Origin of the sequence: Geodermatophilus obscurus (assembly GCF_900143215.1) — a bacterium.
GTDB lineage: Bacteria > Actinomycetota > Actinomycetes > Mycobacteriales > Geodermatophilaceae > Geodermatophilus > Geodermatophilus obscurus_A.
Map to the genome: position 1 here is coordinate 1 of NZ_FRDM01000004.1, position 56908 is coordinate 56908.

At 74.1% G+C, this 56908-nt stretch carries 57 protein-coding genes (1 of these 57 cut by a window edge); 23 read left to right on the forward strand and 34 right to left on the reverse strand.

Translation table 11 applies throughout. The features are described from left to right. Positions 1–683 precede the first annotated feature (683 nt). The 5 genes from BUB17_RS05380 to BUB17_RS05400 all read right to left on the reverse strand — a co-directional run bounded on the left by BUB17_RS05380 (position 684) and on the right by BUB17_RS05400 (position 5143). Complete coding sequence (locus BUB17_RS05380) at positions 684–3140, reverse strand: patatin-like phospholipase family protein (protein ID WP_072914656.1); 2457 nt, start codon at positions 3138–3140, stop codon at positions 684–686. 11 nt (positions 3141–3151) lie between these two features. Continuing rightward, the gene (locus BUB17_RS05385; RefSeq protein ID WP_072914659.1) at positions 3152–3412 is read right to left on the reverse strand and encodes a hypothetical protein; all 261 of its coding nucleotides are present in this window, start codon (positions 3410–3412) and stop codon (positions 3152–3154) included. 617 nt (positions 3413–4029) lie between these two features. Next, entirely contained in the window at positions 4030–4497 is a 468-nt protein-coding gene (locus tag BUB17_RS05390; RefSeq protein WP_072914662.1) for a hypothetical protein, read from the reverse strand. Beyond that, the gene (locus BUB17_RS05395) at positions 4494–4898 is read right to left on the reverse strand and encodes a TadE/TadG family type IV pilus assembly protein (RefSeq protein ID WP_072914664.1); all 405 of its coding nucleotides are present in this window, start codon (positions 4896–4898) and stop codon (positions 4494–4496) included. The genes BUB17_RS05390 and BUB17_RS05395 overlap by 4 nt, the downstream gene beginning before the upstream one ends. 38 nt (positions 4899–4936) lie before the next feature. Continuing rightward, positions 4937–5143, reverse strand: coding sequence for a hypothetical protein (locus tag BUB17_RS05400; RefSeq protein WP_072914667.1), 207 nt, complete (start codon positions 5141–5143; stop codon positions 4937–4939). A 145-nt stretch (positions 5144–5288) separates the two neighbouring features. Between BUB17_RS05400 and BUB17_RS05405 the strand changes: the two genes are divergently transcribed. The 12 genes from BUB17_RS05405 to BUB17_RS05455 all read left to right on the forward strand — a co-directional run bounded on the left by BUB17_RS05405 (position 5289) and on the right by BUB17_RS05455 (position 17436). Then, positions 5289–6767, forward strand: a complete 1479-nt coding sequence (locus BUB17_RS05405) for a recombinase family protein (protein ID WP_072914670.1) — start codon at positions 5289–5291, stop codon at positions 6765–6767. Between the two features lie 53 nt (positions 6768–6820). Continuing rightward, the gene (locus BUB17_RS26660; protein ID WP_175561290.1) at positions 6821–6970 is read left to right on the forward strand and encodes a hypothetical protein; all 150 of its coding nucleotides are present in this window, start codon (positions 6821–6823) and stop codon (positions 6968–6970) included. Positions 6971–8773: 1803 nt separating this feature from the next. Then, positions 8774–10687 (forward strand): hypothetical protein, encoded by a 1914-nt coding sequence (locus tag BUB17_RS05415; RefSeq protein ID WP_072914675.1) that lies wholly within the window; start codon positions 8774–8776, stop codon positions 10685–10687. 283 nt (positions 10688–10970) lie between these two features. After that, positions 10971–11408, forward strand: a complete 438-nt coding sequence (locus BUB17_RS05420) for a hypothetical protein (RefSeq protein WP_072914678.1) — start codon at positions 10971–10973, stop codon at positions 11406–11408. Further along, positions 11405–11563: a hypothetical protein gene (locus tag BUB17_RS26665; protein ID WP_175561291.1), complete on the forward strand. Its 159-nt coding sequence runs from the start codon at positions 11405–11407 to the stop codon at positions 11561–11563. The genes BUB17_RS05420 and BUB17_RS26665 overlap by 4 nt, the downstream gene beginning before the upstream one ends. A 98-nt stretch (positions 11564–11661) precedes the next feature. Beyond that, the gene (locus tag BUB17_RS05425; RefSeq protein WP_141242913.1) at positions 11662–12051 is read left to right on the forward strand and encodes a hypothetical protein; all 390 of its coding nucleotides are present in this window, start codon (positions 11662–11664) and stop codon (positions 12049–12051) included. 269 nt (positions 12052–12320) lie between these two features. Next, the gene (locus BUB17_RS05430; RefSeq protein WP_072914684.1) at positions 12321–13325 is read left to right on the forward strand and encodes a hypothetical protein; all 1005 of its coding nucleotides are present in this window, start codon (positions 12321–12323) and stop codon (positions 13323–13325) included. A gap of 1109 nt (positions 13326–14434) precedes the next feature. Further along, the gene (locus BUB17_RS05435; RefSeq protein ID WP_072914686.1) at positions 14435–14860 is read left to right on the forward strand and encodes a hypothetical protein; all 426 of its coding nucleotides are present in this window, start codon (positions 14435–14437) and stop codon (positions 14858–14860) included. After that, positions 14857–15198 carry a hypothetical protein gene (locus tag BUB17_RS05440; RefSeq protein ID WP_072914689.1) on the forward strand — a complete coding sequence of 114 codons (342 nt, stop codon included), beginning with the start codon at positions 14857–14859 and terminating at the stop codon, positions 15196–15198. Before BUB17_RS05435 ends, BUB17_RS05440 begins: the two co-directional genes overlap by 4 nt. Next, complete coding sequence (locus BUB17_RS05445) at positions 15195–15491, forward strand: hypothetical protein (protein ID WP_072914692.1); 297 nt, start codon at positions 15195–15197, stop codon at positions 15489–15491. The genes BUB17_RS05440 and BUB17_RS05445 overlap by 4 nt, the downstream gene beginning before the upstream one ends. A 69-nt stretch (positions 15492–15560) precedes the next feature. Continuing rightward, positions 15561–15860, forward strand: coding sequence for a hypothetical protein (locus BUB17_RS05450; RefSeq protein WP_072914695.1), 300 nt, complete (start codon positions 15561–15563; stop codon positions 15858–15860). A gap of 553 nt (positions 15861–16413) precedes the next feature. Next, a complete protein-coding gene (locus tag BUB17_RS05455; RefSeq protein ID WP_072914698.1) occupies positions 16414–17436 on the forward strand; it encodes a hypothetical protein in 1023 nt (340 codons plus the stop codon). 496 nt (positions 17437–17932) lie between these two features. Here BUB17_RS05455 and BUB17_RS05465 read toward each other — a convergent pair whose 3' ends face one another. The 8 genes from BUB17_RS05465 to BUB17_RS05500 form a co-directional block, all read right to left on the reverse strand. Then, positions 17933–19036, reverse strand: coding sequence for a hypothetical protein (locus BUB17_RS05465; RefSeq protein WP_072914704.1), 1104 nt, complete (start codon positions 19034–19036; stop codon positions 17933–17935). Between the two features lie 2 nt (positions 19037–19038). Continuing rightward, positions 19039–19959, reverse strand: a complete 921-nt coding sequence (locus tag BUB17_RS05470; protein ID WP_083606052.1) for a DNA-methyltransferase — start codon at positions 19957–19959, stop codon at positions 19039–19041. A 93-nt stretch (positions 19960–20052) separates the two neighbouring features. Next, on the reverse strand, positions 20053–20370 hold the full coding sequence (locus BUB17_RS05475; RefSeq protein ID WP_141242914.1) for a hypothetical protein: 318 nt from the start codon (positions 20368–20370) through the stop codon (positions 20053–20055). Beyond that, positions 20342–21322 (reverse strand): type II secretion system F family protein, encoded by a 981-nt coding sequence (locus BUB17_RS05480; protein WP_244276954.1) that lies wholly within the window; start codon positions 21320–21322, stop codon positions 20342–20344. Before BUB17_RS05480 ends, BUB17_RS05475 begins: the two co-directional genes overlap by 29 nt. After that, positions 21319–22176, reverse strand: a complete 858-nt coding sequence (locus BUB17_RS05485; RefSeq protein ID WP_072914708.1) for a type II secretion system F family protein — start codon at positions 22174–22176, stop codon at positions 21319–21321. Before BUB17_RS05485 ends, BUB17_RS05480 begins: the two co-directional genes overlap by 4 nt. A 73-nt stretch (positions 22177–22249) precedes the next feature. Continuing rightward, complete coding sequence (locus BUB17_RS05490) at positions 22250–23497, reverse strand: TadA family conjugal transfer-associated ATPase (protein WP_072914711.1); 1248 nt, start codon at positions 23495–23497, stop codon at positions 22250–22252. A gap of 229 nt (positions 23498–23726) precedes the next feature. After that, positions 23727–24317, reverse strand: a complete 591-nt coding sequence (locus tag BUB17_RS05495) for an RNA polymerase sigma factor (protein WP_072914714.1) — start codon at positions 24315–24317, stop codon at positions 23727–23729. A gap of 125 nt (positions 24318–24442) precedes the next feature. Then, positions 24443–27499 (reverse strand): AfsR/SARP family transcriptional regulator, encoded by a 3057-nt coding sequence (locus BUB17_RS05500; protein ID WP_072914716.1) that lies wholly within the window; start codon positions 27497–27499, stop codon positions 24443–24445. Positions 27500–27695: 196 nt separating this feature from the next. Between BUB17_RS05500 and BUB17_RS05505 the strand changes: the two genes are divergently transcribed. Then, entirely contained in the window at positions 27696–27998 is a 303-nt protein-coding gene (locus tag BUB17_RS05505) for a hypothetical protein (RefSeq protein ID WP_072914719.1), read from the forward strand. Positions 27999–28067: 69 nt separating this feature from the next. On the opposite strand, the gene BUB17_RS05510 is transcribed toward BUB17_RS05505, so the two are convergent. The 7 genes from BUB17_RS05510 to BUB17_RS05540 form a co-directional block, all read right to left on the reverse strand. Further along, complete coding sequence (locus tag BUB17_RS05510; RefSeq protein ID WP_072914721.1) at positions 28068–29162, reverse strand: catalase family protein; 1095 nt, start codon at positions 29160–29162, stop codon at positions 28068–28070. Beyond that, positions 29159–30790 carry a peroxidase family protein gene (locus tag BUB17_RS05515; protein ID WP_072914725.1) on the reverse strand — a complete coding sequence of 544 codons (1632 nt, stop codon included), beginning with the start codon at positions 30788–30790 and terminating at the stop codon, positions 29159–29161. Before BUB17_RS05515 ends, BUB17_RS05510 begins: the two co-directional genes overlap by 4 nt. Positions 30791–31684: 894 nt before the next feature. Beyond that, the gene (locus tag BUB17_RS05520) at positions 31685–32188 is read right to left on the reverse strand and encodes an OsmC family protein (RefSeq protein WP_072914727.1); all 504 of its coding nucleotides are present in this window, start codon (positions 32186–32188) and stop codon (positions 31685–31687) included. A 125-nt stretch (positions 32189–32313) separates the two neighbouring features. Beyond that, entirely contained in the window at positions 32314–33810 is a 1497-nt protein-coding gene (locus tag BUB17_RS05525; protein ID WP_072914730.1) for an esterase, read from the reverse strand. 115 nt (positions 33811–33925) lie between these two features. Further along, positions 33926–35476 (reverse strand): acetolactate synthase large subunit, encoded by a 1551-nt coding sequence (locus tag BUB17_RS05530; protein ID WP_072914732.1) that lies wholly within the window; start codon positions 35474–35476, stop codon positions 33926–33928. Continuing rightward, a complete protein-coding gene (locus tag BUB17_RS05535; RefSeq protein WP_072914736.1) occupies positions 35473–35793 on the reverse strand; it encodes an EthD family reductase in 321 nt (106 codons plus the stop codon). The genes BUB17_RS05530 and BUB17_RS05535 overlap by 4 nt, the downstream gene beginning before the upstream one ends. A gap of 94 nt (positions 35794–35887) precedes the next feature. Next, on the reverse strand, positions 35888–36826 hold the full coding sequence (locus tag BUB17_RS05540; protein WP_072914739.1) for an NADP-dependent oxidoreductase: 939 nt from the start codon (positions 36824–36826) through the stop codon (positions 35888–35890). A 133-nt stretch (positions 36827–36959) separates the two neighbouring features. On the opposite strand from BUB17_RS05540, the gene BUB17_RS05545 reads away from it, so the two are divergent. Continuing rightward, positions 36960–37661, forward strand: coding sequence for a DUF4230 domain-containing protein (locus tag BUB17_RS05545; protein WP_072914741.1), 702 nt, complete (start codon positions 36960–36962; stop codon positions 37659–37661). Between the two features lie 152 nt (positions 37662–37813). Here the strand turns inward: BUB17_RS05545 and BUB17_RS05550 are convergent, their stop codons facing one another. Continuing rightward, positions 37814–39013: an acyl-CoA dehydrogenase family protein gene (locus BUB17_RS05550; protein WP_072914743.1), complete on the reverse strand. Its 1200-nt coding sequence runs from the start codon at positions 39011–39013 to the stop codon at positions 37814–37816. A 147-nt stretch (positions 39014–39160) separates the two neighbouring features. On the opposite strand from BUB17_RS05550, the gene BUB17_RS05555 reads away from it, so the two are divergent. Continuing rightward, the gene (locus tag BUB17_RS05555) at positions 39161–39688 is read left to right on the forward strand and encodes a DUF4190 domain-containing protein (RefSeq protein WP_072914745.1); all 528 of its coding nucleotides are present in this window, start codon (positions 39161–39163) and stop codon (positions 39686–39688) included. A gap of 64 nt (positions 39689–39752) precedes the next feature. Here BUB17_RS05555 and BUB17_RS05560 read toward each other — a convergent pair whose 3' ends face one another. From BUB17_RS05560 to BUB17_RS05570, 3 genes are all read right to left on the reverse strand, one after another. Beyond that, complete coding sequence (locus tag BUB17_RS05560; protein WP_072914747.1) at positions 39753–40706, reverse strand: HpcH/HpaI aldolase/citrate lyase family protein; 954 nt, start codon at positions 40704–40706, stop codon at positions 39753–39755. Between the two features lie 61 nt (positions 40707–40767). Further along, positions 40768–41628, reverse strand: coding sequence for a DMT family transporter (locus BUB17_RS05565; protein WP_072914748.1), 861 nt, complete (start codon positions 41626–41628; stop codon positions 40768–40770). A gap of 119 nt (positions 41629–41747) precedes the next feature. Next, complete coding sequence (locus tag BUB17_RS05570; RefSeq protein ID WP_083606058.1) at positions 41748–42617, reverse strand: PhzF family phenazine biosynthesis protein; 870 nt, start codon at positions 42615–42617, stop codon at positions 41748–41750. Positions 42618–42641: 24 nt separating this feature from the next. On the opposite strand from BUB17_RS05570, the gene BUB17_RS28160 reads away from it, so the two are divergent. Both BUB17_RS28160 and BUB17_RS05580 read left to right on the forward strand, forming a co-directional pair. Continuing rightward, a complete protein-coding gene (locus BUB17_RS28160) occupies positions 42642–43880 on the forward strand; it encodes a magnesium transporter MgtE N-terminal domain-containing protein (RefSeq protein ID WP_072914752.1) in 1239 nt (412 codons plus the stop codon). Next, on the forward strand, positions 43873–44403 hold the full coding sequence (locus BUB17_RS05580; RefSeq protein WP_072914754.1) for a DUF1003 domain-containing protein: 531 nt from the start codon (positions 43873–43875) through the stop codon (positions 44401–44403). The genes BUB17_RS28160 and BUB17_RS05580 overlap by 8 nt, the downstream gene beginning before the upstream one ends. Before the next feature lie 72 nt (positions 44404–44475). Here the strand turns inward: BUB17_RS05580 and BUB17_RS05585 are convergent, their stop codons facing one another. Then, positions 44476–44946 carry a DUF4188 domain-containing protein gene (locus BUB17_RS05585; protein WP_072914758.1) on the reverse strand — a complete coding sequence of 157 codons (471 nt, stop codon included), beginning with the start codon at positions 44944–44946 and terminating at the stop codon, positions 44476–44478. Positions 44947–45018: 72 nt separating this feature from the next. Between BUB17_RS05585 and BUB17_RS05590 the strand changes: the two genes are divergently transcribed. Then, positions 45019–45633, forward strand: coding sequence for a MerR family transcriptional regulator (locus BUB17_RS05590; protein WP_072914761.1), 615 nt, complete (start codon positions 45019–45021; stop codon positions 45631–45633). A 4-nt stretch (positions 45634–45637) separates the two neighbouring features. Here BUB17_RS05590 and BUB17_RS05595 read toward each other — a convergent pair whose 3' ends face one another. Next, entirely contained in the window at positions 45638–46240 is a 603-nt protein-coding gene (locus tag BUB17_RS05595) for a hypothetical protein (RefSeq protein ID WP_141242915.1), read from the reverse strand. A gap of 220 nt (positions 46241–46460) precedes the next feature. Here BUB17_RS05595 and BUB17_RS05600 point away from each other — a divergent pair, with 220 nt between their 5' ends. Beyond that, positions 46461–46949 carry a methylated-DNA--[protein]-cysteine S-methyltransferase gene (locus tag BUB17_RS05600; protein WP_072915292.1) on the forward strand — a complete coding sequence of 163 codons (489 nt, stop codon included), beginning with the start codon at positions 46461–46463 and terminating at the stop codon, positions 46947–46949. Between the two features lie 277 nt (positions 46950–47226). On the opposite strand, the gene BUB17_RS05605 is transcribed toward BUB17_RS05600, so the two are convergent. Both BUB17_RS05605 and BUB17_RS05610 read right to left on the reverse strand, forming a co-directional pair. Continuing rightward, on the reverse strand, positions 47227–47544 hold the full coding sequence (locus tag BUB17_RS05605) for an AzlD domain-containing protein (RefSeq protein ID WP_072914766.1): 318 nt from the start codon (positions 47542–47544) through the stop codon (positions 47227–47229). After that, complete coding sequence (locus tag BUB17_RS05610; protein ID WP_072914769.1) at positions 47541–48233, reverse strand: AzlC family ABC transporter permease; 693 nt, start codon at positions 48231–48233, stop codon at positions 47541–47543. Before BUB17_RS05610 ends, BUB17_RS05605 begins: the two co-directional genes overlap by 4 nt. Positions 48234–48554: 321 nt before the next feature. On the opposite strand from BUB17_RS05610, the gene BUB17_RS05615 reads away from it, so the two are divergent. Then, positions 48555–49706 (forward strand): Mrp/NBP35 family ATP-binding protein, encoded by a 1152-nt coding sequence (locus BUB17_RS05615; RefSeq protein WP_083606060.1) that lies wholly within the window; start codon positions 48555–48557, stop codon positions 49704–49706. Between the two features lie 156 nt (positions 49707–49862). Here the strand turns inward: BUB17_RS05615 and BUB17_RS05620 are convergent, their stop codons facing one another. The 4 genes from BUB17_RS05620 to sigE form a co-directional block, all read right to left on the reverse strand. Then, positions 49863–50225, reverse strand: a complete 363-nt coding sequence (locus BUB17_RS05620) for a twin-arginine translocase TatA/TatE family subunit (protein WP_072914775.1) — start codon at positions 50223–50225, stop codon at positions 49863–49865. Between the two features lie 100 nt (positions 50226–50325). Further along, the gene (locus BUB17_RS28165) at positions 50326–51903 is read right to left on the reverse strand and encodes a S1C family serine protease (protein WP_072914779.1); all 1578 of its coding nucleotides are present in this window, start codon (positions 51901–51903) and stop codon (positions 50326–50328) included. A 32-nt stretch (positions 51904–51935) separates the two neighbouring features. Then, positions 51936–52517: an anti-sigma factor family protein gene (locus BUB17_RS28170; RefSeq protein WP_072914781.1), complete on the reverse strand. Its 582-nt coding sequence runs from the start codon at positions 52515–52517 to the stop codon at positions 51936–51938. Continuing rightward, positions 52514–53104 carry an RNA polymerase sigma factor SigE gene (gene sigE / locus BUB17_RS05635; protein ID WP_072914784.1) on the reverse strand — a complete coding sequence of 197 codons (591 nt, stop codon included), beginning with the start codon at positions 53102–53104 and terminating at the stop codon, positions 52514–52516. Before sigE ends, BUB17_RS28170 begins: the two co-directional genes overlap by 4 nt. 271 nt (positions 53105–53375) lie before the next feature. Here sigE and BUB17_RS05640 point away from each other — a divergent pair, with 271 nt between their 5' ends. Next, the gene (locus BUB17_RS05640; protein WP_072914787.1) at positions 53376–54026 is read left to right on the forward strand and encodes an O-methyltransferase; all 651 of its coding nucleotides are present in this window, start codon (positions 53376–53378) and stop codon (positions 54024–54026) included. A 112-nt stretch (positions 54027–54138) separates the two neighbouring features. On the opposite strand, the gene BUB17_RS05645 is transcribed toward BUB17_RS05640, so the two are convergent. Continuing rightward, positions 54139–54627 (reverse strand): 2'-5' RNA ligase family protein, encoded by a 489-nt coding sequence (locus BUB17_RS05645; RefSeq protein ID WP_072914790.1) that lies wholly within the window; start codon positions 54625–54627, stop codon positions 54139–54141. Positions 54628–54713: 86 nt separating this feature from the next. Then, entirely contained in the window at positions 54714–55934 is a 1221-nt protein-coding gene (glgC, locus tag BUB17_RS05650) for a glucose-1-phosphate adenylyltransferase (RefSeq protein WP_072914793.1), read from the reverse strand. A 110-nt stretch (positions 55935–56044) separates the two neighbouring features. Here glgC and BUB17_RS28175 point away from each other — a divergent pair, with 110 nt between their 5' ends. Together BUB17_RS28175 and BUB17_RS05655 are read left to right on the forward strand one after the other, a co-directional pair. Then, on the forward strand, positions 56045–56491 hold the full coding sequence (locus tag BUB17_RS28175; RefSeq protein ID WP_280173851.1) for a glycosyltransferase: 447 nt from the start codon (positions 56045–56047) through the stop codon (positions 56489–56491). Next, positions 56443–56908 carry the 5' portion of a glycosyltransferase gene (locus tag BUB17_RS05655; protein WP_280173854.1) on the forward strand. It continues 176 nt past the right edge of the window, so 466 of the gene's 642 nt are visible here — the first part of the coding sequence; its start codon is at positions 56443–56445; its stop codon lies beyond the right edge, outside the window. Before BUB17_RS28175 ends, BUB17_RS05655 begins: the two co-directional genes overlap by 49 nt.

Sequence of the window (56908 nt, forward strand, 5' to 3'; positions counted from 1 at the left end):
CCGCGTAGACGGCCCGTCCCTGAGATGCGCCACCGGAGCGAAGCCCCTCCGACCCGACCTGATCCTCCCCGCGAGGAGGCGATAGAGAGATGAGCCCGGCTCCCCAGCCGCCCGGCCGGTCACCGCCGGACCGAGTCACGCCGTAGTTCGTTCCTCCTTCCCGCGGCCGGTCATCCTGCCGCCGAGCCCTTGCACGTCCAGGTCGTTCGTCCTCGCCGCTGCGCGGCTGCGGGCGCTCCACCTGGACCTGCAGCGGGATCGACGGCCCAAGGCCAACTACGCGGGAATCCAGCACCACCGCTCTAGACAGCGGCCCCCGTCTTCATAGAGAGCGGCCCACTGAGGGACAGGCGCCCAGTTCGCTCGACGAGTTCCTGCAGTGACCCTGCACCAACGACGGGTGTTCGCACCGACGACCGACCCCGGCCGGTGGACCGGCGAACGTCCTGCTCGCGTCCTGCTCGGTCACGATGCAACCCCGCGATGTCGCCGATCCGGACCTCGGTCGTCGTAGCCGCTCGACCCCAGGAGCATCGGTCGCCTCCGCGGCGGCCGCCTCCGGTGGCCGGATCGCCTCGTCGCCGACCCGCCGCACCAGCGCTGCCACCGTCTCGTCGATCGCTGCCATGGTCCGGGGGGCCGCTCCGCCTCCTGTGTCCTGGGCACCGTCCCACCTCTCCCGGTCAGGTCCCGGCGGGCGGCTGACCCGACTCCGCCCGGTCGCCGGCGGAGGCGCGGCCGAGGCCCTCGAGTTCCCTCACCACGCGCCTGCGGACCCCCCAACGGACGATCGGGGCCCACAGCGGCGGCAGCCGCCGCTCCGGCCTCCGCGCCACCAGCGAGTTGAGCAGCCGGCCGCGCTGGTCGAGCGCGAACCTGTGCGGCAGGGCCCGCGTGGCGGCATCGGCGACCGAGCGGAGCAGCTGACGCCCGGCCTCGGTGCGGTAGAGCCCGCCGACGAGGTCCCCGCTCCTGACCTCGCAGAGCTCCTGCCGCCGTCCCGCCCACGCGGCGGGGGTCTGCTCCAGCTCCTCCTCCACGGTGCGGGTCTGGACGTCGGTGAGCCAACCGGTCAGCCACGCGGGCGTCCCGCCGTCCTCGGGCCGCAGCGCACGCGCGAGGTGCACCTGCGCGTCCAGCCGGCCGGCGGTCCAGTCCCACGCGCGCCACGCGGCCAGGCCGAACGCCGCGAAGTGCATGACCCGGGTGCCGTACAGCTTGGAGTCCCCGAACCCGCGGGCCCGTTGCACGGCGTCCGCATCGGCGTCCACGAACGGGCTGTCGACGTCCGGCCCCAGGCGGAGCAGCCGGAACGGAGCGGTCCGCCGGAACGGCCCATAGGCGGTGAAGGCCTGGGAGGCCACCTCCACCGCCAGCGCCGCACGGACCACCGCGGCCGGGTCCAGGTCGCCACCCAGCGCGGTGGCGTACCCCCGGGCGGCCTGCTGCACGCAGTGCGCCAGCGCGGCCGGGACCCGCAGCGCGTCGATGTGCCCCCGCGCCCACTCGGCGCACTCGACGTCCCCGGGTGGGGCGTCCGCTGCGTGCTCGGCCAGCCGGGCCGAGACCGCGTCCCGCACCGCTTCGACCCGGGTCAGCGCGGTGGTCACCCGGGGGATCGCGCCGGCGTCCACCTCCTCGTCCTCGGCGACGCGGTCACGGAGGTCTCCGGCCAGCAGCCGGCACACCCGTTCGGCGGTGCCCAGGCCCCAGGCCCAGCCGCCCGGGCCGGTGTCCAGCCCCGTTCCGGGAGGCGGCACCCAGGGCAGGTCCTGGTCGAGCAGTTGTTCGAGGTCGACGCGGGACGCCGGCGCGAGCACCACCCCGCGGCCCTCGTTGGCCGCGGCCAGGATGGCGCGCACGTCGAACAGGCCCCCGACCGCCCGCGCCCGCCGGTACTGGTCGACCAAGCCCTCCGCCACCCCGTTGCGGCCGGCCAGCTCGGCGCGCAGCAGCGCCTCGGGACCGGCCTGGCGCCCGTCGGCGCGCGCCAGCAGGTCGACCGTGTACTCCATGTCCGCGCGGACGTCGCCCTCCCGCGGGAAGCCCACCGCCGCGCCGAGGATGGCTTTCCAGTCGGGATACCGGGCGTCGTCGCCGTCCCCCTGCTCGGGCCGGCGCGGAGCTGCTCGGTCCAGGCCGGTCGAGGCCTGCCCGCGGGAGGGCACCACGTAGACCAGCAGCCGCCGCACCGGACCGGTCGCCGGCCGGCGGCCGACAGCGTCGAGCACCGGCTGGAAGGGCGCGTTGTCCAGGACGCCGCCGTCCACCAGCCAACGGTCGCCCTCCGACTCGACGGCCGCGGCCGGCAGCACCCGGCGCTCGGCGAGCTCCGGTCCCTCGCGCACCGGGGTGAAGGCCAGCGGGAAGGACGCCGACGCGCGGGCGGCGGTGACCAGCGCCGTCTCGGCGCGGTCGCCGGCGAACTCGTCGACCGTGGCCGGGGGCCACCAGGACTCGTCGGCCTCCGCCTCGCGGGGCTCATAGCCGACGCCGTCGGCCTCGCTGCGACGGAAGCGGTAGAGCCGCCGGTGGTCGGCCACGTCGAAGGCCTGGCCGAAGGAGTCGACGTGCGGCCGGTTGGCGGGTCCGAGCGCGGTGGCGGTGACGAAGAGCGTCACCGGGCTCCCGCGGTCTCCGTTCCCGCCCGTACCCCTGACCTCGTCGCGGACCGCATCCTGGAAGTACTCGCCGTCCAGGAAGCTCGGCAGCAGCTGCCCTCCGGGCCTGCGCAGCAGGTGCCCCTCCTGCAGCCGGGCGCGCTCGTCCCACACCCGGCGCAGGCGCGGGCCGGGGCCGCCGCCGGGCGGGTCCAGCGGCACGCCGCGGGCCACCGCCGTGGCCAGCAGGGTGCCGTTGAGCCCGCCGGCGCTGGTACCCGCGATGACGTCGACGACGACCTCCCCGACGTCCGCTCTCCGGCAGTAGTCGACCCAGGCGTCGAACCCCGCCCGGTCGTGGTCCGCCACGCCGCCGACGTCCGCCTCCGACGCGCCGGCGGCCACCCGCGAGGCCCGGCGCAGCAGGTCGATCTCGTGTGTGACGCCCCCCATCCAGACGGCCAGGCTGACCCCGCCGTTGAGGACCAGGGCCAGGCGGACCTCCCGCTTGGAGCGGCCCGGGGTGCGCGCCTCGGACACGGTGGCCCCCCTCAGCCGCGCAGCGTCCGGGCGGCGACCGGGTCGCCGGCCGCAGAGCCCTGGACCCGCACGACCCAGGCGCGGGGGACGCCGGGGACGGTGATCGTCCGGTGCCCGTCGGTGGCCTCGGCGCCGGCCCGCGGCAGGTCGTCGACGTGGACGTCGAACCGGTCGATGGCGACCACCTGCTCTGCGAGCAGTGAGTCGCCGGAGGTCAGCTCGTCGAGCGGCCGGCGGGGTGCGAGGACGGCGGGCGGTGGGGTCCCTGTCATGGGCGAGGTCTAACGCCTGCGCGTCACCGCTCCGTCACGCCTGCTGCGACGCGGGGCCGGAGCCGACCGCCGCGGGCCGGGCACGCGCGGCGGGCCGGCCGTGAGGGAGCGAGCTGTCACCTCCGTCTACGCGCGCCAGCGACCGTGGTGCATCGCGGCCGGGCACCCAGGTTCGGGAGCAGGGGCCGCCCGACCACCCAGACGGAGGTTCTCGAGCCGACAGACCCCGTCGTCGACCGACCTGGGTCACGCCTCTGGGGCACGTGCCGATGACAGGCCCGACCGATCGATCTCTCGACCCACCGGGCCGAGGCAAGCACGGGTGCAGCCGGACCGGCCCGGGATCGGTGAACGGGGCAGCCCGCGCGCCGGAGGAGGGCACGCTCGACCGGGTGCTGGGGTCGGCGGCGTCCCGCTCGTCCACCCGATCGGCGGCGTCCGCCCTCGGCCGCGAGCTCACGCGCGGTCTGTTCGGTACGCGTCGGCGCCGCCGGTAGGTCGACGACCCGGGCACCGCAGGCCTGCATCCCCCCGGTCAGACATCTGCGGGCGCTTCCCGTGGACCGCCGGTGTCGTCGTGCCGGCAGTGTACGAGGAGCGCCGGGTCAAGCAGTCGGTCAGGCGTCGACGTAGCGGTCGCGCTCGACGAGGAACTGGCCGATCGCGGTGTTGGCGTCGACGAACTCCGGCAACAGCGGGATCCGCACCGTCACGGTCACGCAGACGGAGAACTCCTCCCCGCGGGTCAGCGTCGGTGCGTACCCGCCCGCGGCGTCGCAACCGGCACCGGCGGGCGCGTAGGCGACGCGGACGTCGGTGGCATCGACCGACTGGTCCTGCACCGCCAACCGGGCCGCGGCCTCCGCGCGAGCCGTGCCGGTGACCGGGTCCGGAGCGGTGCCCATCGCCCGCCCCGCCTCGCGCGCCGCCGCCGTCGAGGCGAACACCCCGCGCTGCACCGCCGAGAACCCGGCCACGATGTAGACCAGCGGCACGAAGACGACGATCGCGATGAACGTGAACTCCACCAGCGCCGAGCCGCGCTCCCCGCGGACCATCCCCAGCCGCGACCGCAGCCAGCTCACGCGGCCTCCTCCACCGCCCGGCCGGTGACCTCGACCGGCAGCAGCGAGCCCAGCCCGGCCAGCAGCGTCGGCACCGCGCCCGAGCAGCGGACGACCACCAGCGTCAGCCCACTGGGGTCGGTCTCCAGAGCCGAGCTGCACACCAGCCCGTCGGCGGTCTGCTGCGAGGTCGCCCGCGCCACGACGGCGACCGTGCGATCGGCGCCGGCCGACGACGGCACGTCGGCGTTGGCCGCGTACCGGGCACCCTCCTGCGCGCTCGCCGTCACCACGTTGCGCACGTGCACGTAGACCGCGACCTGCAGCACCGCCAGCAACAGCACCACGACGAGCACCGACACGAAGACGAACTCGACCACCGCCGCACCCCGCTCGCCGTCAAGGGCCCCTCTGCCGCCCACCGCTCGCACGCTCGCGGCGGGACCCTGCAGAGGGGCCATCAGCCACCGGCCGTGACGGAGGCCAGCGCGTTGGTGACCGCGGCGACGATCGCCTCGCGGAACGGGACGAGGATGGCCAGCACCAGCGCCGCCGTCATCACCGTGATCATGACCCAGCCGGGCACGTCGCCCCGCTCGGGATCGTCCCCCCGCAGGCGGTCGGCCAGTGCGGCCAGTGCCGCGAGGACCCCCGTGAACGTCGGCATGCTGTGTCCTTCCTGTCGTGTCCGCGGGCTCATCGCGCCAGCGAGACGATGCTGATCAAGCCGGGGTAGAGCGCGAAGAGGACGGTCACCGGGAGCACCAGGAAGACGACCGGGACCATGGTTGTCAGGCGCTAACCTTCCTGCCATGCCCGCTCTCCGAGCCGCGATCTACGGCCGCCAGTCACTCGACCGCACCGGTGAAGGCGCCGCCGTGGACCGCCAGATTGAGGACTGCCGACGGCTCATCGACCAGCGCGGCTGGACTCTGGTCAGGGAGCCGCTGACCGACAACGACGTCAGCGCATCGTCCGGCAAGCGGCGGCCTGGCTTTGAGGAGCTGCTCACGATGGTTGATGCCGGGCGCATCGACGTCATCGTGGTCTGGGCCGTTGACCGCCTCGTCCGCCGGGTCATCGACCTGGAAGACGTCATCATCCGGTGTGAGCGCACCGGCGTACGAATCGCCACCGTCCAGGGCGACCTGGACCTCATGACGCCGCAGGGCCAGCTCAACGCCCGGATCATGGCGAGCACCGCCCGCTTTGAGGTCCAGCAGAAGGCCGCCCGGCAGAAGCGGGCCAACGAGCAACGGGCCGCCAACGGTCACATGGGCTGGACCCGGCGGCCGTTCGGCTACGACCGGGACGAGGCGGGCCGCATCGTCGTCATGGAGGACGAGGCCAAGGGCCTCCGCGAGGCCGCCGAGATGGTGCTCAACGGCTCCACGTTGGCCGCAGCCGTTCGGATGCTGGATGAGCGGGGCCTCCTCACCACCGGCCGCCGGGTTTTGCGCAGCCCCACGGGTGAGCCGCTCCGGGACGCCGACGGCGCCACCCAGCACGGCCCCTTCCTCCCGTGGAACGTCACGAGCCTTCGCCGTGCCCTCCTGTCCCCTCGCTACAGCGGACGGGTGACCTACAACGGCGCCGACGTCGCCGAAGGCTCTTGGCCGGTGCTCCTGGACGCCGAGACCCAGACCCGCCTGGCGGAGGTGCTCCGGGACGTCGGCCGCCGGGTCCAGCAGGGCACCGAGGCCAAGTACCTGCTCTCCGGCGTGGCCCGGTGCGGCAACGAGACATGCCAGAAGGCGGAGGCGAACGGTGAGCCGCCCCGGCTCCTCTTCTCCTCGCCCATGGGCGCCAAGGGGAAGAGGTGGATCGTCTACAAGTGCAGGGCCTGCTACCTCGCCCGGCGGGCCGACCTCGTGGACGCCGTCGTGGAGGCCGTACTTCTGGCCCGCCTCTCCCAGCCCGACGCCGCCTCAGTCCTGGCCCCGAGCGCCGACCTGGACGGGCTCCGTGCCAAGGTCGTGGAGCTGCGCGGTCGGCGAGACGACCTGGCCGCCCTCTTGGCCGAGGGCGTCCTCTCGGCCGCCGCCGTCGGGGAGCAGGCCAAGAAGCTCACGGCCCGCATCAACGACCTGGAGGACAGGATCTCGGACGCGCTCGGTGACTCGCCTGCCGTCGCGCTGGTCAACTCCGAGGACGTAGAGACGGCGTGGGACGACCTGGACGTCCGATCCCGCAAGGCGGCCGTGGACGCCCTCATGACCGTGACGGTCCTCCCGGCCGGAAAGGGGCGACGCTTCACGCCCGAGCAGGTGCGGATCGACTGGCGCCAGTGAGGAGGCCGCGCGTGGCCTGAGCAACGGGGAGGCCCCTCGCAGACCTCCCGGCCATGCCTGCCCCCTCCAGCCTCAACTCCGCCGACCTCGCCGACTACGTCACCCGTGTCCTCCGGAACGCTCCTCCTCTCACCGCCGCCCAGCAGGACCGCTTGGCCGTGATCTTCCGCCCGACGCCGCGCGCCTCCAGCCGCGCCGCATGACCCGGACGCCGCCCCAGGCCCCGCTCTCCGCCGGAGGGCGGGGCCTTCGTCATTCCTGGGGTGAGCACGGGGACCAGGAGGCCCCAGGGCGGCCCGGCCGTGCCGGAGGTCCCCCGCCCTCTCCCGAAGGCTCCTGGTCGCCATGGAGGGCCAGGGCCTCGCCCCACCCGGACCGGCATCGCCCGACGCCGCCCACCGGCTCCAGCCCGGCCACGACGACGGCCGCCAGCACGGCGACCAGGAGCCAGCTTGGCGGCCGAGCCGTTGTCCTGGTCGCCGTCGCCGCCGGTGACCTCCCGGCCGAGGTGCTCCCCCGTCGGCCGGTGGACGGCGTGGCCCTCCGATCCCCGGCGGACCCGTCACAGGACGACCAGGAGGCCCCGGCGGCCCTTCCCGGCACCTGGGCACTCCGACCCCCGGCCTCCTCCGGCGCGTCATGGGCGCCCTGAGCGGCTCGGCCGCCCGACTCCGGCCTCCTCTCTGTGAGGCTCGTCACTTCACTACCGCAGGCGCGGACGGAGGCCGGCTGCCAGCTCCGCATCTGCGGGACCTGGTGAGCGTGTGATCCGTGAGAACGCAGACGTAGTCACCAGGAGAGGGGAGGACCCTCCTCCGGCCGGTCGCCTGCATAGCCCCGCTGCGATGGGCGTCGGAGTAGCGGCCGAGGACGGCCCCCTCCCCTCTCCCATTCTCCGAGCACATTCTCCCCTTATCTCCTCCGGCTCGGAGTGAGTAAAAAGTATGCCTCTCGCAGACGTACACACCAACGGGAGAAGAGACCGGCCTCCGGCCGAGGTGCTCACTTTCTCGTCTACTGACTTTCTCTCAGGATCGTTACCGATCCGAGACCCTCAGAGTGAGCAAAAAGGCACCCCCTCGCAGACGTAGCAGTCATCGGGAGAGAACGGCCGCCGCCGCTGCGGACACAAATAGCTCTCCTGACTTTCACTAACTGGAGAGGAGGCGACGGACGATGTCCGACGTCCGCATCCGGGTCTGCTCGGTTTGTGGGGAGAACTTCGAGGCTCCCCGGACCATTGGCAGGCCGCCGGAGAAGTGCGGCCCCGCTTGCCGCCAGGAGGCCGCCCGGCGCCACCAGCGCGCTTACCGGCTCCGCCACCAGCTCGGCGCCCACGGCACCACCGCCGCCGCCTAGAGCACCCCGCAAGCCCCGACCCTGACGACGTGGGTGGTCTCCCGGCGTCTCAGGGTCGGTCCTACCGGACCGGAGTGGGTTCTCCGGTCCTCCTGGTCCAGCTCCTCGGCCTGGTCGCCGACTTGGCCTCGGCGCCGCCGAGGAGCTGGACCTCCCCTAGACCTCCGGGTGGCGTAGAAGGCGCCCGGTAGGACTTCGGCCGCCCTCTTCTCCCTCGGGGTCGGTGGCCGGAGTGAGCGTGTGGATGGATGGGTCCTGGGAAAGGCGGCCACCGTCGGAAGCGAGTAGACGCGCTCCGACGGTGGTCGCCGGGGACCGTCCTCCTGTACCGAGTTTCTCTCGCTTGGGCGTGAAGTCCCCGGCCGTTTACACGGCGCCGGAGCGGACTCCGCTTTCTCACCAGCTCCGGGCCTTGGCCGGTCCGGGGTCGTCCCTTGGTCGGGACGGTGGTGGCGCTCCCTTGGCGGGGCGTGACGCAAGGCCCCGGCGTGGAACCCGGCGGCCGTCACGCCTCGCTGAGGTGGAGCCCTCCGCCACCGCCGACCCGGACGACCAAGCGGCCTCCGCCGCCACGGCCTCCCCTCCGGCGGGCCTTCCAACCCCGCCAGCTCCACCCACCACCGCCGCCCACCTCTGACAGGACGACCATGCCCGACCCCTCGCCAGACCTCATCTCCCTCGGAGACTTCGCAGACACCTACTTCCCCAGTGGGAAGACCCGCACCGTGGACGGCTACGCCGTCACCTGCCCGGCCTGCCGGACCGAGTCCTCTCTCCAGCTCCGGGACCTCTTCGGCCGCCTGGCCGTCGCCTGCCTCACCGTGGATTGCCCCGGCAACTTCGCCGAGGCCCTCGGGATGCCGGAGGCTCGCTGGACGACCCTCCTGGACACCGTCCGCACCGACACCGCCGACGCCGCCGCCACTCCCTCCAAGGGCAAGGGCTCCAAGGGCGGAGACGGAGAGGGCCGCCTCACGGCGGACGACGTCGTGACCTTCATTGAGGCGAACTACCGCCTCGGCCGGTCCACCGACGGCCTCCTCTTTGCCGTCCCCACCTACGCCGGGTCCAACCGCATCGCCCGCGAGGTCCGCTCCATCCGTTCCGACGTCCTCCGCCGCTTCCGCGAGGACCGGAGGGCACGGACCGGGAAGGGAGTGGTGATCGGCTCCGAAATTATGACGGCCGCCCTCGGCCTCGTGGCCGCCCTCGCCGAGGACGCCCAGGAGCACCCCGAGCCCGTCGCCCTCCGAGCTGCTCAGGTCGGGGACGACCGCATCGTCCTGGACCTCGGGGACACCACCGGCCGAGTCGTGGACGTGACCCCCACCGGGTGGACCGTCGTGGACCCCTCCGAGTCGGTGCCCCTCTTCCGGCGCTCGGCCGCCGTCCAGCCCCTCCCCGAGCCGGTCCGGGGAGGCTCCCTGGACACCCTCCGGGACCTCCTCGGCCTGGACGCCGAGGACCGGCGCTGGCTCCTCATCCGGGGATGGCTGGTCGGCTCCCTCTTCGCCGAGGTGCCCCGGCCGATTCTCTGGGCCACCGGCTCTCAGGGCTCCGGCAAGTCCGTACGGACCCGGATGGTCCTCTCCGTCATTGAGCCCACGGACTCGCTGGGCAAGGAGCCGGGCCGCAACGAACGGGACGACTCCACGGCCGCCCGAGGCCGCTTCCTGGTGAGCTACGACAACATCACCAACGTGAGCCAGGCCACCTCGGACTGGCTCTGCCGCCTCGTCACCGGCGTCACCGACGACCGACGAGCCCTCTACACGGACGAGGATCTCCGGCCGGTGTCCTACCGCCGGTCCGGGGTTGCTACCTCCATCACCCTGCCGCCGGGCCTCGGCTCGGATGCCCTGGAGCGCATCGCCCTCGTCCCCCTGGACCGGGTCCCCGACTCCGAGCGCCGTGGAGAGGCTGGGCTCTGGTCGGCCTACCGGGCCGCCCACCCCGAGATCCTCGGGGCCGTCCTGGACGACGTGGTCCGGGTCCTCCGCCACCTGGAGGACGTCAAGCGGGAAGCCCACCCCCGTCCTCGGATGGCCGACTATGCCGACGTCCTCCGGGCGCTGGACCGGGGCCTCGGCCTGGACGAGGACGCCGGACACCTCGCCGCCTACGTCGGCGCCGTGGACGAGTCCCTCGCGGATCGGGCGCTGGACGATCCCTTCACCGCCGCCGTCCTGGCCCTCGTGGACCAGCGCCGGGGCCACTGGAGGGGACGGCCGGACGCCTTGCTCCCTCTCCTGTCCACCGCCGAGGGGACGCCCTTCGACCTCCCCAAGTGGTGGCCGAACACCCCGAGGGCTCTGGGCATCCAGCTCCGCCGGGCCGAGGAGGCCCTCCGTCACGCCGGAGTGGCCGTCTCCTACGGCAAGTCCAACGGTGCCCGGTGGATCGACCTCCGGGCCACCGCCGCCCGAAACCCCACCGGGTCCGAGGAGGCAGGGTCGGTGCCCTGGCTCACCGACCCTGCCGCAGGGTCGGTAACGACCCTCTCCGACCCTCTCGCAGGGTCGGTGCCGACCCTCACCGACCCTGCTCCTGCCCCGGAATGACGCGGCAGAGGGTCGTCAGGGTCGGACAGGGTCGGTCACCCGGGAGACCAACGTCCCTCCTCCACTTGGCTCCGATGAGAAGTGAGGGAGAGGGGCGGCCAGACGCCCCGCCCTCTGTCCACCCGGACGACCGACCCTGACGACCCTCACCGACCCTGGCCGCCCTCTGGACGGCCGCCAGCACCACCCCAGCGGCCCCCGTCGGACACCGACGACGGGGGCCGCACCCACGCCCGGCCTCGACCACCGGCCGGGACCACCGCCACAACAGGGAGACCACCCCATGAGCACCACCCACGACCCCGACCACCGGACCGCCCACGTCATCGGCCTGGAGCGTGACGAGGAGGACGGCACCCTCCTCCTCCGAGCCCGCTGCTCCGAGTGTCGGAAGACCGTCCTCCACGGCGCCGGTACCGACCTCGACGCCGTCCAGCTCGGCTGGAGGGTCGGGCATTGCGGCTGCGGGGACTACGAACTCACCGACCCTCACCGGGTCGTCCCCCAGCGGCTCCGGGTCCTCCGCCGCGAGGACGCCTCCTTCCGCGAGCACCTCCAGGTGGCCGCCCACCGCCGCCGGGTGGAGGACGCCGAGGAGGCCCACCGCCGGGCGCTGGCCGAGGCCCGCACACTCCCGCCCAGGGAGGCCCGTCGCCTCCGCCGCGAGGCCGCCGAGGTCCTGGACGCCGTCCGGGCCGCCCTCCCCGAGGCCGCCGAGTGACTCGCCCCGGCGGCTACCCCTCCGCCTGCATCCACCAGGACGCCCGGCTCTCCTGGGCCATCGCCGAGAACCTCCGCCTCCGGGCTCTGGCCGAGGCCGCCGGTCTCGACCCCGACGACGTCCCCGACGACGACGACCAGGAGCGCCCGGCATGACCCGGCTCCGCCTCCTGGCCCCGCTTGCCTGCCTGCTCCTCCTCCGTCCCACCCCGGCCGCCACGGCCACCCACCACCACCAGGGAGACCACCCCGCCATGACCCTCATCTCTCGCCCGATGCTGGCCCCCGTCATCTCCGGCACCTCCACGACCCCCGACCACGGCGTCCGCCGCCCGGAGGGCATCGTCCGGGTCCGCCGGACCGCCCAGGCCGTCCAGGAGGCCCCCGAGGCCGCCGACCCCACCGAGGACACCCCGGACGCCGCCGAGGCCGCCCAGGACGCCACGGACACCGCTCCGGCCACCCGAGCCGACGTCGCCCGCCTGGAGGGCCTGGTCCTCCAGCTTCTCGCCCGAGACGAGGAGCGGGCCGCCACCATCGCCCGCCTGGAGGACGTGGCCCTCTCGGTCCTCCTGGACCTGGACACCCTCCGCCAGCGCGTGGAGTCCTGGCGGGCCGAGGACGCCGAGCGCGCCGACTACTGAGCCCCCGATCTCCCTCCCGGCCTGGAGGTCTGCCCAGGCCCGGAGGTGATGCTCCCTCCGGGGCCGCCTCGTGGTGGCTCTCCCCGAGACGGCCCCGGACGGTTGAGCGACCCCCAGACCCCGACGCCGGAGAGCCCCGGCGCCGTGGAGCACCACCCGAGCACCACCCCGGCCGAGGAGAGAGCCCCTCGGCCACCCCCGGCGCCCTGGAGAGCCACCAGGACGCCGACCACCCCAACCCCACCGACTCCGACAGGAGATCCCCCGCCATGCCCACGAAGACCGCCCCCTCCGCCCTGACCCTGCCCCAGGGCCTCCGCTTCTCCAGCCGTGACGCCCACCAGCGCACGGCCGCCGCCGTCGTCAACTCGCCCCGCCTCCTGGCCGCCCTCCCGGCCGCCGAGCTGGCTCCCCTCTTCACCGCCTACGAGGGCGCCACGAAGGCGCGAGCCGCCGCCCAGGCCCTCCGGGTGGAGTCCACGGACGTCCTGGCCGAGGTGGACGCCCAGCTCCGCCAGGGCGCCGAGATCGACCCGGCCGCCCTGGTCGCCCGCCTCGGCGAGGCCCAGGCCGCCGCCGCCCGGCGTGACCAGACCGTCGCCCTCCTGGAGTCCCTCCCGAGGCGCTACACGGACGAGATCGCCGGAGTGATCGCCGACCACGTCCCCGCCCTCTACGACGCCCTGAGCGCCGACCTCGCCGAGCTGCTGGACGAGGCGGAGGCCGTGGTCTCCGAGCTGGGCACCGTCTCCGACGCCGACGGCGCGATCTCGGCCGGGAAGGTCGCCGAGTGGACCAAGCTCCGGGAGCTGGCCGCTCGGTACGCCGACCTCCGGGCCGACCATGTCCGGCTGCTGAGGTTGGAGGACACCGGCCCCAACTTCGCCAACGGCGCCCCGTCGCTCGGCTTCGCGTTCTTCGGAGGCTTGGACGACGTCGTCCCCGGCTTCGCCAAGGCGGGCCAGACCCCGACGGCCGACCTCATGGGCCGCCCGGTGACCTCGGAGCCCTTCCCGGTCCTGGACGTCACCTCGGTCGCCCACTTCCTGGCCGTGGTCCGGCTCCGCGAGGAGCTGGCTCCCCACGTCATCGGCACCGATGAGGCGTCCGACCTCCGGGCCGAGGCCGCTGGCCGCATCGTGGACCGGAACCTCCACGGCGTCTCGCGGGCGCCCTCGGAGCGGGACGCCTACACGCTCCGGCGCGTCCGCATGGCCGCCGCCGACCAGATCGCCGAGGCCCGCGAGAGCATCGCCCTCGGCCTCACGGACTGACCCACCGGGGCCGTCCTCCTCACCCGAGGACGGCCCCGGCCTCGTCCCCCGCGAGGACCCTCCCGACTTCCGCCGGGCCTTTCCCCGAGGGACTTTCGCCGGCCGACTTCCAACCCCTCCGCCGGACACCCCCGGCACCACGAGGACACCCCCTCCCCTCCTCGCCGACCCCCTCCCCTCCCTGTCGCTTGTCGCCCCAAGGGGTAGGCCACCGACCCTCCCGGCCTGGCCCTCGTCCACGTCCTGGCCCCCGTCCTGCCTCCCCTGCCTGGCCCTGGTCGGGGTCCTGGCCCTGCCTGCCTGGCCCTGGTCCTGTGCGCCTGGCCCTGGCCGCCTGCCTCTGCCCGCTGGTCTCTGGCTCTGGCCTTGGCGCTGGCTCTGCTGCTGCTGGCTCTGCTGCTGGCTGCTGGCTCTGCTGCTGCTGCTGGCTGCTGGCTCTGCTCGGCCTGGAGCTGAGGGCCAAGGCCGAGGCCGAGGAGCTGGCCGAGCAACGACGAGGACGAGCAACGACGAAGACGAGGACGACGAAGACGAAGACGAAGACGACGAGCAACGACGAAGACGAAGACGAGCAACGACGAGGCCGACGAGCCACGAGCCGGAGCCCGACCACGACCACGACCACGACCCCGACCACAACCCCGACGCCGACCACGACGCCGACGCCGAGGACGAGCACACGAGCCACGACGACGAGGCCGAGCACCAGGCCGCCGAGCCCGATGCCTCGCCCGAGCTGCCACGGCGTCCAGGACGCCACGGCCGCCGACCCCGAGCCCGTCACCCCGGCCGCCGTCTCTGTCTCGTCCTGAGTCGTCACGCTCACCGCTCGTCGGCCGAGTCGCCGACGGGGGTGGGGGTCCCTCCCCTCCCCCTCCCGGCTTCTTCCCCGGCGGAGAGGGCGCTCGGGAGTTGGCCGGGTCAACGGCTCCAAAGTCCCGCCCTCCAGCCCCACCGGCGGCCCCTCGACGGCCGCCGCCGACCACCGCCACCACCTCCGACACGAAGGAGACCCCGCCATGCGTGGAGGCCACCCGAACTCCGGGCCTGCCCCCGACCCCAACTCCCTCCGGTCCGCTGCCGCCGCCTCGTCCGGCGGCTGGACCCCGATGACCTCACCTCCGGAGACCCCTCCGGCGTGGCCCCTCGCCACCGAGCCCACCGAGGCCGAGGCCGCCCTCTGGCACGACCTCTGGACCACCCGCCCGGCGGCTTCCCTCTGGCCCCGCTTCGGCCTCACGAGGGACGTCGCCACCTACGTCCAGACCGTCCGGGCCTTTGAGATCGGCGGCCACACGAACGCCGCCCTCGGCGGCCTGGTCGCCCGCATGGCCGAGGCGCTGGGCCTCACCGTCGCTGGGGCGGCGCGGAACCGCTGGAGCTGGCCCACCGAGACCACCGGCGGACCCCGCAACGGAGCCCGCCTCGTCCAGCTCCACGGAGGCCGCCAGCGGCCCTCCGCCCGTGACCGCTTCGCCCGTGGCTTCACCCAGCCCGACCGCACCGACGACCCCACCGAGGAGACCCACGCATGACCACGACCGCCACCGACTGGCACCGCGAGGACCAGGCCGCCGCCATCGCCGCCGCCGAGGAGAACCTCCGCCAGGCTCAGGCCGAGGTGGACCGCCTCCGAGGCAAGCTCACCGACGCCCAGGCCGCCAAGGACGCCGCCGGAGTCGGCTCCGAGCCCTCGGCCGCCGAGCTGGGCCGCCGAGAAGCTCAACGGCGCATCGCCCAGCGAGCCGGGAAGGCCCCCGACGCCGCCACCGGCAAGGCCGACCCGGCCGACGAGGCCCCGAGGGACACCACGGCCGCCGACGGGATCGCCGAGGCCCGGCGTCGGGCAGCCGCCCGGACCTCGGCCCGGTGACCCTCACCGGCTCGGCCGCCCAGGACGCCCCGGAGGCCGAGCCGCTGGCCCCGGCCGTCGCCCCCGTTTACACGCCCCGGCCCATGGGCGCACCAATACCTGCGCCGTCACCCACCGTCACCGCCGCCGAGCCGGTGGCCGTCCCTCTTCTCCTCCAGCTCCAGGCGGCCTCCGAGGTGGCCTCCGCCGCCGGGTCCCCCTCGGCCGTGGCTTCCATGGCCCGGCTCCTCCGAGCCTCCGCCGAGCTGGACCACCAGTGCCGCCGCCAGGACGTCCAGGACGCCTCGGCCTGAGCCCGCACCATCGGCCGCCCACGGCCACCCACCCACGGCCGCACGGCCGACCCCGAGAGGAGCCCCGTCATGCCCACCGACACCGCCGCCCAGGACTTCACCTCCTGGCTTCTCGCCCAGGCTCGCCCCGGCGGCTCCGACCCCCTCTCCCGTCTGGCCGCCCACCTCTGCCGCCGAGGTGGCCGCCGCCTGCCCTCCACTCCGGCGGCCCTCGCCGTCCTCCTCCGGCGGACCGGGGCCTCCCCGGCCGTCCACGCCGCCGCCGTGGTCGCCGTCCGCCAGTGGACCGAGGCCGTCCGGGCCGACCTCCTGGCCCAGGCCGACGAGGACGCCCACGACGGCCACCGTGAGGCCCTCGCGGCTGCGTAGCCGCCCCTCCGGGAGCCGACCATCAACCGTCAAGACCCCCTTGACGGCCATGCCGCCCTCCGGGGTCCTCCTGGACCGCGCTGGCCCTTCTCACCGACGGCCCCGTCCCCATCTCCGGGGAGAGACCGTCGCCAGCTCCGGCCGCCGAGGACGCCCAGGAGGGCCACGACGGCAGCCCAGGACCGACCCGGAGGACACCGAGCGCGATGCCGCACAAGAAGTGACCGCAGGACGGCGGCTCCACCGGCGGCATGGTCTACAAGCGGCGCCCGCCTGGCCGCCCAGAACGCCACCGGCGGCGCCGTGACCTGCGGGACGGCATCCGCGAGGGCACCGCCCTCGGCCACAGGAGCAGGCCACTGGCTCCGCCGCTGCGGCGGCCCTCCCCAGCACGATGAGAGGCCCCGTCTCTGCCCTCTGACCAGGGCGGAGGCGCGGACCTTCGTCGTTTACACGGTTTCCGCGCGGACCCCGGGCCGCCGGTTCGCCGTCGGGCCGTCCGGCCTCGGCGATCACCGTGGGTGGTGGAAGCCTCACAGGTACCGTGCCGGGTGTGCAGGTGCTCCAGACCATCCAGGCCGACCAGATCACCGACCGCGTCCGGGCCAAGTTCGCCATGGTTGCCCCCGTCCTGGAGGCCACCCTCTACTCCCTGGCGATGAGCCGGGTGACGCGCCTCGGAGGGTTCGACAAGATCACGCTCCACGACCTCGCTCGGGAGTTCCTGAGCGGGAGCGGGGACGCTGGCATCTGTTTCGAGTACGCGGTCCACGAGGCCATCGCGACCGAGAACCCTCTTATCGCGCCGCTGGCGAGCGAGGTCCTGGAGGACCTTTGCGGCATCAGCGGTGGCGCGGTCTCCATCCTCTTCGGCCCGGAGAAGAACGGCCGCATCCCGATCATCGAGTCGGTCCAGGACGCCCTCACCGACGAGTCGCGGGTCTACGTGGGCAACCGGGGGCACCCCGCGAAGCTCAAGCGGTACATCCCGCAGATCGTCCGGGCCTTCCATCGGCACGAGGCCCGGAACAAGCTGCCCCGGTCGATCATGGGGCTCTGGAAGGCCGACCTCTTCCTGGGCAACACGGGCAGCGATCGGTGGGTGGGCACCACGGTCAAGATCAACCCGACCGCCTTGGAGGGCGCCCAGGGGCTCCGCATCGGTATCTACCCCCGAGTGGACAAGAAGGACGTCCCCCGACGGGACGAGAAGCTCAACCTCATCCGCCTGCCGCTGCCGTACGACGCCGCATTCATGGAGCTCTACTACAAGAGCTTCTACTTGGTCCGGGCGTTCCTGCGGGCGGACGCCTCGGTACCTCCGCCGGTGGCGCTCCCGGACGCCGAGGATCGCTTCGTCACGGCCGAGCTGGCCGCCCGGCGTGACTTCCCCCTCCTGGATGTGCTCCAGGTGATCCGGGACATGTCCCAGGAGTCCCTCCTGGACAACAAGACCGTCGAGACGGTGGAACCCACCGCTGCCTTGAGCGAGGACGAAGGGCTGGACGAGTCGCCGAAGCAGACGCCCGGATCGGAGTCCGTTTCCCTCAGCCCGACGCCGCTGTCCGGCTCGTAGCGCAGTCGCTCACGCCCGAGGCCCCGGCTCCCGTCCATGGGAGGCCGGGGCCTACTGCGTTTACACGCCCTTCGTGACCTCACCGACCGGGCCGTCCGGCTCTCACCCTCGCCGAGGAGGCTCCCCACCTGGCTCGACGGAAGACGGCAACCGCACCTTGTCGGCCGGGACGGCGTCCACATGGTTCCCCCTGCCCCACTCGTGATCCATGGAGAAGGTCACCTCGGCGACCCACCCTCGCTCCGGGTCGAACCTCCACGCCGACTGGAGTCCGAGCCACCACCGGCCATCCCGCTGCACCTCAACGGCTCTCGGCTCCGCGAACACTCGGCGATCCACGGCCGCAGAATCGGCGGCCCCACCGACACTCCACGCCTGATGCACGCTGCATGGGCTGGTCCCACAATCACGAAGGCCCCCGCCTCCCTGTCCTGGGAGGCGGGGGCCTTTCGCGTCTATGCGGGCGCAAGCGCAGTGGCCGACGTTTCCGCCTTCGTCAGTCCGCCGCCAGGCCGATAAGGGATGGGAACGGGGCCACCGTCAGCATCTCCGGCAAGTTCGCCAGCGTGAACACACGGCCGTCTGTGTCTCGTACGACGGGACCGAGCGTGTCGTTTACACGCGCCCAGCCGATGCCGCCCAGCACCGCGAGGAGTGGGATACCACCGAGCCGGATGGACTCGTCTCGCAACCGCTCAAAGCGAAGCGCCTTGTCCCGAGCCGTGCCGCCGTTGTTAGTCCCCTTGCATTCCAGCATCGCCCGAAGAGTGTCGGAGTCATCAAAGACAACAAAGTCCGGCGCTGGGGTGACCCGAACCTCAAAGCGCTCCTCAATGTCGCCTTGGTTATGGCTGCCGGTTCGGATGTATGGGATGCCGTTGTCCTTGAACAAAGCCTCGACGGCGTCCTCAATGAGGTCGCCTCGCTTGCTGGAGGTGGCATCGAGAACCTGACGAAAGGCGCCGCCGTAGTGCCGCTGGTGGAGAAGCATTGAGTAGGGCACCCCGTGGGACGCAAAGCCCTGGACGGCCCTCCAGCCGCCCTGAGTGTCCGGCTTGTCCTGCTTGCTCTTGAGGTCCCCCGGAGGATCTCCAAACAGGGTCCCCGCCATGACGGCGGACAGCGTCTCGGCGACGACGCGCGCCTGGTCCTCGGTCGTGGCCGTCCCCTTCCGCTCCATCGCGTCGATCTTCCCGGCCGACAAGCCCGAGAGATCCAAGGGACCAGCGGCGAGCGTGGTGGAGTGGGCAAACTCTTCCTTCGTCAGACCCACGATGGTCCTAAACACCAGGAGCGTCCGTGGGTCGTCCATTACGGCGTCCTTGAGGTTGGTGACGGTGACACTTCGGAAGTCGTCAGTCGCCTCGGCTGCGGCCTTGTAAACCTCCTCAAAGTAGGGCCGCTCATAGAAGGGGGCCTCATGGATGTACGCGAAGTCCGGCGCCAAGTGCGGTACATACGCCTCACGAGCAATGGCCGCATAGATCCCCGGGTGTTCTCCGGTGCCGTGTTGTTGTGGGATGAGGCGGATACGAGCAACCCTCTGATCCCAGCTCTCGGCTTCGACAACTCTGGAGACTGACTCGCTAACGCTAGGCATGGTCAGCCGACCGCGTGCAGAGTTCCGGGGACGTCGTCCGCAACGTCCTCCGCGATCCGACGCTTGGCCTCGGCGATAAACTCGGCGTGCAACTCAAAGCCGCCCGCTCGGCGGCCCAATCGTCGGCCGACAACAACTGTCGTGCCGCCGCCCGCGAAGGGGTCGATCACCAGTCCGCCCTCAGGACTCATGGCCCGAATGAAGAACTCCGCCAGGCCCTCGGGCATGGCCGCTGTATGCGCAACACCCCGGTGTTGGTTGTAGGTCTGGGGAACGCTCACGACGTTGCCAGGGTCGGCGCCACCGAGGAGATAAGTCTTCGTTCGATCACGACCAAAGCCCGCCTCAGTATTGCGTCGGCCCAGCTTGTCCTGTGCGCGCCGAGCAATCTCCGCCGCATCGGCCTTGTATGGGACCCGAACGGCGTCAAGGTCGAAGTGCGGCTTCGGTCCCCGAGCGAAGTGATAGACGTACTCGAAACTGTCCTTCGTCCTTGGGCCGAAACGCCCGGGGACCGCGTTCGGCTTGGCCCAGATGTACGTCTCCAGCCAGCGCCACCCCATGTGCTGGAGGGCGAGGACCAACTCATAGACGTACGGGTGCCGCTGTCCTCTGAGCGGACCACGGTTGGCGACTCGGTTCTTGATGTTGAGGACCATGCTGCCGGTCTCGCTCGTTGCGTCGTACATAGCGCGAGCGAAGGGAAGGAACCATTCGACGTAGCGATCCGGGTGGATGCGGCTGTACGCCCGCTGATCGGCGTACGGAGGACTCATGAAGAAGAGGTCCACGCTCCCTGGCTCCAGGCGAGGCAGCAGGTCCAAGGAGTCGCCATGCAGGACGCCTTCGGCGAGGAGCGTCTCAAGCCACGTCTGGTCCTCCGGGTTGGCAGGGCTTGGCACCGGCAGAGGCTCCACGGACATGCCGAGACCGTAACCGCGAGGGCAGACGGTTTCCGCGAGGTGGGGCCGCTGGCTCCTGCTCGGGTCGCACTCGTCACACGGGCGGCAACGAACTCACAGCCGATCAATCCAGGTGTTTTCCTCGCGGTTGTCCCAAGCCGACGCCGATCGCGTCTCCGGTGCCGAGGCAGGACCCAGGCTTGACAGGATGTGCAGCGCCTCGGCTCGGGTCAGCGCCCGCAACGACTCGACGGGCCGCCCGGCGACGCTCTCAACCGCGCGCTGTCGCTCGCCCGTCGTCGTCAAGCCGCGAGCAGTCAGCGCCTCCCTGAGGGCATCGACCAGCCAGTCCGCGATTGGCACCTCAGTACGGACCGGCGGAGCTGGCTCGTGCGGTTGATCGTCACCGAAGAGTGAGAGGTCGCCTGACACAAAGCGATGCTATGAGGTCACCTTGGTGAGCATCACCAGCCCTGTCAGACGTTCCCCGGACCCTGGGAAAGAACGGTGAACACTTCACCTTGAGGACCATCATCGCGATCTCCTTGCGGCCGCCGGCCTCGAGCAGCCGGCGCTTGCCCGCCTCCCGGACGTCAGCCGCCTGTGCGCGCAGCACCTCGGCCAGCGGCGTGCCGCGCTCCAGGGCCACGAGCAGACCGTCGACGAACCGCGCCAGCGGGTCCAGCGAGGTGCGGTCGGCGACCTGCTGCAGCGCGTCGGCCAGCGGCACCCCAGCCCGGGCCCGGCCCAGTGCCGCGCCCATCTCGCGGGCGAGCTCGCCGCCCGACAGTCGGGTCACCCGGGCGATGGCCGCGGTCGGGCTCTCCCCCGCCGTCACCGCCAGCGCCAGCAGCTCGGCCACCACGGGGAACTCCGCGAGCAGCAGTTCCTCCCGCCGCTGCACCTGCTGCGTCAGCCACCAGTCCCGGCCGAGGACGCCGCCGACCAGGCCGGCCACGCACAGCAGCGCCACCGACAGCACGTTGACGTCCCCGGCGAGCAGCGACCCGACGGTCGCGAGCAGCGCCGCGCCGAGCAGCCCGAGGCCGCCCCAGACCACCTGCTCGACGCGGAAGTCCTCGACGCCGGCGTCGCTGCCCAGCGCGTCGAGCCGGCGACGCACGGCCGTCCGGCCGCCGAGCACCCGGTCGACGAAGCGGGCGCCGTCGGCGACCACCGGTCCGAACAGCCGCCGGACGGCGGTGAGCAACCCGGCCTCGGTGGCGGTGCCCAGCAGCCGGGACGGCGGCGGGGTGTCGTGCACGTAGGGCGCCAGCCGGTCGACCAGGCGCACCGAGCGGAACGGCGGCGCGAAGGTGACCACGAGCAGCACACCGGCCGCCGCCGCGAGACCGAACAGCATCCCGGCGAGCGTCGCGTTCACTGGAGCACCCGCAGGTCCTGCGGCAGCCGGCCGATCCGCAGCATCAGCCGGTAGGAGGCCAGGCAGACCGCCGCGCCGCCGAGCAGGATCGCCGTCCCCAGCGGTGAGTCGTAGGCCTCCAGCGTCGCCGACTGGGTCGCCAGCAGGAGCAGCACCACCCACGGCGCGGCGACGGCCAGCCGCGCGGCCTGCACCACCCAACCCTGCCGGGTCTCCAGCTCCGCGCGGGCGCGGGCGTCCTCGCGCAGGAACGAGGAGAGGGTCCGCAGCACCCGGCCCAGGTCGCTGCCGCCGACCTCGCGGGCAACCCGCAGCGTCTCGACGATCCGGTCCCCGACCGGGTCGGCCAGGTCGTCCTTGAGCCGGTCGAGGCCGTTCCCGAACCGACCGCTGGAGCGGTACTCCGCAGCGAACCGGGCGAACGGCGGCCGCAGCACCTCCGGCCCACGGGCGGACAGCGCCGACAGTGCCTCGGGCAGCGAGAGTCCGGCCCGGACGGCGGAGGCGAGGTTGTCCACGACCTCCGGCCACACCTCGCGCAGGTCCGCCCGTCGCTTGACCGCCAGCCGGCGCACCTGCACGACGGGCAGCGCCGCGGCGAAGGCGCCGAACAGCAGGCTGACGGTGACCGTGCCGGTGGTGAGCAGGACGACGACCGTGGCGAGCAGGCCGAGCCCCACCTGCAGGGCGGTCAGCTGGGCGGCGTTGATGCCGGTGAGGCCGGCCGCGGCCAGCCGCTGCTGGCGCCGCGACGGCGTGCGAGAGCGGTCCCGGCGCTGTGGGGCACGCGGGCCGCTGCGCCAGACCAGCAGCAGGCCGACGCCGAGCAGCAGTCCGAGCAGGGCGCCGGTCACGGCACCTCCTCGCCGGCGCTCGTCGGCCCCGTGCCCGACGGTGCTGTGTCCCTGCGCGACCTCGCGAGCTCGGTCACGCCCGCCACCGGGTGTCGTCGAGCAGGGCGGGCAGGTCGAAGCCGGAGGCGGCGAAGCGCTCGGGGTGCGGCGGGTAGCCGGAGCCGCGCACCAGCCGGCCGTCGCGGGTGGTGAAGACGTCGGCCAGCTCGATGACGCCGTCCTCGGCGCGGCCCGGGACGGCGACCACCTCACGCACCCGGCGGCGCCCGTCGGGGTCGCTGCCGACGTGTACGACCAGGTCCACGCTGGCGGCCACCGTGGGGACGACGAACGCGTGGCCGATGTTCTCGCCGGCCAGCAGGGGAAGGGTGCACATCTTCGTGATCGCCTCGCGGGCGGTGTTGGCGTGCAACGTGCACATGCCCGGCAGCCCGGAGTTCAGCGCGATGAGCAGGTCGAGGCACTCCTCCTGCCGCACCTCGCCGACCACGATGCGCGAGGGGCGCATCCGCAGCGCCTCCTTGACCAGGCGGCGCAGCGGGATCTCCCCGGCGCCCTCGAGGTTGGGCTGGCGGGTCTGCATGGCGACCACGTCGGGCAGCGGGATGCGGAGCTCGAAGACCTCCTCGCAGGTGATGACCCGCTCGCGCGCCGGGATCGCGGCGCACAGGCAGTTCAGGAGCGTCGTCTTGCCCGCCTGGGTGCCGCCGGCGACGAGCACGTTGAGCCCGGAGACGACGGCCGCCTCGAGGAACCGCGCCGCCTGCGGGGTGAGCGTGCCCAGCGCGACCAGTTCGTCCAGCGAGTGCGCCTGCAGCACGAACTTGCGGATGTTGACCGCCATGTGGCGGCGGGTGATGTCCGGGATGACCACGTGCAGCCGCGACCCGTCGGGCATCGTCGCGTCGACGAACGGCGTGGACATGTCGATCCGCCGCCCCGAGGTGCGCAGCATCCGCTCCACCAGGTCGGCCAGCTCACCGGGCGCCAGGATCGTCGTCGTCAGCTCGCTGCGACCCCGCCGCGCCACGAACACCCGACCGGGCTCGTTGACCCAGATCTCCTCGACCTCCGGGTCGTCCAGCCAGCGCTGCAACGGACCGAACCCGGCCACCCGGTCCAGCACGTCGCGCACCACCGCGTCGGAGTCGCCGATCGGCGGCAGCGCGGAGGTCAGCGACCGCTCGGAGTAGTCGGCCACCACGTCGCGCACCAGCAGCCGGACCGGCCCGGGGTCGGTGAACGGGTCCAGCCCGCGCCGGCGGATCAGCTCCCGCACCTCGCCGTCGACGACCTCCAGTGCACTGGTCGCGGTCGGCACGGCACCCCCGTCGTCGAGCTCGGTCAGGACGACGACGGACAGTAGGCGGACGGAGCGGTCCTCGGGCCGGCGTCGCCACGATCTGTGGACGACGGACGCCCACGCCCACCCGGTCGGGTGTCATCCCGGTCCCCCGGCCGCCTGAGGGGTTCCTCCGTGCAAGCTCCACCGCTGCTTCCAGGAGGAAGCAGCGGTGGAGGTCGCGCAAGTCGCTGGAGGGACCGCGCCGTCACCTCAGGACGAGGTCCTCGAGACCGGCCGTTGCCAGCGCTCCCCGCAGGCGAGCGAGGATCCGGGCGCGTGTCGGACCGATGCTGCCGACCGGCATGCCCAGGCGGGCGCTGATGTCCTGGTAGCTGATCGGCGGAGACGCGATCAGCAACTCCATCAGCTGCCGGTGCCGGTCGGGGAGCTCGGCCAGCGCGCGACGGACCAGCACCTGGTGCTCCTGTCGCAGGGCGGCCGCCTCGGGACCGTCCTCGTCGGCGCCGTCGTACCGGGCGCCCGCCCCGGGGCCGCGGTCCTCGTCCCAGTCGGTGAGCTGTTCACGCCCGCCCTGACGGATGACCTGCAGGCACACCCGGTGGGCGGTCGTCTTCAACCACCCCGCCACGTGGTCGGGTTCCCTGAGGTCGGCGACGTGCTCGACCAGCCTCAGCCACGTCGTCTGCACCGCGTCCGCGGCCTGGGCCTCGTTGAAGCGGAACCCGCGGACCACCGACCACAGCAGGCCGGAGTACTCGTCGACGATCGCGTTCCAGGCGGCCGCATCGCCCTCGGCAGCACGGTGGATCAAGACGGTGACCTCGGGAGGCTCCATGTCCCTGTTCCTCTCGTCCGCTCGGCGCACCGCGCCGACACGGGAGAGGTTCGGGATGCCGCGCTAGCGGAGCGCCAGCCGGACGAAGCCGCTGGTCAGAGCCAGGAGAAGCGGGCGGGCGGCCCTCAGCCGCGGGGAGTCAGCCGCTGCGCGAGCGCGCGCGTGCGCGGCTGGGGCGGCACACCCAGCTCGCGCAGCATCTGCTGGCAGCGGCGCAGGGCGCGGTGGGCGTCGCCGAGGTCGCCGTCCGCGAGGTGGACGGCGACGAGGAGCTGGTGGGCGTCCTCCGAGCAGTCGTCGGCCCGGAGGGCCCGCTCGGCGAGGGTCCGGGCCGTCGTGGTGTCCCCCCGCGCCAGCAGCAGGTTGCCGGCCCGGACGGCGCTCGAGACGAACCGGCTCCGCAGGCGGTCCCGCTCCCACTCCAGCCAGCTCGCACCCGTCACGTCGGCGAGGAGGTCCCCACCCCACAGCTCCACCGCCCGCAGGTAGGACGACAGCGCCGCGGAGGGCGCGCCCTGGCGCTCCAGGCGGGCGGCCTCGTCCAGGGCCCGCTCGAACTGCAGCACGTCGATCTCCAGCGCGCCGTCGGTCACCAGGTGCAGCACCGGGCCGGCACTCCGCAGGAAGTACGGCGGATCGAGCTCGCCGCGGTCGGGCTCGAGGAGGTTCTGCAGGTAGGCGAGGGTGACGCGCAGGTTCCGGCCGGCCGCCGCGTCGTCGAGGTCGGGCCACAGCTCGGAGGTGATGGCGGTCCGGGTCGGCCGGTCGTGGAGGAGCAGGTAGCCGAGGAGCTGACGCACCCGCTCCCTGCGCAGCTCCGGCGCGGTGACGACTCCGCCGTCGCGGCGGAGCTCGAGCGGGCCGAGGACGCGCAGGTGCAACCGTGCGTTCGGCACCGCCGGAATCGCGCGCAGCAGCGAGCGGGCCGTGGCCGCGAGGGTCGGGGGTGCCGTCGCGGCCTGGGCGCGCAGGGTCGCCCGGGCGGCGGGGCCGAGGTCCTCGATCAGCGCACGCGCACCGTCCTGACCGGCTGCCACCATCCCCAGGGCCAGCTCGGCCACCCACGGCACCGGCAGGAGGGCGCGCAGGACCGGCCAGACGCTGGACGGGAGTGCGCCGGCCGCCGCCGTCGACCCGTGCTCGCGCAGCTGGACGAGGGCACGCGCCCCGGCGTACAGGTCGGCGAGGGCGCCGGGTGGCGGGTCGGCGTCCCAGCGTTCCCGGAGCTCCGGCAGGAGCACGTAGAGCAGCGGCAGCGCGATCGGGGAGACCCGCTGCGCACCGGAGAGGCGCCCCCCGTTCGACGGGACGATCGACCGGAGTGTGGTCGCCGCCTGGTCCTCGGCGCCCCCCGAGAGGGCGTGGAAGGCCTCGGCCAGCGTCCGGGCGTGGGGTGCCCAGGCGACCGGGGAGGCGCCGAGGACCGGCCGGAACCTCCCGAGGAGCTCCGCTGCCTCCCCGTGCCGCCCCAGGACGTCGAGCACGGAGATCGCACAGGGCACCAGATCGGGGGACGTGAGGACCTTGTCCGGCCGCATGTCGCCGAGCAGGTACGGCAGCAGGCGCTCCGCCTCCTCCAGGCGTCCCCGGAGCCGGAAGGACTCGAGGAGGAGGCCCCGCGAGACGCCGTGCATCGTGGTCGCCGGGTGGGACAGCGCCCGTCGGGCGAGCACCTCGCCGGTCGAGGCGTCGCCCAGCCTCAGCAGGACCAGGTGGGCGTGCAGCCACTGCTGGACGGGGTGCTGTACGGAGTTGAGCGCCGTCCGCGACATGAGGCTCGGGTTCGCCAGCGCGGATCGCACCTCGTCGGTGGAGCGCGCCTCCCCGCCACGGACCAGCGCGACGAACGCCGGTGCTCCGGGGTGCCCCGCCGCCGCCAGCTCCTCCAGCTCCTGCAGCAGGAACTGCATCCGCTGCCGGTCCTTGCCCCAGAACGCCAGTTGCACGAGCGCGTTGAGACACGCGTAGCGCAGATCTGGGTCCCCGTGCGCGCCGGCGAGCGCCTGCACCAGGAGTTCCTCGGCCGCCCCCGGACTGGTCGGCTCAGCCGCCATCGCGGCGAGCAGCAGCCCCTCGGGGCTCTGCTGCACCTCGAGCGGGAACCGGCGCAGCCACGACTCGAGGACGTCGGTGGGCACCAGCGCGGTGCAGCACTCGCAGACCTCCACGACCAGCCGGCGGACGTCCTCCCACGCCTGGGCGTCCAGCAGCAGGCCCATCGCCTCCTGGTACTGCCCGCGGCCGCGCAGGACGGCGGCCGCGGTCCGCCGCGCCTCCGCCACCTGCCCGGAGTCGAGGTGGTGCTGGAGGGCCGCTGCCCACAGCCCGTGCAACGACCACCACCCGGAGCGGGAGCGCACGACCAGGGGCAGCCCGTCCAGCAGGGACCGGAGGTCCACGTCCCGGCCGAGCAGCGCGGCGGCGATCTCCTCGTCCGCCCCGCCCACGGCGACGAGCAACGCGAGTGCGTGGCGGCGCTCCGGCGACAGCTGGGTGAGCAGCTCCTCCCAGACGTACCCGCTGACGGCGAACGGGCCCGCGGTCGCCGTCAGCTCGGCCAGGGCCGGCCAGCCCCCGACGTCACTGAGCAGTTCCGGTGGGACACCGCGGGACTCGGCGAACGCGGCGACCTCGTCCTCGCGGAACTGCAGGTCGCCCTCCCGCAGGACCACTGCGTCCCCGGTGGCCACGAGCCGGGAGACCGACAGCGGCAGCGGCGGACGGGAGGCGAGGACGAGGTGCCCGTTCCTCGGCAGCTCCTCGATCAGGTGCCCGAGGAACTCGCCGGCCGGCGATCCCCGGGTCACCAGGTGGACGTCGTCGAGGACGAGGGCGACGTGGCGAGGGGCCGCACCCCACAGCGCCTCGGCCACCGCGACCGCGGCCTGCCGTGGGTCCTCCGGCACCGGGACCGAGAGGCCGACCGCGGCGAAGGCACCGGAGGCCAGGACCGAGAGCGTCGTGTCGTCCCGCTGACAGGTCAGCCAGCGGTCCTCTCCCGCGGGGGACAGCGCGTTCTCGCTCACGGCCTGACCCAGCAGCGTGGTCTTGCCGAAGCCGGCGGGTGCCACCACCGCGGTGAGGGGGCGCTCGAAGCGGCTCCGCAGCGCGTCCAGGAGCCGGGGCCGCACGATCAGGTCCCGGCTGGCGAGCGGCGGTGCGTACCTGAGCGCCCGGCTCATGGGCCGACTGTAGGCACCGTGCGACCGGTGGCACACCGGATTCGTTCCCGCTGACGCGCCGCTGGCGACGTTCCGGGCGGGCCGGTGTATCAGCACGGTTGGCCCCCGCGTCTGTGCAGTACGGACCTCGTCGGGACCCCGACCTGGCGTTCTGCGGTCTGCCCGGTGTCCGGCCGGGTGCCGGAGGGAGGCGGTCGTGGACGAGAGCGACGGGTACCGGTGGGACGACGGCCAGCTGATGACGCTCCTGACCGAGGTGCTGGACGACCCGGAGGCCGACTGTGCGGAGGCGTCGACGTCCGCCACGTCGGACGACCGGCCCGCCGAGATCTCCCTGGAGGACGTCGTCGCCGCGGGGCGGGCCGCGTTCTGCTGGCTCGACGTGGTCGTCACGTTGCGGGACGTCGCCCGGCAGCTCGGGCCGGCCGCCGGTGTCCCGACCGCCTGCGAGCCCGAGCACCGGCTCGGCCGCTCCCGCACCGGGTCGACGACGACCTGAGGGCGCGGGGCGAGCCCCGCTCCGACGTGCGGCGCACTGCGCGGAGTGGGCCGTTCGGGTGAGCGCCCGTCAGGCCGGGAGTTCGTCGATGCTCGACGGCTCCCGCTCCTGGACGCCGTTCACCGCGTGGCGGAAGTCGCTGGACCGCGCGTACGCGACGCGCCGCGCACGCATGATCGAGCCCAGGGGCCGGTGGGCCTCCAGCGCGTGCCACGGATTGAACGACAGGACGTCGTCGGCGTAGCGGCGGCGGGCGTCGCTGTACGGGTCCTGCGCCGGCAGGTGCAGGACCGCGACCCGATGGTGCGGTGACAACTCCTCGGGCCAGCGCACCGAGGCGTCCTCGATCGGCATCCGGTCGACGTCGACGCACAGTTGTGCGCGTACTTCGTACTCGGCGCTGTGGCGGGCGAAGAAGTCCGCGACCAGGTCCCGCAGCGCTGAGTCCCCGGCGCGCCTGCCCACGGGCCTGCCGCTGAGGGCCCGCACGTCCTCGGACAGCGGGGCGGCGGAGATCTTGGCGACGTGGTCGCCGTAGCGCAGGGCCGCCATCGAGTGGAAGGTCTCCCCGAGGATGTGGTGGTTCGGCGTGGCCAGGACCTCGGCGATCCGCGGGAGCGGGAACCTGAGGCGGGTGAGCACTCGGGCGACCAGCCGGGTGGACCGCTGCCGCAGGTCGCTCTCGCGGTGCTGCCGCTCGAGCGCCTCCTGCAGCTCGGCGTACTCGCCGATGGTGCCGAAGGGCAGGGTCGGGTGGTTGACCAGGAGGAAGTCCTGCGTGGTGGCACCGTCGTCGAGGGCCCGAGGGCCGTCCACCCCGATCACCTTGATGGCCATCCCGCGCGGGGCGGGCACCCGGTCGGTACGGAGGTGACCCGGTGAGGTGGAGAAGCGCACGATGACCGGGTAGCTGCGAGAGGCGGCGAACAGGCCCTGGGCGAGGTGCGCGGGCAGGCCCGGCTCCACGTGCAGCTCGCCGGCGAGGATGCCGTGACTCTTGGCGTGCGCGTCGCGCAGGCCGTGCCGGTGCTTGGCGGCGACCTGGCGGTTGGCGCGTTCCATCGTCCCGACGACCTGCCGGACGAGTTCGTCCTCGTCGGGGAACGACTGCTCCAGGTCCGCCTGGTAGCGGACGTAGGGGGGCGATGTGGTCACCGGTGTCATCGTGTCGCCGTCGAGCTGGTGCGGGTGAAGGTGACCAGCGGCTCGGTGTCCTCGCCCGGGGTGTTCCGGTCGACGAGGTCCTGCAGGCGACTGGTCCGCTTGATCACGCGCATTCCCGCCCTGGAGAAGGTCGAGGCGTTGAAGACGCTCTTCGTGAGCAGCGGGTTGGTGAGCGCCTGGGAGAAGGCGTCCACCGCCACCATCGTGCCCATCACCGGGGGCAGCGCGGAGTTCCGCCGGACGTCCTCGGCGAAGAGTCCGACGTACAGCTCGACGTCGTCCACCGACGGGTACCGGGCCTCCAGCGCCTCGGCCACCGCAGGGTCGGCGGAGAAGTCGCTGAAGGACCGCAGCCGCGGGTAACCGCAGGCCTGGCGGTAGTCGTTGAAGCCGGCCAGTGCAGCCCTCCGACCGATGGTGATCGTGCGCTCCTCGACGGGCAGCAGGAACTCCGCCGTGTTCCGGATCCCGATCTCGGTGCTCGGTTGCCGGGACGCCTCGTCGAAGAGGGCGGCCAGCCCCTGCTGGGGGACGACGTCGGCCTCCCACAGGACGTCACTGGCCGGGCGTCGCACCCCGCCGACGGTCAGGTCGGTGGGGATGAGGGGGTGCCAGCGGTAGAGCAGGTCGAACTCGATGGACATCCAGTTCTGCCGGTACCACTCCTCCCGGACGCCGATCCCCGGCTCCACGAACAGCTTGAAGTGGGACGGCGTGATGTGGTTGATGTAGTCCTCGATCACGATCTTGATGAGGATGACGATCAGCGTGTTGCGAGCCGTCTGGAAGATGCGCTCGTCGTCCCAGTCGGGGTTCTCGGCTGCGATGAGGTCGGCGAGGCGGTTGTGCTCGCGGAGGAACAGCGTGCTGAGCATCACGAAGCCGTAGTGGATGTTGCCCCGCGGGATCCCCAGGGCGAACAGGCTCCGCTTCTGGGCGTCGGTCAGCTCCCCCAGCTCCACGGCCTTCCGATCGCGGCCGGGGTAGCTGAGCGGGAGGTCGACGAACTCCGGCTCGACCTGGCCGTCCGGGCCGAAGTAGTACGGCGGGAACTCGCCGCCGTCGATCTGCTGGCTCTTTAGCCGGCCGCCGGAGTGGGTCCGCAGCATCGCGGTCACGTCCTCGGTCTGGCCGTAGAGCTGGCTCAGGTCGATGTCGTGGGTGGAGGTGTTGCGCAGCACGTCGTCGGGGTCCGTGCGGAGGAAGCCGTCGACGAACCACTGGGCGAAGTGGGAGAACAGCAGGGTCGACTTCGTCGACTCCCGCGGCTGCTCCCGGCGGAACAGCTCCGCGACCGACGCCGGCGCCACCGACTGCAGCCGCTGCGCGAGCGCGTCGTCCGCCGGCAGGTGCCGGGCGCTGTACGTCCGGTCGGTGAGCGACTCCCACGACGTGTACGGGGTTCTCGTGCTCAGGGTGTTCGGCCGCGTCTCGAGCTTGTAGACCAACCGGTTGATGAGCCGCCGGTTGGTCCTCGACCTGACGACGGGCAGCTCCTGCAGCAGCGTCCACACGGGCTTCAGATGGGTGACCGCCCAGAGTTCGGCGCCGTTGCGCCAGCCGTTCGTGCGCCAGTACGACCGGCGCTCAGCGGTCCCGGGAACCGCCGACGTGTCCGGGTCCGCCACCGCCTCGATCCTCCTGACGGGTCGTTCCTCGAGGAGGACCCGACCGGGAACGCTCGTCGCCTTCGTGCCTCTGCTCGTTGCCACGGCTGCTCCAGTTGGCTCCTGGTCTCCGACGGAGACCGTCCTCCACGCACGGGTCCACGGAGTCTTCGGACGTGACGTCACTGGACCATCACCGCGCCGTCACCGTGTCCGCCGTGGCGCACCCAGGCCCGGGAGCAGCCCGGGCCGAGGCGACCTCGACGGCGACGGCCGGCCGCCGGCCGTCCTCGTCGGACCTGGTGACGGCGGGAACTCCCCGTGTCCGGCCACCTGCTGGTCGCCGTCCGGGTCCGGCAGCGCGACCTCGGACGGCCGGGCACCCGCATGGCGGCGGTCATCGCAGACAAGTCCCACACCCCCCACGGCCACCGCGTCGGCCTCCCGTCGAGGAGGCGTCACCGCGGTCACCCCTGAGCTGGCCTACCAGGCGGTCCAGCGTGGCAGACGCGGCTCGCGCGGCGGTCGTGCTCGAACGTCCGATCGTGGCGGAGACCCGTGGGGACCGGGGGGCCCGGCCGCGGGAGGGCGGGTCCTGCGGCAGCCGCCACCGGCTGGCCTGCCGGCGTGCCCGGCTGGGAGGACGTCCGCGCCCTCGACCTGGACGCCACCGACTGGCACACCTACGCCGCTGCGTGGGACGCCGGCGGGACGCGGTTCCACGTCGACGACCAGCTCGTCCGGGTGGTCCCGCAGGGCCTCGCCTACCCGCTGGTGCTGATGGTCGACCTGTTCGAGTTTCCCGCCGGGGCCGACCGGGACCCGGCGGCCTACCCGAAGGCCGCCGGAGTCGGCCCGATCCGCGGGTACCGACCGACCGCCGACCGGTACGGACGACGGGCCACCCGGCCGGGGTCAGGCGCGGCGGACGGTGAGGTGCGGCGGCTGCGCCAGGGTCTGGGCGACCACGCAGTACCGCTCGGTGAGCTGGCCCAGCTTGGCGAGGGTGGCGTCATCGGCGTCGGTGTCCAGCTCGGCGTCCACCGTGATCGCGCCCAGGCCGACCGGCGCCTCCTTCGAGACGCCGAGCGTCCCCCGGGCGTCCATGTCGCCCCGCGCGCTGAGCCGCGCCGAGCGGATCTCGACGCCCATCGTCGTGGCGACGCTGCGCATCGTCACCCCGGCGCAGGCCAGCAGGGCCTGCAGCAACATGTCGCCCGAGCACGCGTCGCTGCCGTCGCCGCCGGTGGACGGGTGCAGCCCGGCGCGGGCGGGCCCGGCCCAGGTCTGCACCGTGCAGGTGACGCCCGGGTCGGCGAACGCGGCCTCCGCGTGCATCGTCACGCACGCGGAGCCCGGGTCCTCCCGGTAGCCCTGCTTGATCGGCGCCTGCAGGTCCCGCAGCTGTGCGGCGTCCATCCCGGCCTCCCGGTGTCGTCCGGACCCCCATGCTCACGGCCGGGGTCCGCTCCTGCCAGGCGGGCCGGTGCCCGGGTTCCCCGGGCACCGGCCGCGATCACGGTGCGGGTGCGGCGGCCCTCGGCTCAGCCACCGGTCGTCGGGCAGGCGGGGTACAGCGCCCGGGTGCCGGTGCGGACCGGCGTGGTGAACGCGCAGCCGTAGTCCGGCGAGGCGACCACCTCGCGGTCGAGCACCGGCTGGCCCGCGGGCCGCTCGCCCTCCTCGACCCACTGCACCAGGTCGAGGAACTGCGCCTCCGCCTCCTCCGGCGTGAACTCGCAGTGGCCGGCGGCCCGGACGGCCCGCTGCACCAGCAGGTCGGACGTGCCCTGCTCGGCGGCCTCGGCGGCGTAGTACTGCTCCATCGAGAACGGCACGTAGTAGTCGCCGAGGGTGTGCACCGACAGGACGGGGACGTCGGAGGACGCCGTGATGTCCGGGACGGAGGCCGACGGGCCGGTTCGCCGGGCCTGGTGCGCCGGGGCCACCCGCTCCACGCGCTCGTCCAGCGACGCGCCGTCCGGGAAGACGAAGCCGCCGGGGACGACGAGCTCGTCCGGGTAGTCGGTGTCGGCGTTGGTCCAGACGGCGCCGGGCGCGACGCCGTCCAGACCCCCGGGCTCGGTGGCGACGACGCCGTAGACGAAGTTCTGCTGCTCCCAGAAGCCGAAGGCGGCGTCGTCACCGGGCCGCGGCCCGCCGGAGATCTCGGTGACCAGGTCGCGGAAGACCTCGCCCCGCTCGTTCAGCGTGCCCTCCGGGGTCCGCAGCGCAGCCTTGATGTCCGGCACGTCCTCGGTCAGGTAGTCCGCGGGGAAGGGATAGGCGTCGACCTCGGCGAGCGTCTGGGCCAGCAGGTTGTAGTCGAGGAAGAAGTCGTAGAGCTCGACGTCGCCCAGCACGCCGCACATCGGCGCGGCGCCGTCCCACTGCACGCCCCGGTTGCGCTCGAGCAGGACGCCGATGACGTGCCCGCCCATCGAGACGCCCTGCAGGTAGCGCTGGTCGGCCCGGCCGACCAGCCGGTCGAAGAGCTTCGCGAGCGCCTCGGTGGAGCGCACGCCGGCCTCGATGTCGTACCGGTTCGCGCTGTAGGACGACGCCGCCCAGGCGTAGCCGCTCTCGACGTAGGTCCGGCGCAGGTCGTAGCTCGGGTCGCTGACGTACAGCGTGGTGCCCGTGCCCCGGTAGCCGTGCTCCCAGAAGACGACGTCGCCGTTCCAGTCCAGGGGCACCTCGATCCGGTAGGCGGCGCCCTGGTGCACGCCGTACAGCACCCGGCTGATCGAGGCGCCGGCCTCGTCGGTCAGCGGCACGAACTCCGCGCCCGGACCGGACGGCGAGTAGTCGTAGCGGGGGTCGGCGATGGTCCAGTCGACGTCGTAGAGGGGCTCGCTGGGCGACTGCTGCACCGGCTGCCACTCCTCCGAGCCCGGCGGCGGGTGCCCTCCGGCCCCGCCCGGCGGCTGCACGGAGCCGGGCGGGCCGGCCAGGGCGGTCGTCCCGGTGGCGACGACCGCGCCGGCGCCCAGGCAGGTGGCGGCGGCGAGGTGCAGGAACCGGTTGCGGCGCAGGGACACGGAGTGAGCTCCTTCGGTCACCGGGTGACGAGCGTCACCGCCTCCGCACTGTGCGTCGCGGACCCCGGCCAGGGCAAGACCCGGCCGGGGAGTCGCACGCGGACCCGCCAGGAGGTCAGCGGCGGCCGGGCAGCACCGCGTCGACCAGGTGCGGGCCCGGCGTGGCCAGCGCCGCGCGCAGCTGCTCGGCCAGCTCCTCGGCGGTCCTGGCCCGGGTCGCGGGCACACCCATGCCGGTGGCCAGCGCGACGAAGTCCAGCGACGGCCCGCCCAGGTGCAACAGCTCGCCGGCGCGCTTGCCGTCCTCGGCCGCCCCGACCCGGGACAGCTCGTGCTCGAGGATCGCGTAGGAGCCGTTGTCGCAGACGACGACGGTGACGTCGAGCTGCTCGCGGGCCATCGTCCACAGCGCCTGGAGCGTGTACATGGCACTGCCGTCGGCCTGCAGCGCGAGCACCGGCCGATCCGGGCAGGCCACCGCGGCGCCCACGGCCATCGGCAGCCCGTCGCCGATCGCCCCGCCGGTCAGCGACAGCCAGTCGTGCCGCGGCGCACCCGAGGTCAGCTCGGCCAGGCCGACGCCGGAGGTCAGCACCTCGTCGACGACGATGGCCCGCTCCGGCAGCAGCGCCCCGACGACGGCCGACAGCGCCCGCGGCGTGAGCTCCCCGCTCGGCAGCTCGGGCCGCGAGGCCTCCAGCAGCTCCGCACGCGCGTCCGGCGCCGCGGCCGCGGCCAGCGCCCGCACCGCGGCGACGCCGTCCTCCCCCGGCGCGGCGAGCACGTGCACCGTGCAGTCCTCGGGCACCGGCGTGCCGGGCACGTCCGGGTAGCCGAAGAAGTGCACCGGCGGGGTCGCACCGGCGAGCACCAGGTGGCGCGTCCCGGCCAGCGCGGCGAGCGCCATCTCCGGCGGATAGGGCAGCTTGGTCAGCTCGGGCAGGCCGGCGCCGCGCACCGCGCGCGCGGAGAACGTCTCGGCCACCAGCCGTGCGCCGGTGCCGGCGGCGACCTGACCGGCGGCGAGCAGTGCCTCCTCGCTGGCGACCACGTCCCCGCCGAGGAGCAGCACGGTCGGCTCGCCGGAGCGCAGCACCGCGGCCACGTCGTCGACCACCGACGGCGCCACCTGCGGAGCCGGGCGGACCGGCTGCGGCGGGGCCGGCTCGGCGCCGTCCTCCCACGAGACGTCGGCGGGCAGCACCAGCGTGGCGATGCCGCGGCGGGCCGACTCCGCGACCGCCTCGGCGGCGTCGGCGGCGACGTCGGCCGGGGACAGCGACCGGCGCAGCCAGGCCGACACCGCGCCGGCCAGGGCGTCGAGGTCGGACTCCAGTGGCGCGTCCAGCCGCTTGTGCGAGCGGGCGTGGTCGCCGACCACGTTGACCACCGGCGCGCGGCCCCGGCGGGCGTTGTGCAGGTTGGCCAGGCCGTTGGCCAGCCCCGGACCGAGGTGCAGCAGCGTGGCCGCCGGCTTCCCGGCCATCCGCGCGTAGCCGTCGGCGGCGCCGGTCGCGACGCCCTCGAAGAGGGTCAGCACGCCGCGCATCTCCGGAACGTCGTCGAGCGCGGCGACGAAGTGCATCTCCGACGTGCCGGGGTTGGCGAAGCAGACGTCGACGCCCGCGCCGACGAGGGTCCGGATGAGTGCCTGCGCGCCGTTCACCGGGAAGCGTGCACCTCGTTCAGCTGGTAGTGCGTCATGGTCGCACCGCCGGTGGCGAATTCGGCGATGTCGTCGGCGGCCGCCTTCCCCTCCGCGGAGTTGAACGCCGCACCCATCTCCTTCTCGGACTCGAAGTCGAGCTCCGCCACCAGGTACGGCACGGGCTGCGAGGGGTCGAGCGGCTGCGGGGAGCCGGTGGCCAGGCGCACCAGACCGGGCATGCTCGTGGCGAGCGGGGTGTGCGTGTCGCGGTAGTGCGCGTCGAACGCCGCCGGGTCGTCGGGCCGTCCGTAGCTGACGACGAGCCTGTGCACCATCTGCCGTACCTCCGCACCACGCCGGGCTCCGCTGCCCGGGACCGCCTCCACCCTGTCAGGACAGGACGGCCCGCCGCCACCGCGGGACCCGACCTCAGAAGGTGAGCACCAGCCGCCCGCGGACGCCGCCGCGCGCCAGCCGCCGGTGCGCCTCGGCGGCCTGCTCGGCGGGCAGCACGTCGGCCACGCGGAGGGTCAGCACGCCCTGCTCGGCCTGCTCCCGCAGCCGGTCCAGCGCCGCCCGGTCCTCGGCCACCCGGCGCACCAGCGTCGGGTGCACCCGGACCCGGCCCGAGCCGTCCCCCCGGTAGCCGCGCACGGTCGCCACCGCCCCGCCGTCCCGCACGGCCGGCAGGACGGCCGCGTCCTGCACCGAGCCGTCGGCCAGCCCGTCGACGCCGTCGGGGAACTCCGCGCGGATGCGGTCGGCGACGTCGTCCCCCCGCCGGACGACGACGTCGGCACCCAGGTCGCGCACCAGCTGCTCGTCGGCCTCCGAGGCGTCGGCGACGACGGTCAGCCCCTCGACCTTGCCCAGCTGGACGACGTAGCCACCGAACGCCCCCGCCGCGCCGGTCACCGCCAGCACCTGGCCGGGCCGCAGCCCCATGAGGTCCAGCGCCAGCCGCGCCGTGAGCCCGTTCATCGGCAGTGTCGAGGCCTCGGCGTCGGTGCTGCCGGCCGGCGCGCGGGTCACCGAGCCGGCCGGCAGCACCAGGTCCTCGCGGTAGGCGCCGTGCGCGCCGGTGGGCACCACGATCGCCATCACCCGGTCGCCGACCCGCAGGTCGGTGGCGGTGTCCGGGCCGATCTCGGCCAGCACGCCGGCGGCGTCCATCCCCGGCACGTAGGGGAACTCCTGCACCGGGTCGCGGCCGGCGTAGGCGCCCTCGCGCAGGTGCGTGTCGGTCGGGCTGACCGCCGCCGCGGTCACCCGCAACCGCACCTGGCCCGGCCCCAGCGGCTCGGGCGGGACATCGACGACGTGCAGGGCCTCCGGCCCGCCGAACTCGGTCACCCCGACGGCTCTCATGTCCGGCAGCCTCGCCGACGCCGGTCGGCCCTGTTCCCGCGGGGGTGCTCCGGCGTGTCGGGAATGCTCTGCGCGGGGGCGTCGCTGAACGGGTGAGCTCCCGCACGCCCGCCCCCGACCCGAGAGGCCGAGCATGCCCACGCTGCTGCCGTCGCGCCCCGTCTCCCCGGATCCGGCTCCGCGCCGGCGGCGTCGCCTGCGCCCCACGCTCGTGGCCGCGGGGATCGGTCTGGCGCTGCTCGTGCCCGCCGGCTTCACGGTGGCCGACTGGCTGCCCGACAACCCCCTGGGTCAGGACGTCGTCGACACCAGCACCCCTCCGCTGCTGCTGGCCCTCGACGACCTGTCGGAGTACCACGCCGCGACCGGCACGTTCCAGGTCGTCGTCGAACGCCAGGTGGACACCCGCTACGTCCCCTCGGTGATCAGCGGCGAGTCGGCGAGCTTCCTGGCCACCGGCACCGCCGACGCCCACGTCGACTTCGAGGGGCTGGACGCCGGCCGGGTCACCCTCTCCCCCGACGGCACGTCGGCGACCATCGCGCTGCCTGCGCCGCGGCTGGGCGCGGTGCGCATCGATCCGGCGCAGAGCCGCGTCCTGGACCGCGACCGCGGGCTGTTCCAGCGGGTCGGCGACGCGATCGAGGACAACCCGGTCGACGACAGCGAGCTGTACGCGCTCGCGGAGGACCGGCTGGCCGCCGCGGCCACGCAGAGCGACCTGCGCGAGCGCGCCGAGACGAACACCCGCGACATGCTGATCGGCCTGGCCCGCTCCCTCGGCGTGCAGCAGGTCGAGGTCACCTTCGACGAGCCGGCCGACGACGAGGGCTGAGGGAGGACCTCCCGCCCCCGCCGCTGGTAGCAGACCCCGTCCTGCCCACCCTTCGCAGGCTCAGGGCGGGGCCCGGGACGGGGCCTGCCGGCGGACGCACACCGGCCCCCGACCTCACGACGAGGAAGCGGGGGCCGACGTGCGTCCAGACCTCAGCGCTTGAGCGCGTACTCCTTGAGCAGGCCCCGGCTGATGATCGTCTTCTGGATCTCGCTGGTGCCCTCGCCGATGAGCAGGAACGGCGCCTCGCGCATGAGGCGCTCGATCTCGTACTCCTTGGAGTAGCCGTAGCCGCCGTGGATGCGGAAGGACTGGGTGGTCACCTCGGCGCAGTACTCGCTGGCCAGCAGCTTGGCCATGCCGGCCTCGACGTCGTTGCGCTTGCCGGCGTCCTTGAGCCGCGCGGCCTTGACCATCATCGCGTGCGCGGCCTCGACCTTCGTCGCCATCTCGGCGAGCTGGAACGCGATCGCCTGGTGCTGGGCGATCGGCTTGCCGAAGGTCTCCCGCTGCTGGGCGTAGGCGATGGCCAGCTCGAAGGCGCGGATGGAGATGCCGCAGGCGCGCGCGGCGACGTTGACCCGCCCGACCTCCACGCCGTCCATCATCTGGGCGAAGCCCCGGCCGGGGACGCCGCCGAGGACGTCGGAGGCCTTGGCCCGGTAGCCGTCGAACACCAGCTCGGTGGTGTCCACGCCCTTGTAGCCCATCTTGTCGATCTTGCCGGGGATGGTGATCCCGGGGACGACCTCGCCGAAACCGGCCGGCTTCTCGACCAGGAACGTCGTCAGGTTCTGGTGGGCCTTCCCGGCGCCCTCGTCGGTGCGCACCAGCGCGGCGACCAGGGTGGAGCTGCCGCCGTTGGTCAGCCACATCTTCTGGCCGTCGATGACGTAGTCGCCGTCGGCCTGACGGACCGCCTTGGTGCGGATGCCGGCGACGTCAGAGCCCAGTCCCGGCTCGGACATCGAGAACGCCCCGCGCACCTCGCCGGTGGCCATGCGCGGCAGCAGCCGGTCGCGCTGCTCCTGGGTGCCGTGCTGCATCACCATGTAGGCGACGATGAAGTGGGTGTTGATGACGCCGGAGACGCTCATCCAGCCGCGGGCGATCTCCTCGACCACCAGCGCATAGGTCAGCAGCGACTCCCCGAGGCCGCCGTACTCCTCGGGGATCATCAGCCCGAAGATGCCGAGCTCCTTCAAGCCCTCGACGATCTCGGTCGGGTACTCGTCGGCGTGCTCCAGCTCCTGCGCGTGCGGGATGATCTCCTTGTCGACGAAGGTCCGCACCGTCGACAGGATCTCCTGCTGGATGTCGGTCAGGTCGGCGGTCTGGGCCAGACGGGTCATCGCGTCGCTCCTCCGGGGACTCCGGTGTCCGGGTTACCGGTGAGTATGGGCCACCGCGGGACGCCGTCCGCGTGTGCTCGGTCACTCCCCCGGGCCTGGCGCGTCTAGCGTTCCGCACCAGGAGTTCCCGACCGTGGGAGGACGACGATGACGCAGGACGAGCCCCACCGCGGTGCCCCCGACTCCGCACAGCCACCCGCCAGCGGCGAGGGCCAGCAGCAGCCCGGGCACCCGCCGCTGCCCTCCTACGGCACGCAGGGCGCCACCTCCGCCGGCGGCCAGGAGGGGTACGGCGGCCAGCCCGGCTACGGGCCACCGCCCGGCTACGGCGGCCAGCCGGCCTACGGCCCGCCGCCCGGCTACGGCCCGACCGGGTGGGGCCAGCCGGGGTACGGCCCACCCGGCTACGGGCCGCCGCCCGGCTACGGCTACCCGCGGCCGACCAACACCCTGGCGATCCTGGCGCTGGTGATGGCCTTCGTGTTCAGCCCGGTCGGGCTGGTCCTCGGCATCGTGGCCCGCCGGCAGATCCGGCAGACGGGCGAGCAGGGCGACGGCCTGGCGCTGGCCGGGATCATCATCGGCGGCATCGGTACCGCCCTGGCCGTGCTGGGCTTCCTGTTCTTCTTCCTCGCGCTCGCCGCGGCCGGCTCCTCAGGCGCCTTCGCTCCGTAGACCCGCCGCACACGACGACGGCCCGCCCGGGTGCTCCCCGGGCGGGCCGTCGTCCGGCCCGGGATCAGGACTCCGGCGGGGTGAAGGTCGAGGAGCGCTGCAGGCCGGCGGCCCGGCCCTTGCCGGCGATGACCAGCGCCATCTTGCGGCTGGCCTCGTCGATCATCTCGTCGCCGAGCATCGCCGAGCCCTTCTTGCCGCCGGCCTCCGAGGTCGCCCAGTCGTATGCGTCGAGGATGAGCTCGGCGTGGTCGTAGTCCTCCTGGGACGGCGAGTAGATCTCGTTCGCCGCGTCGACCTGGCCCGGGTGCAGCACCCACTTGCCGTCGAACCCGAGCACCGCCGACCGCTTGGCGACCTCGCGGAACGCCTCGACGTCGCGCACCTGCAGGAACGGGCCGTCGATGGCCTGCACGCCGCGGGCGCGGGCGGCCATGAGGATCTGCATGAGGATGTAGTGGAACGGGTCCCCGGCGTAGTCCGGGTGCAGGGCGCCCACCACCAGCGACTTCATGTTGATGCTGGCCATGAAGTCGGCCGGGCCGAAGATGATCGTCTCGATCCGCGGGCTGGCGAACGCGATCTGGTTGACGTTGATGAGCCCCTGCGCGGTCTCGATCTGAGCCTCGATGCCGATCCGGCCGACCTCCAGGCCGTTGGCCTTCTCGAGCTGGGTCAGCAGCATGTCCAGCGCCTGCACCTGGGCGGCATCGGCGACCTTGGGCAGCATGATGCAGTCGAGGTCGGCACCGGCACCGCCCACGACCTCGATCACGTCGGTGAAGGTCCACTCCGTCGTCCAGTCGTTGACCCGGACGGTGCGGATCTTGTCGCCCCAGCCGCCCTCGGTCAGCGCCGCGACGATGTTCTTGCGGGCACCGGGCTTGGCCAGTGGCGCGCACGCGTCCTCCAGGTCCAAGAACACCTGGTCGGCGGCCAGGCCCTTGGCCTTCTCCAGGAACCGGGGGTTGCTGCCCGGGACGGCGAGGTTGGAACGGCGGGATCGGAGCTCGGCCACGGTGCCTCCGCTGTGAGGGGTCGGTGTGCTACCGGAGAGTAGCGACGGGCTCGGGAGGGCCTCAGGTGCCCGGCTCGGCCAGGCCCGCCGGACGGCTGGCCCGCACCACCAGACCGACCCCGACGACGACCAGCGCCACCCCGGGCAGGGCCAGCAGCGGGGGTACCTGCTGCAGCAGCACCAACGCGAACAGCAGGGCGCCGGGCACCTCCAGCAGGATGACCAGGCTGACCATCGTCGGGCCGACCGAGGACAGCAGCAGGTTGAACAACGTGTGCCCGAGCAGCTGGGCGCAGACGGTGATGGCGGCGATGAGCAACCAGTCGCGACCTGAGAAGCCGACGAGGGGGTTGCCGACGGCGACCGCGGCGACCGCGATGGCCACCGCGCACACCGAGTAGCACACCACCGCGTACGCCGAGGTCGACAGCCGCTGCCGCGCTCGCGCCCCGGCCAGCACGTACCCGCCGGCGCAGAGCGCGCCGAGCAGCGCCAGCCCGTCCCCGGCCAGGGCGCGCAGGCTCACCGTGACGTCCACCCCGGCGATCAGCGCGACGCCGAGGACCGCCAGCACCAGGCCCGCCCAGGTCGCCGCGGGCAGCCGCACCCCGCTGACGCGGGCGGCCAGCGCCGTCCAGACCGGGGTGGTCGTGACCAGGGCGGTGGAGGCGGCGACCGTCGTCATCGACAGGCTGGGCAGCCAGGCCGCGAAGTGCGCGGCGAGGAACACCCCCGCGACGACCGAGCTGGTCAGGTCGCGCGGCCGCAGGCCGGCGATGGTCCGGCGCTCGCGCAGCAGCAGCACCGGCAGCAGGGCCGCCGCGCCGCCGAGGTTGCGCCAGAAGGCCAGCGCCAGCATCGGCGCGGCCAGCATCGTGGTCAGCGGCGCGGACAACGAGATGCCGACGACGGCGACCGCCATGATCCCGACGTCCCGCCCCCCGGGCCGGTGCAGCGCCCAGGCCCCGTCCCCGGCCCCGCGGCCCCCCTGCAGGGGCCCGCCGCGAGCCTGCGAGCGGTGGGGGGCAGGGGGGTCCTCTGTCAAGGCACCCGGATGCGGCCGCGGGCGACCGGCACCACCGCGCCGCGGACGGTGGCCGCGACCGCGCGACCTCCCGAGGCGGTGACGGTGCAGGAGAGCACCGACGGCCGGCCCATCGCCTCGCCCTGGCGCACGGCGTAGGACGACGTCCCCTCCGGCGCGAGCAGGCCGGTGGCGACCAGCCAGACGCCGGTGCCGAGCGCCGCCGAGCCGGTCGCCGGGTCCTCGCCCCAGGCCAGGTCGGCGGCGAAGACGCGGGCGCGGGCGGTGGCGGTCGCGCCGTCCCAGGAGAGCACCGAGACGCCCTCCCCCACGCCGTGCTCGCCGAGCAGCGCGGGGACCGGCGCGGCGTCGTCCACCACCTCCGGTCGGACCGCGAGGAAGCCGAACGGCAGGCCGCAGCCGGCGACGTGGGCGGGCAGCCCGACGGCGTCGGCGGCCGAGAGCCCCAGCGCCTCGGCCAGCGCGGCCGGGTCGGGGCCGTCCTCGAGGGTGGGCCGGCCGCCGGACAGCGTGGCGCCGTCGTGGTCGACCACCACGTCGACGACGCCGGCGCCGCACTCCTGGCGCAACGTGCCGGCGGGCAGCCGGCCGGCACGCACGAGCGTGTGCGCCGCGCCCACGCTCGGGTGCCCGGCGAAGGGCAGCTCGGCGTAGGGGGTGAAGATGCGCACCCGGTAGGAGGCGTCCGGCTCGGTCGGAGCGCACAGGAACGACGTCTCCGACAGGTGGAACTCGGCTGCCAGCGCCTGGCACTGGTCGGTGGTCAGGTGGTCGGCGTCGAAGACCACGGCCAGCGGGTTGCCGGCGAAGGCGCGCGGCGCGAAGACGTCGACGACCTCGTAGTCCAGCTCTCCGGGGGCGGCCACGGCTCGACGGTAGCCTCGCTACTCGTGACCACGGCGACCAGGGCGTACGTCTCCCGGCTCGCCGGGCTGCCCGTCTTCGACCCCAACGGCGACCGCGTCGGCAAGGTCCGCGACGTGGTGGTGGCGCTGCGCGTGGGGACGGCGGCGCCGCGCGTGCTGGGCGTGGTCGTCGAGGTGGTCGCCCGCCGCCGCATCTTCGTGCCGATGGGCCGGGTGACCACGCTGGACCCCGGCTCGGTGGTGCTCTCCACCGGCACGCTGAACCTCAAGCGCTTCGAGCAGCGGCGCGGCGAGACGTTGGTGCTCGGCGAGCTGCTCGACCGCCGGGTGCAGATCGCGGAGTCCGGCCGGCCGGCCACCGTCGTCGACGCCGGCATGGAGCAGAACCGCACCGGCGACTGGGTGCTCTCCCGGCTCGCCGTCCAGGAGCCGGGCCGGCTGGGCCGGCGGGGTCAGCTGCACCAGCTGGCCTGGGACGAGGTGACCGGGCTGGCCCTGCCGCAGACCGGGCAGGGCGCCGAGACGCTCATCGCCACCTACCGCGAGCTCAACGCCGCCGACGTAGCCCACGCGCTGCAGGACCTGCCGATCAAGCGGCGGCACGAGGTCGCCGAGGCCCTGGACGACGAGCGGCTGGCCGACGTGCTCGGCGAACTGCCCGAGGCCGACCAGATCACCATCCTCGGCACGCTGGAGGAGAAGCGGGCGGCCGACGTCCTGGAGGTCATGGACCCGGACGACGCGGCGGACCTGCTGGCCGAGCTGTCCAACGTCGACCGCAACCGACTGCTGGAGCTCATGGAGCCCGACGAGGCCGAGCCGGTGCGCCAGCTGCTGCAGTACACCGAGGACACCGCCGGCGGGATCATGACCAGCGAGCCGGTGATCCTCACCCCGGACGCGACGATCGCCGAGGCGCTGGCCCGGGTGCGGGAGCCCGAGCTGTCCCCGGCGCTGGCCAGCCAGGTGTACGTCTGCCGGCCGCCGTCGGCCACCCCGACCGGCCGCTACCTGGGCCTGGCGCACATCCAGCGGCTGCTGCGCGAACCGCCGTCCACGCTGGTCAGCGGGGTGCTCGACGACCTGGAGCCGCTGCGCCCGGAGGCGCCGCTGGCCGAGGTCACCCGCTACTTCGCCACCTACAACCTGGTCGCCGCGCCGGTGGTCGACCCCCAGGGCCGGCTCGTCGGCGCGGTGAGCGTGGACGACGTCCTCGACCACCTGCTGCCCGAGGACTGGCGCGAGCGGGCCCGCCGTGGCTGAGAGCCGGCGCCTCGACGTCCCCCGCGGTGCGCGCGGCTTCGGCGACTTCCTGCGGCTGGACCCCGACGCCGTCGGCCGCTTCGCCGAGGCGATCGCCCGGTTCCTCGGCACCGGCCGCTTCCTCGCCGTCCAGACGGTGATCGTCATCGTCTGGATCGTGCTCAACGTCTTCGCCGTCCGGCTGCAGTGGGACCCCTACCCGTTCATCCTGCTCAACCTGGCCTTCTCCACCCAGGCCGCCTACGCCGCGCCGCTGATCCTGCTGGCCCAGAACCGGCAGACCGACCGCGACCGGGTGCAGGCCGAGGAGGACCGGGCACGGGCCGCCTCGACCCGCGCCGACACCGAGTACCTGGCCCGCGAGCTGGCCTCCCTCCGCGTGGCCGTCGGCGAGCTGGCGACCCGCGACTTCATCCGCAGCGAGCTCAACCGGCTGACCGAGGAGAGCCCCGAGGACGCCGAGCGGCGCGAGCGGAAGGCCCGCAAGAAGCGCGAGGCCGCCGCCCGCGAGGCAGCCGGCTGAAAGAGGGCCCCTGGCCCCCTTGCAGGGGCCCGACGCGAGCTCGCGAGCAGTGGGGGGCACGGGGGTCCTTCATCAGCCGGCGAGGCGGGCCGCAGCGCGGTCCAGCCGCCCGACCACCGGCCGGGGCGTGGTCGCGGCGGCCAGGCCCTGGATGGGCAGGTCGACGTAGACGCTCTCCGCCCGGGCGACCTCGTAGGTCTCGTGCCAGATGCCGACCGCGCCCGGGACCCGGCGGGCCCGTCGGTTGAACGCGGTCCACGCGGGCCGGTGTCCGCCGCCGGTGTCGGTGGCGTAGCGGTAGACGTCCTCGACGGTGCGCCAGTGCTGGACCAGCACCGGCCCCCGCCGGCCCAGCGTCATGCGGTAGCCGAGGAAGCCGGACGCGGGGTCGGCCGCGAGCTCCCGGAGCATCCGCGGCATGGCGAGGAACACCGGCAGCCAGGCGTCCGGTCGCCACGGGCGGTTGATGCCCATGCCGATCAGGAAGACGGTGAGGTCCCCCTCATGGGTGTGGGTCCAGCGACCCGGGGCGATGCCTGCCATGGCGTCCTCCTGATTGGATAGTGCCGATACCCAAGACTAGAGAGTGGCGCTATCCAATGTCGAGGCGAATCCGTGCAGATCTCTGAACTCGCCCGCCGGGCCGGCGTCCCGGTCGCGACGGTCAAGTACTACCTGCGGGAGGGGCTGCTCCCGCAGGGCGAGCTGACCGGCGCCACCCGCGCCCGGTACCGCGAGGAGCACCTGGAGCGGCTGCGGCTGATCCGCGCCCTGCTCGGGCCCGGCGGCCTCTCGGTGGCGCGGGCGCGCGCCGTGCTGGCCGCCGTCGACACCCCCGGCACCTCCGTGCACGCGGCCCTGGGAGCCGCCCATCGGGCGCTGCCGGGCGTCGGAGCCGAGGAGGCGGCCGACCTCGAGCAGGCCCGCGCCGTCCTGCGGCGCCGAGGGTGGCGCGTGGCGGCGGACTCCCCTGCCCTCCTCGCGCTGGCCGGCGCCCTCGAGGCCCTGCGCGCCGCCGGTGCCGCCCCGACCGACGAGCTGCTCGACCGCTACGCCGAGGCCGCCGCCCGGATCGGGGAGCAGGACGTGGCCGAGGTGCCGACCGGTTCCGTGGCCGAGGCCGTCCGCTTCGTGGTGGTCAACACGGTGCTGCTCGAGCCGGTGCTGCTGGCGCTGCGCCGGCTGGCCCAGGAGGACGCCTCCCGCCGCCGCTTCCCGACCGACTGCTGAGCGGTCAGCCGAGCAACGCGGCCAGGACGGCGAGACCACGGCCGGCCAGCCAGGTCGCGGGTGCGAGCAGGACCACCGCCCACAGCCGGGTGCGCCCGTCCCGCGGCAGGACGGCGGCGAGCAGCGCGGCCGCGACGACGTCGGCGACCGCCTGCACCGGGTGCGCCGCGGCATCCGTGAGGACCGCTCCCCCGGCCAGCACGATGCCCGCGGCACCGGCGAGCAGCGCGCCCGGCAGCGGGCCGGGACGCCGGGTCGCCCACTGCACGGCCGCCGCCACGGCCGGCACCGCGGTGGCCGACAGCAGCAGCCAGGCGACCAGCAGCCGGTTCCAGCCGAAGCCGAGGACCAGCGCCGCCCACGCGTAGTACGCCACGCTCATCGCGGCGAAGAACACCGCTGTGCGGGCTGCGGCGACGCGCACCGTGGGAGCCGCCCCGCCGAGCAGCGCGACGGCGAGCACCCAGGCCGCCGGGTAGCTGCCGAGGTCGGCGGCCCAGCGCAGCCCCGACTCGTCGGCCGCCTTGGCGAGCGCGCCCGCGACCGGTCCGAGGCCCGCGCAGACCGGCAGGGCGGGGGTCCGCGCGCGGTTCCGGGTCGGCTGCACGACGGTGATCCTGCGGGGCGGCCGGGAATTCGAGCCGCCCGCCGCGCCGGATCGGCCGGCGAGGACGTGCACCAGCGCCCCGCTCGCCCCGGCCAGCACCAGGACGACGGGAAACGGCGCGCGGCTGGTTGCTGTCGGACCCCCGCTCTACCGTCCCCATCCGAGGAGGACCCCACGTCCAGCGCCGGTCGACCGTCCACCGGGCGTGGGGACGATGACGATGCGCAGGACGCACACCGTGGTGCCGTCGCCGATCGGCCCGCTGACCGTCGTCCGGGACGAGGACGGCGCGCTGGTACGGCTGGCGATGTCGCCTCCGGGCGCACTCGAGGCGGACGCGCTCGGTGAACGGGCCGACGCGGGGTTCGAGGACGTCGCGCGCCAGCTCGCCGAGTACTTCGCCGGCGAGCGGACCGCCTTCCACCTGCCCGTGCGACCCGTCGGCAGCCCGTTCGAGCTGGCCGTGTGGGCCGAGCTGACCCGCATCCCGTACGGCGGAACCCGCTCCTACGGGTACGTCGCCGCAGCGGTCGGCGAGCCGGGCGGCGCCCAGGCCGTCGGCGCGGCGAACGGGCGGAACCCGATCGCGGTGGTGGTGCCCTGCCACCGGGTGATCGGCGCCGACGGCAAGCTGGTCGGGTTCGGCGGAGGGCTACCCCGCAAGCGCTTCCTGCTCGACCTGGAGCAGCGCGCGGACCGGCTGTTCTGACCTGCGGCGGAGCCGTTCGAGGCGATGGTGCGGCGCCACGATGGGGCCTCCTGGTCGTGGATCAGCGGCTCCGGGTGCGGTGGTGCCGGTACGCCGAGCTCCTCCAGGCCAGCGGGTTGGGTCGTCGTGACGCCCCCGTCGGCGTCCTGTCCGGTCGGCCCGGGACCGGTCGGCGCGCCGACGGGGCACGAGCTGAGCACCGTGGCCCGGCGTCCGCGACATCCCGGCCGCGTCTCCCACGACGTGGCCTGACCCGCTGCCGGCCGGCCGCGCCGGGTCAGCCGGCGAGGACGTGCACCAGCGCCCCGCTCGCCCCGGCCAGCACCAGGACGACGATGAACGGCGCCCGCAGCGCCAGCGCCAGCGCGGCGACCGCCAGGCCGGCCAGCCGCCCGTCGACGACCAGGTCCGGGCCGGAGGTGGCCGCCTGGACGGCGACCAGCGCGGCCAGCAGCGCCGCGGGGACGAACTCGACGACGCGGGTCACCCACGGGTGCTCGACCCAGGCCGCCGGCACGGACAGGCCGGCCAGCTTCAGCAGGTAACAGCCCACCGCCGCCACCAGGACGACCGTCCACAGCGACCCGCCGCTCACCGGACCACCTCCTCGCGCCGCGGCCGGCCCGCCAGCGCCACGGCGACGACGGCCGCCACCACCTGCACACCGGCCGGCACGGCCGGGGTGAGCAGGAGCGCGACGACCGCCCCGCCGACGGCGACCCGCCGCTGCACCGCCGCCTCGGGGAACGTGCGCTGCAGCCGTGGCCACAGCAGCGCGAGGAACGCGGCAGGGACGACGGCGTCCAGCGCGGCCTGGGCCGTGCCCCCGAGCCCGGAGGCGCCGAGTGCGCCGAGCACCGTGGTCAGGTTCCAGCCGACGTAGATGGTCGCCCCGGTGGCCCAGAACGCCAGCCGGCCCAGCTCGCGGTCCGGAGCGGCGACGGCCATCGCGGTGGTCTCGTCGATGACCCAGTGCGCGGCGCCGGCCCGGCGGAGCACGCCGCGGGGGGCGAGCAGCGGGGCCAGCCGCACGCCGTAGACGGTGTTGCGGGTGCCCAGCAGCAGGGCGCTGCCGATGGCGGCCGGCCCGCTGCCGCCGGCGCCCAGGACGCCGACCAGGGCGAACTGCGAGGCGCCGGTGAACATCAGCGCGGAGAGCACCAGCGCCTGCCAGACGTCGAGGCCGGCGGCGTCCGCGGCCGCGCCGAAGGCCACCCCGTAGAGGCCCACCGCCAGGCCCAGCCCGACGGCGTCGCGGAGGGTGGCGGTGCGGGCGGCGGACACGGCAGCGAGGCTAGCCAGGCGGACGGCCCGGCTCCGCACCCCTCCGAGGCGGTGCGCCGGCAGGTCGCCGGGTCGCGGTCCGATGGTGGGGGCGTGACCTCCGCGCCTCCGCCGCGGCGCCGGCTCACCGTCGAGCGGCCCGGTGGACGTCGTCCGCGACCGTGCCGGCGGGCTGACCGCTCGGCTGAGCAGTAGATCACCCTCCGCCCGACGGCCGATCCGCGTGACGGCCGTACAGTGGCAGGAGGCCCGTGAACGCAGGTCACCGCCGCTCCTCGGCGGACCGGACCGGGTCCCCCGTCGAAGGAGACAGCCGCAACGATGTCCGCCCCGATGACCGGCGTGCCGGCGCTCGACGCCGTCAACGCCGCCCTGGCCACCGTCCAGGACCCGGAGATCAACCGTCCGCTCCCCGAGCTCGGCATGGTCAAGGACGTGCAGATCGGTGCCGACGGCACGGTCCGCATCGAGGTCTACCTGACCGTCTCCGGCTGCCCGATGCGCGAGACGATCACCAACCGCGTCACCCAGGCCGTGTCCGCCGTCCCCGGTGTCACCTCGGTGCAGGTCGGGCTGGACGTCATGAACGACGAGCAGCGCGCCGAGCTGCGCAAGACGGTGCGCGGCACCGACGCCCCCGACCCGGTCATCCCCTTCGCCCAGCCGGGGTCGCTGACCCGCGTGTACGCCGTCGCCTCGGGCAAGGGTGGCGTCGGCAAGTCGTCGGTCACGGTGAACCTGGCCGCCGCGCTGGCGAAGAAGGGGCTGTCGGTGGGCGTCGTGGACGCCGACATCTACGGCCACTCGGTGCCGCGGATGCTCGGGGTCGACGACAAGCCGACCCAGGTCGACAACATGATCATGCCGCCGCAGGCCTACGGCGTGAAGGTCATCTCGATCGGCATGTTCACCCCTGGCAACACCCCCGTGGTGTGGCGCGGGCCGATGCTGCACCGCGCGCTGCAGCAGTTCCTCGCCGACGTGTGGTGGGGCGACCTCGACGTCCTGCTGCTGGACCTGCCGCCCGGCACCGGCGACGTGGCGATCTCCATCGCCCAGCTGCTGCCCAACGCCGAGATCCTCGTGGTGACGACGCCGCAGCTGGCCGCCGCCGAGGTCGCCGAGCGGGCCGGCGCCATCGCCACGCAGACCCACCAGCAGGTGGTCGGCGTCATCGAGAACATGTCCTGGCTCGAGCTGCCCGACGGCTCCCGCATGGAGGTCTTCGGCTCCGGCGGCGGCGCGACGGTCTCCGACGCGCTGACCCGCACCCTCGGTGCCCGGGTGCCGCTGCTGGGCCAGATCCCGCTGGACACCCGGGTCCGCGAGGCCGGGGACGCCGGTGCACCGGTGGTGCTGGCCGACCCCGAGTCCTCCGCGGCGCAGGAGCTGGCCAGGATCGCCGACGGCCTGGCCACCCGCCAGCGCGGCCTGTCGGGCATGTCGCTGGGGCTCACCCCGGTCCGTCACTGAGCCGACCTGCACAGAGGCCGGTGTCCCGTCGGGACACCGGCCTCTGTGCTGTCGTGGCCGTCGGCGGGCCCGGAGGGTCCCCGGCGGGTGCGACGGTGGGCTCGGCTCAGCAGGGGGACGGCTCCTGGCCGCGGTGTCGGCCGGTAGGCCGACGTACTACGTCGCGTCCGGGTCGAACGGGGGCGGGGCGGAGGAGTTCCGCGTGCGCGCGGCGGCGGCCGCCACCGTGGTCGCGGCCGTGGCCCCGGCGGCCGGCCGGGGCGCGTCGTCGTCGGCGAGCAACTGGTTCTTGAGGAAGGTCCGCGGGTGGTACTGCCGCAGGTCGAGGTCGCGCAGCTTGGCGAGGTCGTCGCCCAGCGACTCGTCGACCTGGGCCCGGACGCCGGTGATCGCCGTGCGCACCTTCTTCAGCCCGGCGGCGGCGTCCTTGGCGAGGTCGGGCAGCCGGTCGGGTCCGAAGATGAACAGCGCGGCCAGCGCGAGGACGAAGATCTCGCCCCAGCCGATCGAGTCGAACACGCGCTGGCTCCTCTCCTCGTGCGCACGGTCCGGCCGTCGCGCGTGACCAGCGTAGGCAGCGCGCCCGTCGTCGTCAGTGCCCCGATGTGGGGGTCCTCTCTCAGGCCTCGTCGAGCGTGGCCTCGACCGTCGTCGACGACCCGTCGCGCACCAACTCCAGGCTGATCGTCTCCCCCGGCTCGTGGGAGTCCACCGCCACCACCAGCTCCTCGGAGCTGCCGACCGGCTCGCCCTCGACGGCGATCACGACGTCCTGCTCGCGGATGCCGGCCTCGGCCGCGGCGCTGCCCGACTCCACGTTGACCACCAGCGCGCCGTCGCGGGTGCCGTCGGTGACCGAGCGGGCGTTGACCCCGAGCGCGGCGTGCACCGCGCGCCCGGTGCCGATGAGCTGCTCGGCGATGTCGCGCACGGTGTCGACCGGGATGGCGAAGCCGAGGCCGACGCTGCCGCCACCGAGCGAGGCGATGGCGGTGTTGATGCCGATGACCTCGCCGGCGCCGTTGACCAGCGCGCCGCCGGAGTTGCCGGGGTTGATCGGCGCGTCGGTCTGCACCGCGCTGATCACCGCGTTGGTGTCGCTGCCCTCCCCGGCCAGCCGGACCGGCCGCTCGAGCGCGCTGACGATGCCGCTGGTGACCGTGCTGGCCAGGCCCAGCGGAGAGCCGATGGCGACCACCGGGTCGCCGACGACGACGTCGCCGGAGTTCCCGAGGGCGGCGGTGAGCAGGCCGGGCTTCTCCACCTTGAGGACGGCGAGGTCGCTGGCCGGGTCGCGGCCGACGATGCGCGCCGCGGAGCCGCTGCCATCGGAGAAGACCGCGCGGATCTCGGCGCCCTCGACGCCGTCGGCGCCGGAGATGACGTGGTTGTTGGTGACGATGTAGCCGTTCGCGCCGTCGATGACGACCCCGGACCCGGTGGCGCCGGCCTCGCCGATGCGGACCTCGACCGAGACGACCGCCGGGGTCACCCGCGAGGCGATGTCGGACACCGAACCCGGCTCACGGGCGATCCCCTCGTCGGTCTCGTTGAGCTGGGTGCCCGGCGCCAGCAGCGGCGACTCGTCGGCGGTGCGGGTCAGCCAGTAACCGGCCCCACCGCCGACCAGCCCGGTCAGCAGCACGGCGAGCAGGGCGAGGACCGACAGCCGGATCGACACGTCGGCCAGCCGCAGCCGCCGTCGCCCCCGGCCGTCGACGACCACGGGGCCGGTCTGCTGCTCGGGCTCCTCGAACACCGCCGGGCCGGCGAGTCCGGCGGGGGCGTGCGGATCACGCCAGGGGTCGGAGCGGGCGTCGGGCTTCCACCACGGCCCGGTGGCGGTGCGGCGGCGTCCGGGCCGGCCGCCGGGCGGTTCCTGCAGGCCGCGCTGGCCGACCCCGGGGGCGAAGGCGCGCAGCACGGCCTCCGGCGGCGGGGGCGGCAGCGGGCGGGGCGGCACGACCGGGCGGTCACCGGCGAAGCCGCCCTGCACCGCGGCGGGCCGCCCGAAGGCGACCTGCTGCGCGGGGCTGGGCGCGGGCGGGCGCGGCGGCGCGGGCTGCGCCCGAGCGGGCGGGTCGAAGCCGCCGACACCGTCCCGGGGGCGCGCGAACGCCTCGTCGGGCAGCTGTGCCGACCGGTCGGGACGGCCGTCCCCATCGGCGGTGTGCGGGGTCGTCGGCTCGGGGTCCACCGAATCCCCCGACGGGGTGCCGGCGCGGCTGGTCAGGGCGTCCCGCCCGGGCTCACCGAGGGCTGGACGGCGGTGCCGACGGTCGTCGCGCGCACCAGCGGCGGAACGATCTCGGTGCGCTCCTCGAGCGTGGCCCCGGCCGCCGGCTCCGGGAACGGGCGGCCGCTGTCGGAGCTGCCGGCCGGGAGGTTCAGCGCCAGCGCGGTCACGCCGACGCCCAGGATGCCGAGCGCCCCGACGAAGCCGTGACGCAGCCAGCGGGCGTGGCCGGGCCGTTCGTGGCCGGCCGGCGTCGGAGCCAGCGGCACCGCCCACGAGCCGGTGGTGCCGCTGACGGTGAGCTGGCCGGGGCCGGCGCTCAGCGCTCCGTCGGTGCTCGGCACGTCGGCGGTGAACGGGATGGCGCACAGCCGGGACAGCAGGTCGCCGGGAACGGCGACGTCCGCGGAGGCGTGCAGCGCCTCCTTGGCCTCCCGCTGGGCCTGCACCGCCATTCGACACTGTGCGCAGCCGGTCAGGTGGCGGGCCGCACGAGCGGCGGGCCCACCGGCCAGCTCGCCGTCCACCAGGGCGGCGATGGCCTCCTGGGCCAGGTGGCTCTCCGGGATGTTCACCCCACGCTCCCCTCCGCGACGGCGTCCTGGGTGGTGACCGGCCGGCGCGGGGCCAGGTGCGCGAGCGCCTCGCGCAGCTGGACGCGGCCGCGGTGGATGCGGCTGCGCACCGTGCCGAGCTTGATGCCGAGGGTCGCCGCGATCTCCTCGTAGGTCAGTCCCTCGATGTCGCAGAGGACGACGGCGACGCGGAACTCCGGGGAGAGCGCGTCGAGCGCCGCCTGCACCTGCGGATCGAGGTGGGTGTCGGAGTACACCTGCTCCGGGCTGGGCGCCGTCCCGGGCAGGCGCTCGGTGTCCTCGGGCAGGGCGTCGAACCGGATCCGCTGCCGGCGCCGCACCATGTCGAGGAAGAGGTTGGTGGTGATGCGGTGCAGCCAGCCCTCGAAGGTGCCGGGCGAGAAGTCGGCGAGCGAACGGAAGACCCGGACGAAGGTCTCCTGGGTCAGGTCCTCGGCGTCCTGCGGGTTGCCCGAGAGCCGGTAGGCCAGCCGGTACACGCGGGCGGAGTGGTCGCGCACGACCTGCTCCCAGGTCGGGGCGACCCACGCCTCGGTCACGGGGGCGGGATCGGAGGCGTCGGACACGGCCCCAGGATCGCAGACCGGAGCCGTCGTCGACCCCCCGACGTCGGCGGGTCGGGCGGGGGCGGCTCTCTCTTGGCGCACGACAGGTCCAACGGACCGCGAGCCGGGTGCTGTTCCCGTTCACAGGGACCTCACAGCCGCGCGGGCAGCCGGGCGCGGCCCGGGCCGGCCACTACCCTCGGCCGGTGAGGAGCGCCGCGACGACGACGGGCAGGCGAGCGTCGCAGCCGGCGCCGGCGCGCGAGGAGCGGAACGAGCCAGGGGTCGAGCAGTGATCATCGAGGCACCCGGACCGGGGCGGGACGGCGCGGCCTACGCCGACCGCTTCGCCGCCGAGACGCCCGCGCTCGTGTCGGCCCGAGCGCGCGCGGCGGGGCTGGCCGGCGCACCACCCGTGACGCCGGCGGTCGGTGCCACCCTCGCCGTCCTGGCCGCCGGTGCCGCGGCCCGCACGGTGGTCTCCATCGGCAGCGGCGGCGGCATCGCCGGGCTGTGGCTGCTGGAGGGCATGCGGCCCGACGGCGTCCTCACCGTGCTGGACAGCGACGCCGAGGCGCTGCGCGCCACCCGCGGGGCCTTCGCCGAGGCCGGCCACCCGCCCGGGCGCACCCGCATGATCTTCGGCACGACCGGGGAGGTCCTCCCCCGCCTCTCCCCGGGCGCCTACGACATGGTGGTGTGCGCCGGAGCGCCCACCCAGTACGCCGCGCACCTGGGCGCGCTGCTCGAGCTGATCCGGGTCGGCGGCACGGCGGTGTGCCACGGACTGCTGGACGGCGACCGGATCGCCGACCCCCACGCGCGGGACGACCAGACGACGGCCTGGCGGGACGTCGCCCGCGCCGTCCGCGAGCACGAGGACCTCACCTCAGCGGTCCTGCCGATCGGAGCCGGCCTGCTCGTCGCCACCCGCCGCCGCTGAAGGCGGGCCTTCCTGCTCCCCACCGTGGAAGGACCCCGTCCTGCCCACCCCTCGCAAGCTCGGAGCGGGACCCGGGACGGGGCCAGCGCGGGCTCCTGCAGGAAGGCCGGTGTCACGCGAAGGCGTACTCCGCGACCGGTGCCCACGGCCCGCCCAGGTAGCGCCACAGGCCCAGACCGCGCGCGCCGACCGGGTGCGGCACGAACCCGGCGGCCAGCCGGTCGCGCAGCGCGCGGGCGACCGCCGGCTCCACCTTGTTCTGCACCGTCACGTGCGGCGCGTGCCGCTGCCGGTCCTGCGGGGTCAGCCACGGCTCCCAGGCCGCGGCCAGCCCGGCGCGCAGCGCGGTCAGCTCCGGGGCGTCGAGGGTGTAGGCCACGCCCCGGCCGAGCAGCCGCAGGCCGGTGACGGCGACGTCGAAGGCCGGCCGGCGCGCCGCGACGGCGAGGTCGCCGGCCACCGCGTCTGCCTGCTCGCCGGGCAGCGCGTGGAACAGCGTGACGTGCGCGCGGAGGTGGTTGCGCTCGGCCGGGAAGTGCGCCGCGCGCAGCCGGTCGAACCGCTCCTGGGCCCCGGGCTCCAGGAGCAGCGTGACGACCAAAGGGACGTGCTCGAACGGCCCTCGTGCAGGGGCCCGGGCCGAGCGGAGCGAGGGTCGGGGGGCACGAGGGTCCTTACGGGGGCCGTTCACCGATGGGCGCGGGCACCCTTGCCGAGGACCGTCACGCCACCGGAGCTGACGTGGTAGCGCTCGCGGTCGGCGGCGAGGTCGACACCGATGCGGGTCCAGTCCGGGACGACGACGTTCTTGTCGAGGATCGCCCGCCGGACGTAGGCACCCTCGCCGACGTACACGCCGTCCATCAGCACGCTGTCCTCGACCCGCGCACCCCGCTCGACGCGCACCCCCGGCGAGACGACCGAGTTGTGCACCGAACCGCCGCCGATGATCGCGCCGGCGCTGACCATGGACTCCTCGGCCCGTCCGCCGAGCACGAACTTCGCGGGCGGCTGCTGCGGCGGCAGGGTGAGGATCGGCCAGCGGTCGTTGTAGAGGTTGAAGATCGGGGTGACCGACACCAGGTCCATGTGGGCGTCGAAGTAGGAGTCCAGCGTCCCGACGTCGCGCCAGTAGCCGTGGTCGCGCTCGGTGGCCCCGGGGACGATGTTGGTGGAGAAGTCGTAGACGTAGGCGTCACCGGCGTCGGCGAGCATCGGCATGATCGAGCCGCCCATGTCGTGCACCGAGTCCTCGTCGTCGGCGTCCTTGCGCAGGGCCTCGAGCAGGGCGTCGGTGGTGAACACGTAGTTGCCCATGGAGGCGAAGCTCTCCTCGGGCGAATCCGGCAGCCCCGGCGGGTCGGCCGGCTTCTCGAGGAAGCCGCGCACCTTCCCGTCGGCCTCGGCGTCGATGACGCCGAACTCGGTCGCTTCGGCGCGGGGCACGCGCAGGCCGGCGATCGTGACCCCGGCGCCGGTCCGCAGGTGCTGGTCGATCATCTGCGCCGGGTCCATCCGGTACACGTGGTCGGCGCCGAAGACGACGACGATGTCCGGCCGCGCGTCGTAGATGAGGTTGAGGCTCTGGAAGATCGCGTCGGCGCTGCCGGTGTACCAGCGCGGGCCGAGGCGCTGCTGGGCGGGCACCGGGGTGATGTAGTTCCCGAGCATCTGCGACAGCCGCCACGTCGTGGTGATGTGCCGGTCGAGGCTGTGGCTCTTGTACTGGGTGAGCACCGCGATCTGCCTGACGTCGGCGTTCACCAGGTTGGACAGGACGAAGTCGATGAGCCGGTAGTTGCCGCCGAAGGGCACGGCCGGTTTGGCCCGGTCCTGGGTCAGGGGGGCCAACCGCTTGCCCTCACCGCCGGCCAGGACGATGCCGAGAACCCGAGGACCGCCACGCATGGGTCGCAACGTATCCGCTGTTCGCCACGGGCGCTGCAGAACTGCGCGCCAGCCCCGTCCGGGGCACCGCGGCGAGCGTGCGAGGGCGGGTAGGACGGGGTCCTCCTGGTGTGACCGGCGTGCGCATCGGCTTGGTCACCCGGGAGTGGCCGCCGGACGTCTACGGCGGCGCAGGAGTGCACGTGGAGCACCTCGCGGCGGCGCTGCGCGCGCTGCCCGACGGGCCCGACCTCGACGTCCACTGCTTCGGCGGACCGCGGACGGACGCGACCGGCCACGAGGTCCCCGCCGGGCTGCAGGGCGCCAACGGCGCGCTGCAGGCGCTCGGGGTGGACGTCGAGATCGCCGGGGCGCTGGCCGGCGCCGACCTGGTGCACAGCCACACCTGGTACGCCAACGGCGCGGGCCTGTTCGCCTCGCTGGTGCACGGCACCCCGCACGTGGTGACGGCGCACTCCTGGAACCGCGCCGGCCGTGGAAGGCCGACCAGCTGGGCGGGGGTCACCGGCTGTCCTCCTGGGTGGAGCGCACCGCCTACCTCGCCGCCGACGGCGTGATCGCGGTCAGCCACGGCATGCGCGCCGACGTGCTCGACGCCTACCCCGACCTCGACCCGGCCCGCGTGCACGTCGTCGGCAACGGGGTGGACGCCGAGGCCTACCGACCGGTGGACGACCCCGACGTCGTCCGCTCGCTCGGCGTGGACCCCGACCGGCCCTACGCGCTGTTCGTCGGCCGGATCACGCGACAGCAGGGCGTCGTGCACCTGCTGCGGGCGGCCGAGCAGCTGCCGGCGGACGCCGGGCTGGTGCCGTGCGCCGGCGCCGCGGACACCCCGGCCGAGCGCCAGCAGGTCGCCGACGCGGTCGCCGAGCTGCAGTCCCGGCGGAGCGGCGTGGTGTGGATCGAGGCGATGCTGCCGCGCGAGCAGCTGGTGCCGCTGATCACCGGCGCGACGGTGTTCGTCGTGCCCT

Coding starts and splice junctions, on each gene's coding strand:
- BUB17_RS05585 (WP_072914758.1), bottom strand. CDS start 44,946: ATGGCAGGCATCGCCCCGGGTCGCTGGACCCACACCCATGAGGGGGAC.
- BUB17_RS05440 (WP_072914689.1), top strand. CDS start 14,857: ATGACCACGACCGCCACCGACTGGCACCGCGAGGACCAGGCCGCCGCC.
- BUB17_RS05555 (WP_072914745.1), top strand. CDS start 39,161: ATGACGCAGGACGAGCCCCACCGCGGTGCCCCCGACTCCGCACAGCCA.
- BUB17_RS05405 (WP_072914670.1), top strand. CDS start 5,289: ATGCCCGCTCTCCGAGCCGCGATCTACGGCCGCCAGTCACTCGACCGC.
- BUB17_RS05545 (WP_072914741.1), top strand. CDS start 36,960: ATGCCCACGCTGCTGCCGTCGCGCCCCGTCTCCCCGGATCCGGCTCCG.
- glgC (WP_072914793.1), bottom strand. CDS start 55,934: ATGCGTGGCGGTCCTCGGGTTCTCGGCATCGTCCTGGCCGGCGGTGAG.
- BUB17_RS05615 (WP_083606060.1), top strand. CDS start 48,555: ATGTCCGCCCCGATGACCGGCGTGCCGGCGCTCGACGCCGTCAACGCC.
- BUB17_RS05450 (WP_072914695.1), top strand. CDS start 15,561: ATGCCCACCGACACCGCCGCCCAGGACTTCACCTCCTGGCTTCTCGCC.
- BUB17_RS05495 (WP_072914714.1), bottom strand. CDS start 24,317: ATGGAGCCTCCCGAGGTCACCGTCTTGATCCACCGTGCTGCCGAGGGC.
- BUB17_RS05565 (WP_072914748.1), bottom strand. CDS start 41,628: ATGGCGGTCGCCGTCGTCGGCATCTCGTTGTCCGCGCCGCTGACCACG.
- BUB17_RS05400 (WP_072914667.1), bottom strand. CDS start 5,143: ATGCCGACGTTCACGGGGGTCCTCGCGGCACTGGCCGCACTGGCCGAC.
- BUB17_RS05420 (WP_072914678.1), top strand. CDS start 10,971: ATGAGCACCACCCACGACCCCGACCACCGGACCGCCCACGTCATCGGC.
- BUB17_RS05510 (WP_072914721.1), bottom strand. CDS start 29,162: ATGACACCGGTGACCACATCGCCCCCCTACGTCCGCTACCAGGCGGAC.
- BUB17_RS05385 (WP_072914659.1), bottom strand. CDS start 3,412: ATGACAGGGACCCCACCGCCCGCCGTCCTCGCACCCCGCCGGCCGCTC.
- BUB17_RS05465 (WP_072914704.1), bottom strand. CDS start 19,036: ATGCCTAGCGTTAGCGAGTCAGTCTCCAGAGTTGTCGAAGCCGAGAGC.
- BUB17_RS05470 (WP_083606052.1), bottom strand. CDS start 19,959: ATGTCCGTGGAGCCTCTGCCGGTGCCAAGCCCTGCCAACCCGGAGGAC.
- BUB17_RS05520 (WP_072914727.1), bottom strand. CDS start 32,188: ATGGACGCCGCACAGCTGCGGGACCTGCAGGCGCCGATCAAGCAGGGC.
- BUB17_RS26660 (WP_175561290.1), top strand. CDS start 6,821: ATGCCTGCCCCCTCCAGCCTCAACTCCGCCGACCTCGCCGACTACGTC.
- BUB17_RS05435 (WP_072914686.1), top strand. CDS start 14,435: ATGACCTCACCTCCGGAGACCCCTCCGGCGTGGCCCCTCGCCACCGAG.
- BUB17_RS05430 (WP_072914684.1), top strand. CDS start 12,321: ATGCCCACGAAGACCGCCCCCTCCGCCCTGACCCTGCCCCAGGGCCTC.
- BUB17_RS05500 (WP_072914716.1), bottom strand. CDS start 27,499: ATGAGCCGGGCGCTCAGGTACGCACCGCCGCTCGCCAGCCGGGACCTG.
- BUB17_RS05550 (WP_072914743.1), bottom strand. CDS start 39,013: ATGACCCGTCTGGCCCAGACCGCCGACCTGACCGACATCCAGCAGGAG.
- BUB17_RS05425 (WP_141242913.1), top strand. CDS start 11,662: ATGACCCTCATCTCTCGCCCGATGCTGGCCCCCGTCATCTCCGGCACC.
- BUB17_RS05535 (WP_072914736.1), bottom strand. CDS start 35,793: ATGGTGCACAGGCTCGTCGTCAGCTACGGACGGCCCGACGACCCGGCG.
- BUB17_RS05415 (WP_072914675.1), top strand. CDS start 8,774: ATGCCCGACCCCTCGCCAGACCTCATCTCCCTCGGAGACTTCGCAGAC.
- BUB17_RS05600 (WP_072915292.1), top strand. CDS start 46,461: ATGCGCAGGACGCACACCGTGGTGCCGTCGCCGATCGGCCCGCTGACC.
- BUB17_RS05540 (WP_072914739.1), bottom strand. CDS start 36,826: ATGAGAGCCGTCGGGGTGACCGAGTTCGGCGGGCCGGAGGCCCTGCAC.